We start from the raw sequence: 55,051 nt of genomic DNA on the forward strand, positions 1-55,051 counted from the left end.
TTGGGGGGGCCAGGCTTCGACTAGCAGAGTAAGGAGCGACCTGCGCGACGGCGCCGGGGCGGTCGGTGAAGAGGGCTCGCCCGGCCGGGCGAGAGGGATGGGCCGCCGCGGCGTGTCGGTCCACTTCCCCCGCCATTCCAAGCGTCCCCATTTTCCCGCAACCCTGCCAATAACTTGCCGCCTCTATCCCCGGCTGATCTGGCGCTGCTGGTTCAACCAACCCGGCTTCCCTGTCATGCTGTGCCGGCGAGAATCACCAGGAGCAGGACATGGCCGTCATCGACAGTGAAAGCTTTGCCGCAACGCGGACCGCCGCCAATGGTTCGGATGTCGAGAACGCCTATCTGGCTTTGCTGCGCGACATTCTCGAGAACGGCGCCGAACAGGCCGACCGGACCGGCGTCGGGACGCGGTCGGTGTTCGGTCGCCAGCTGCGCTGTGACCTGTCGAAGGGTTTTCCGCTGCTGACCACCAAGAAAGTGCATTTCAAATCGATCGCGATCGAGCTTTTGTGGTTCCTGCGCGGCGAGACCAATGTGCGCTGGCTGCAGGAGCGCGGGGTCAAGATCTGGGATGAGTGGGCCGACGAAAACGGCGATCTCGGTCCGGTCTATGGCAAGCAGTGGCGGCGCTGGGAGGGGCCGGATGGAACCGAGATCGACCAGCTGTCCAATATCCTCGAGCAGATCAGGAACAATCCGGCCTCGCGGCGTCTGATCGTGTCGGGCTGGAATCCGGCCGATGTGCCCCATATGGCGCTGCCGCCCTGCCACACGCTCTACCAGTTCAATGTCGCGAACGGGAAGCTGAGCTGCCAGCTCTACCAGCGTTCGGCCGACATGTTCCTCGGCGTGCCGTTCAATATCGCCTCCTATGCGCTTTTGACGGCGATGGTGGCGCAGGTGTGCGGGCTGGAGCCGGGCGAATACATCCACACCTTTGGCGACGCCCACATCTATTCCAATCACATGGACCAGGTCCGCGAGCAGCTGTCGCGGACCCCGCGGGCTTTGCCTCAGCTCAAGCTCAACCCGGACGCGACCGACCTGTTCGGCTTCGAGTACGAGGATATCGCGCTGGAGGGTTATGACCCGCATCCGCGCATTTCCGCCCCGGTCGCCGTCTAGGAGCCGGGGGCATGTACGGACCGCTTGATGCACTGGCCGACAAGATCGTCCGGGTCTCCGACATCTATGCCGCGCACTTCGACATAGATCGCTCGGGCGACTGGCCGCTCCTCAAGCTGCAGGAAGAAATCGGCGAGCTGACCCAAGCCTATCTCACCACGACCGGTCGCACCCGGCGTCCGGCCGATGCGGCGGCGCGAAAGCAGCTGGCGCTGGAAATGGCCGACGCGCTGGGCATGCTGTTGATCATGGCCAAGGCGGAGAATATCGATATCGACCAGGCGATGCAGGACAAATGGCTGCACTGGCTGGAGCGCGACAGCGCCGTGATGGAGCCGGGCGAGGTCGGGGAGGCAGGCCAGTCATGACCACCACCATCCCCAAACTCGTCCTTGTCGTCGCCCGCGGCATGAATGGCGTCATCGGCGTGGATGGCGACCTGCCCTGGCGCTTGTCGTCCGACCTCAGGAATTTCAAGGCGATCACGTCCGGCAAGCCGATCATCATGGGTCGCAAGACCTGGGAGAGCCTGCCGCGGCGGCCCTTGCCGAGCCGTCTGAACATCGTGGTGACGCGCCAGGACGGCTATCGCGCCGAGGGCGGACATGTCGCCGGCGATCTCGGCGAGGCGATGGATGTGGCCTTCATGCGCGCTGACGAGGACGGGGTCGACGAGGTCTGCGTTATTGGCGGGGCGCAGATCTATGCGGCGACCCTGGCCCGTGCCGACCGGCTCTATCTGACCGAGGTCGAGGCCGCTCCGGAGGGCGAGACGCGCCTGCCGGAGATCGACGAGGCACAGTGGCGAGAAACGCGCCGGGAGCTCCATCCGGCCGGGCCCGGCGATGATCACGCCTTCATGCTGCGGGTGCTCGACCGGATCTGAACCACCGTTCCCGGTCGGCTTCTGGCGAAAAGGGGGATGGGCTGCTGTCTTGTCCCTCCCGATTACCCTTGAACCGCAGGCCGCATGCGTTCATTTAGTGCGCAAGGTTAATTGAGAGGATCGATCCAGCACATGTCATGGAACGACAATCAGGGTGGAGGCGGCGGAGGCCCTTGGGGCTCCGGCGGAAACAATAACGGGCAAAATCCCTGGGGCCAGCGCCCGCAGGGCGGAGGCGGACCGGACGGTCCCGATCTCGATGAGGTCGTCCGCGACATGCAGCGCAAGATGCGCGGCATGTTTGGCGGCGGCGGTTCCGGCAAGGGCGGCTCCGGCGGCGCAGGCGGTGCCGGTGCTTTCGGTTTCGGCCTGATCATCCTGATCATTGTCGGCGTCTGGTTTGCGACCACCGGTTTCTACCAGGTCAATCCGAGCCAGCAGGGCGTGGTTCTTCGTTTCGGCGAGTTCGCCCGCGTGACCGGTTCGGGTTTTCACTTCAAGCTCCCCGCGCCGATCGAAAGCGTGATCATCGAGGACGTGACCGCGACGCGGACCATCACGATTGGTCAGGGCGCCGAAGGCCAGATGCTGACGCGCGACCAGAACATCGTCGACATCGATTTTTCGGTACAATGGCGTGTGATCGATGTGCGCAGCTTCCTGTTCAATGTCCGCGACCCGGAAAAGGTCGTGGCGGACGTCGCCCAGAGCGCCATGCGCGAAGTCATTGGTACGTCGGATCGCGAATTCATCTTCACGGTCGGTCGTGGCGAAGTTTCGCAGCGCACACGTGACCTGCTTCAGACCGTGCTGAACGAGTACGATGCGGGCATCCAGATCCTGCAGGTCAACCTGCAGACGGCGCAGGCTCCGGCCAGTGTCATTGATGCCTTCCGCGATGTTGACGCGGCTGAGCAGGATGCCGAACAGGCGATCCTCCAGGCGACAGCCTTTGCCAACTCGACCATTCCGCAAGCCCGCGGTGAGGCGGCTCAGCTGACCCAGGCCGCGCAGGCTTATCGTGACTCGGTGATTGCCGAAGCACAGGGCCAGGCTGATCGCTTCGTGGCCATCTACGAGCAGTATGCGCTGGCGCCGGAAGTGACCCGGCGCCGGATGTATCTGGAAACCATGGAACGGGTGCTCGGACGGTCCAATCTGACCATTCTGGACGGCGGAGCCGGGGCTGTGCCCTATCTGCCGCTGAACCAGCTCGACGCGCCACGCACCCAGTCGCGCAACCAGGCGGGAGGGAACAACTGATGATCCGCGGATTTGGAATCATTATTCTCGTCATCGGCGTTTTCGTCGGTCTGCAAAGCGTCTACACCGTCAGCGAGCGTGAGCAAGCGCTGCTCGTCCGTCTTGGCGAGCCCGTTGGCGCGGTCAACCAGCCGGGTTTTGAAGACCCCGGCCTGCACTTCAAGATCCCGTTCATCATGGACGTGGTCATGTTCGACAAGCGCAATCTGGAATTCGACATGCAGCCGGAGGAAATCCAGGCCGCCGACCAGGTCCGCCTGGTGGTCGATGCCTTCCTGCGGTATCGCATCACAAATCCGCTGCGCTTCTATCAGACCGTCACAAATGAGGCCGGTGCCCAGGCGCGCCTGCGGTCCATCATGGATGACAGCCTGCGCGGCGTGATCGCCTCGATCCCGGCCAATGACGTCATCTCCGGCCAGCGCGCCGAGCTGATGGTGCGTGTCCGGAACCGGGTTGAAGAGCAGGTCGCGACCCAGAATTTGGGTATCGAGGTCATCGATGTCCGGATCCTGCGTGCCGACCTGCCGCAACAGATCGCAACGCGCGTGTTCGACCGGATGCGCTCCGAGCGACAGCAGGAAGCGGCCCGCATTCGCGCTGAAGGTGACCAGCAGGCCACCGAGATCCGGGCAGACGCCTCGCGTCAGGCAACGATCATCGTCGCCGAGGCCCGTGCGGAATCGGAACGGCTGCGCGGTGCCGGTGATGCGCGGCGGAACGAGATCTACGCCCTGGCGTATAATCGTGATGCCGAGTTTTTCACCTTCTACCGGTCGATGCTGGCCTATGAGGAAGCGGTTCCCGATGGCACGCCGATCGTGATCCCGCCGGATTCGGAGTTCTTCCGTTACTTCCGGACCCAGGCCGGCGAGTAACCGTTAGCCATACAGATGACAGGGGCCCGGCTCCGCGACAGCGGGCCGGGCCCTTTTCATTGGAGGCGGATGTGGCGGGTGACAGGCCGGTCATTCGCATGACGATTGTGTCAGTGCGGTTGCCGCCGACCCGCGCAAGGCGGTATTCACGGTAACGGACCAGAACCGGACCCAAAATTGCACACAGTCAGGTCGGCGACCGGGCAACCCTTCAATACGGCGGAATTCGATGCAGCGTCTCCTAGTTCTCATTCTCCTCCTGGTGTTGACACCGGCCAGTCACGCCCATCCGGACGGGTTTGCCGATCTGGCCGAGCGCCTGTCTCCCGCCGTGGTGAACATATCGGCCGCCCAGCGGCTGGACAGTGAGGACGGGCTGCCGGAGTTTCCCGAGGGCTCGCCGCTGGAACGTTTCAACGACATTTTCGGCTCGGCGCCGCGGATTGCAAACTCACTGGGCTCCGGCTTCATCATCGATGCGTCGGGCCTGGTGGTGACCAATAATCACGTCATCGACGGGGCGGACGAGGTCGAGGTGTCGCTGCCCGATGGCCGCGTTTTCCGTGCCGAGGTCGTCGGTATCGACAGTGTCACCGACCTGGCGGTCCTGCGCATGGACGTCGAAGAGCCCATGCCTTTCGTCGCGTTTGGCGACAGCGATGCAGCACGCGTCGGCGACTGGGTGATCGCGATCGGCAATCCGTTCGGCCTGGGCGGTACGCTCACCGCGGGTGTGGTCTCGGCGCGCGGGCGTGAGGCCGGCGGTCGCTATGACGACTACATCCAGACCGATGTCGCCATCAATACGGGGAATTCCGGTGGTCCGCTGTTCAACATGGATGGCGAAGTGGTGGGCGTGAACACGCTTATCCTGTCGCCGACGGGTGCCAGCGTCGGCATCTCGCTCTCCATCCCGTCCAACCTGGCCAATGTGGTCGTCAACCAGCTGGTCGAATTCGGCGAGACCCGCCGCGGCTGGCTGGGCGTGTCGGTCCAGCGCGTGACGCCGGAATTGGCCGAGAGTTTCGAACTGGCGACGCCCTATGGCGCCATCGTCTCACGGATCGAGGAGGATGGTCCGGCAGCCGACAGCGGCATCCGCACCGGTGACCTGGTCCTGTCCTTTGACGGCCGCCGCGTGCGCGACAGCCGCTCCTTCCCGCGCATGGTGGCCGAGACCGAGATCGGTCGCGAGATCGAGCTCGACATCATCCGTCGTGACCGGCCGATGACGATCCGCATTACGGTCGGCACCCTGGCCGAGGACAATGGTGAGGGCGAAACGGTCAATGCCGCAGTCGTCGCGCCGGAGACCGGCAGCAGCAACAGTGTATTGGGCATGACTTTCGGCACGCTTGACACCGCGTCGCGTCGTCGGTTTCGGGTTCACCCCGACGCCGAGGGTGTGTTGGTGACGGAGGTCGACCCGACCAGCGATGCCGCCGGCAAGGTGCGCCCGGGTGATGTCATCGAGGAAGTCGAGTTCACCCGCGTCGACAGCGTCGCTGCCATCCGTGAGATCGTCGAGGGGCAAGGCAGCGGGCCGGTGCGCTTCCAGATCAATCGCGGCGGCCAGTATGTGCTGCAGTCGATCCGGTCGTGACGCCCTGCCTGCTGATTGCAGGCCCGACGGCGGCCGGTAAAACCGCGCTGTCACTCGCGGCAGCCGCGCGGGTTGGTGGGGAAATCATCAATGCCGACTCAATGCAGGTCTATGCCGGCCTGCCGCTGATTACCGCCCAGCCGGACGCCGCCGAACGCGGCCGTGCACCGCATCACCTGTTCGGCGCGGTCGATCCGGCTGTGCGCTATTCGGTTGGCCAGTGGACCAGCGACGTGTTGGCCTTGATTTCCGACATTCGTGGACGTGGCCGGGTGCCGCTCCTTGTGGGCGGAACCGGATTGTATTTCAACGCGTTGACGCGGGGTTTGGCGCCCGTGCCCGAGATTGGCGAAGTCGCCCGTGCCCGCGCTGCAGCCGTGCTGGAGGAGGCCGGTCTGTCCGGCTTGCGAGCCGAAGCGCTGCGCCTCGACCCGGTCGCGGCCAACCGGGTCGAGGCGGCCGATCGGCAGCGCCTGTTGCGGATTGTCGAAGTCGTCTACGAAACCGGCAAGGCATTGAGTGTTTTCCAGGCGGACACGGTGCCGCCGTTGGCGCCCTCCGAGTGGCGCGGCATTGTCATCGAACCTGACCGGGACACCCTGTATCAGCGTATCGATCAGCGTTTCGAACGGATGCTGGATGCCGGTGCCCTTGATGAGATCAGCGCCTTCATGAAACGTGACATCGACCCTGACCTGCCCGCCAGCAAGGCCCTCGGCGTACCGCAGCTTGTGGCGCATTTGAGGGGCGAGATGACCCTCGACGAAGCGACCGAACTCGCCAAGCGTGACAGTCGACGCTACGCCAAGCGCCAGGGCACCTGGTTTCGAAACCAGGCGTCCAGCTGGTCGCGTATCAGAACGCCCGATCCACAGGCGGCCGTCAGCGACCTGGCCGATATCCTCGACCAGCCAGCCGGTTAACACGCAGGCCGGTCGTGTCGCTGGACAGACCCGATGATGAGCCGCCTTATCACCCCAGCCTGCCCGGGAGCGAGTCGCGAGATGACGGTTGACATGGACGAGCCACTGTACACGCGGGATATCGATCTCGCGCCGATCCGCGCCTGTCGTCTGGCGATAATCGGCTTTGGCAATCACGGTCGGTCCCACGCCCTGTGCCTGCGTGATAGCGGCGTGGCGCAGATCCGGATTGCCTTGCGAGACGGCTCGCCCTCGAGGGCCAAAGCCGAGGCGGATGGTTTTGAGGTCGTTTCACTGCCCGAGGCGGCAGCGTGGGCGGATGCCGTGTCCTTGTTGGCGGCCGATGAGGCGCACCGGAAGATCTGGGAGGACGCCATCCTGCCCCACCGCAAGCCGGGACAGGCGCTGATCGTCTGCCATGGCTTTTCGATCCATTATGGGCTGATCAAGCCACCTGCCGATGCTGATGTGATCCTGGCCGCGGCCAAGGGGCCGGGCGGCGCGGTCCGCGAGGAGTTTGAAATGGGCCGGGGGCTGATCGGGTTCTGGGCCGTGCATCAGGACGCGTCGGGCCGGGCGCAGGCGCTGGCCTTGGCCTACCTGGCGGCGATCGGGTCCGGTGAGGTCGGGATCTTCCCGACCAGCTTCCGCGAGGAAACCGTGTCCGACCTGTTTGGTGAACAGGTCGTGCTGGTCGGCGGTCTGGTCGCCCTTGCGAAGGCCAGCTTCGAACGTCTCGTGGCGGCCGGGGTGAGCGAGCGAATGGCCTATATCGACTGCGTCCACGAGATCAAGTATCTCGCCGACCTGATCCAGGCACGCGGCATCGCCGGAATGTATGAAGCCATATCCGATACGGCCGAATTCGGGGCTCGCCAGATTGAAGACCGGATCGCCGGGCCTGAACTGAAACGTGTTTTCGATGAGGCGATGGCGGATATCGAGACTGATCGCTTTGCCCGCAAGTGGGTGGAAACCCATGAGGCGGGCGCGGCGATGGCGGCGGATCGCGAGGCTGACCGGGCGTTGCGCATTGAAGCCGCCGGCGCTGAATTGCGCCAACGGATCTACGGTGCCACGAAATAGCCAACTTGCCGCGCCACCTGTAATAGACTTGTTCAATCGAGAATCGTGCGCGGGGGCGTGGTATGTCATTCAATCCGGTCAAAATTCGGCGCTACGGCGAGCCCAAGGAAGTTGTTGCGCGGGTTTTCGAGGAGGCGGGTGGCATTCCGACGGTCATGGAATTGCTCGATCTGAGCCGCACGCGGGTCTATGCGCTGGCAGACCCGGATTCCACCAACGAGATCTCCTATGCCCGCATCGCCAAGCTGACCGAGTCGGGCGCCACCGCGGCCGCCCAGCACCTGGCCGCACTGGCCGGGGGGATCTTCCTGCCGATCGAAAAGGCAGACGATGCCAATTGGCTGGCCCTGGCTGGCGAAGCCAGTCGCCGCAATGCGCGCAATATTTCCGCCATCATGGAAAGCCTGAGTGAGACCGAGCGTTCGCCCGGCCGCATCGACCAGCAGGAAGCCCGCGACATTCTCAAGGTGCTCGACGAGCAATTGGGTGTCCTCGCCATCCAGCGTGCGAAACTGGCTGCCATCGCCTCGGGCGAGGCCGTCGACATGGCCGGGCATCCGGTCGCCGGCGAAAACGGCTCTGCGTGATTGCCCGCTGTGCAAAGCGTGCTTAGTTAGGCGCACTGACGCTATCACCGGGCTCGCTTCACGATGAACCGACTGACCGATTTTCTGCTGAGAATGGACGCGCGCGCTGCCCGGGCCGTGATCGTTTCGGTCGGGCTGTTCGTGGTGGTTGCGCTGGTTTTCCTGCTGGGCCGCTTTGTCCTCGAAATCGAGCCGGGAGAGGCCGGCAGCTGGTTCGAGGCATCCGCCAGCCAGTGGTACGCCCTGCCGCTGACTATCCTTGTTTTTACGGCCCTGTCGTTCCTGGGCGCGCCGCAATTCGGATTGATGGCCGCAGCTCTGGTGGCCTTCGGCCCGACAACCGGCGCCATCTATGCCTTTGTGGCGACGCAATGTTCGGCCGCCGTGAATTATACCGTCGGTCGTTATTTCGGCGCCGATATCTTCAAGCGCTATGCCGGCGACTGGGCCAACCGGATTTCTGACTTCATCGGACGCAATGGCTTGCTGGCGTCGATGGTAGTGCGATGGGTGCCGTCCGGACCCTTCATTGTGGTCAATATGGGGTTTGGCGTGGCACGCACGCCCTATTGGGCCTTCGCCCTCGGCACGGCGCTCGGGTCGGCACCAAAGATATTCATCGTTGCCCTGATGGGTGAGAGCATCCGCTCCATGCTGACCGAGGGCAATGTCCTGCTTGGCATCGCCTTTGCCGCAGCGGCCTTTGCCTGGATCGGTATCATGCTGGTCGCGCGGATCTGGTTGCGGCGCAATCGCGCGCCTGTCGGCACCGATGATACCGGGGGCGGGGAAAACCCGTAAACCGGACACGGGGCGCGGATTGCGACCTGTCGGTGCGGCGACTGCCACATACCGGCCCGGTATCAGTGCGAATCCCCGTCCGGCCCTTGCAATCTTGCGCGGAGCATCGCACAACGAAAACAGTTGCACCGCGGCTTTGCCGCCACACATTTTGAGACTCAGCGCCCCCCATGCTCAACAGCCTTTTCGGTTTGCTCTCTGCGGATATCGCCATCGACCTGGGAACCGCAAACACGCTCGTCTATGTGAAGGGGCGCGGCGTCGTCCTCAACGAGCCGTCCGTCGTTGCCTACAAGGTCGAAAAAGGCCGCAAACACGTGCAGGCGGTCGGTGCGGAAGCCAAGCTGATGCTCGGAAAGACACCGGGCAATGTCGAAGCGATCCGGCCGATGCGCGATGGCGTCATCGCCGACTTCGATGTCGCCGAGGAAATGATCAAGCATTTCATCCAGAAAGTGCACAACCGCCGGGCCATGGTCAGCCCGCAAGTGGTGATCTGCGTGCCCTCCGGCGCCACCGCGGTCGAGCGCCGGGCCATCCATGAGAGTGCCCTGGGTGCCGGTGCCCGCAAGGTTTACCTGATCGACGAGCCGATGGCGGCCGCTGTCGGCGCCGGCCTGCCGATCGACGAGCCGACCGGTTCGATGATCGTGGACATCGGTGGCGGCACCACTGAGGTCGCTGTCATGTCGTTGTCGGGCATCGTGTATTCGCGCTCGGTCCGGGTTGGTGGCGACAAGATGGACGAGGCGATCATCAACTATATCCGTCGCTCCGCGAACCTTCTGATCGGCGAGACTTCGGCCGAACGGATCAAGAAGGAAATCGGTTCGGCCATGCCGCCGGCTAAGGGCGAGGGCCTGTCCCTGAACATCAAGGGTCGCGACCTGATGAATGGTGTGCCGCGCGAGATCGCCGTGACCGAAGCCATGATCGCCGACAGCCTCTCCGAGCCGGTCGAGCAGATCGTCGAGGCGGTCAAGCAGGCGCTTGAGGCGACCCCACCGGAACTGGCGGCTGACATTGTCGACAAGGGCATTGTGCTGACCGGTGGCGGCGCACTGTTGCGCAATCTCGACACCGAGTTGCGCGAGCGGACCGGCCTGCCCGTGAGCCTGGCCGATGAAGCCCTGTCCTGCGTGGTGCTGGGCTGTGGCAAGGCGGTGGAAGACCTTCGGATCTGGCGTCCCATTCTCTCCGAAGCTGTGTAATCTCCACCAACGCAACGGGGGAGAAGGAGTGAGGCGTTGGCGTCGCGACGCTCAACACGACAGGATGGTGAGCACGGCGTACGCTTTTCGCGAACGCTGTTCATTGCGCTTCTTGTCGTTTCCGGCGCCCTGATAGCCTTCGACCGACCGGCATCCAGATCAGCGCCCTTTGCCAGCTTCCGGGCCGGTTTCACCGATGTGTCCGCACCTTTGCTCGACCTCGCGGCCCAGCCCCTGCGCGGCATCAAGAATATCGGTCCCTATTGGCGCCGCCAGGGCGAACTCGCCCGGGAGAACGCCCGGCTGCGGCAGCAATTGATCGAAGCCCGCTATTGGGAAGACCTGGCCTACCGCCAGCGCGACCGGATCGAGGTTTATGAGGATGCGCTCGACGTCGAGAGCGCCGCAATCGAGGATCGCATCGGGGCCTGGACGGTGGCAGACCCGCGCGGGCCCTTCGTCCGGGCCCGTCTGATCGGTCGGGGCAGCGAGGCGGGCATTCGTGACGGCTATCCGGTGATCAATCTATACGGCCTGGTGGGCCGGGTTTACGAAACCGGCCGCCGGTCCGCGCGCGTGCTGCTTCTCACCGATCTCAATTCGCGTGTCCCGGTGATGGCCGACCGGTCCAATGCCCGTGCCATCCTGGTGGGCGACAATTCGGAGTTTCCACGCCTGGATTATGTGGGCCGCGCGCCGGATATCGAGCCCGGTGACCGCATCGTATCGTCCGGCGACGACGGCATCCTCCCGCGTGGCCTGCCGATCGGCGAAGCCGTGGCAACGCGCGAGGGCGGCTGGCGAGTGAGGCTTTACTCTGACCAGGCCCCGGTCGATTTCGTCTGGGTCTGGCCCTATCACCGCGTGACACCGCCCGACCCGGAGACCGAACCCGGTCCGGACGGACTGGCAGGTGCGGGGTTCGTCGACGGTGCGGTGCCTGCCGCGGCGACCGACACGACCGCAAGTGAAACCGCGGGCGAAGCCGTTGATGACGCCGGGGTGGATGGTGTCGCCACCGATGATGATACGACGGAGGGCGGGCGATGAGAAAGCCGACAGATCGTAACTCGCCCTGGCTGGCGGCCTCGGGCTGCATCCTGTCGGTCATCGTGGCCTTGATCGTCCAGGCATCGCCGGCGCGGCTGGTCGACGGCCTGACCATCATGCCGACCTGGACCCTGATGGCGATCTTCCTGTGGTCCGGTGTCCGGCCGCAATTCATGCCACCGATTGCCGTGTTCGCGATCGGCCTGACCCAGGACTTGCTGACCGGCGCACCGATGGGTGTCTGGGCGCTGTCCTATCTCGTTTCGATCTCGGCCTTTCGTTTTCGCGGCGAGGACGGGATGCCACGGGACATGCCGCCGGTCCTGCTGCGGTTCGGAGCGACGTTGCTGCTGGCCCATGCAATCGCGTTTGCGGCCGGAAGCTTTGCGCTCGAGCAATTGGCAGACTTCCAGCCCTTGGTGATCGAGGTGATGGCCTCCATCCTGATGTTCCCGCTTCCGGCCTACCTGGTGTTGCGACGTCGCCGCTCCCGCGGTTCCGGCTTTATCGGGGGGTGATGACAGGTTCCCATGCGCGCTGACCGACAGGAACAGGATCTGAAATTCACGCGGCGCGCCCTGCTGATGGCGGGGGCGGGCGGCCTTGCCTTCCTGGGCCTGGGCGCGCGCCTGTATTCCCTGCAAGTGCTGGAAACCGAGCGCTACCGGCTGATGTCCGAGGACAATCAGTTCAATTTCAATCTGCTGCCGCCATCGCGAGGACGGATTCTGGACCGGTTCGGCGTCGCGGTCGCTGACAACCGCGACAGTTATCGCGTGCTCTTGGTGCCGGAGCAGGCGGGTGATGTCGCCTCTGCGCTCGACCGGTTGCAGCCCTTCCTGCCGCTGGGCGATTACGAGCGCGAGCGGATCCTGCGCACGGCGCGCGGCCAGCGCAGCTTTCACGCCATCACCGTGGCCGACGATCTGGACTGGCACACCTTCGCCTCGATCAATCTCAATGCGCCGGACCTGGCCGGAGTGACGCCGGATGTGGGCGAGGTGAGATCCTATGCCTACGGCCCGTCCTTCGCTCATGTGATCGGCTATGTGCAGCCGCCGAATGACGAAGACATCGCCAACAATCCGCGCGATGCCGAGCGCCTGTTGCGCCATCCCGGTTTCCGCGTCGGCAAGACCGGAGTCGAAGTGGCTCGGGAGATGGACCTGCGCGGACAGGCAGGGGCGCTGAAGACAGAGGTCAACGCCCGCGGCCGCGTCATCCGCGAGCTGCCGGAACAATCCACCGAGCCGGTTTCGGGCCGTGATGTGGTGCTGACCCTGGACGCCGACATCCAGCGCTACGCCCATGAACGCCTGGGCCAGGAGAGTGGGTCGGCCGTGGTCATGGACGTCAACACAGGCGAGTTGATCGCCATGGTCTCGACGCCCAGTTTCGACCCCAACCTGTTTGTTGGCGGCATCTCGACATCTGATTATGCCGCCTTGCGCGAGGATGACCGGAACCCGCTGTTCCAGAAATCGATCCAGGGCACCTATCCGCCGGGCTCGACCTTCAAGGCGGTCGTCGCGGCTGCGGCCCTGGAGCACGGTGTCATTCCGCCGGCCGAACGGATCAACTGCACGGGATCGGTACGACTGGGCAATCGCGAGTTTCATTGCTGGCGTCGCCGCGGTCACGGGCCCGTCGATTTGCGCGAGGCGGTGAAGACTTCGTGCGACATCTATTTCTATGAAATCGCCGCGCGTCTCGGCATCGACAACCTGCATGCCATGGCGACCCGCTTTGGCATTGGCGAGCAGTTCGATATCGGCATCGCCGGGGTTCGCCGCGGCAATATGCCCGACCCGGCCTGGAAACGGTCCCGCTATGACCAGGGTTGGTCGACCGGCGACACCTACAATACAGGCATCGGCCAAGGCTATGTGACCGCGTCGCCCTTGCAACTGGCCGTGATGACGGCGCGTGTCGCATCGGGGCGGGCCGTTTCGCCGACCCTTTACCGCAACGCCATGATGCCGCCGGCGCGGCATATCGGGGTCAGCGATGCGGCGTTGGCCAGCGTTCGTGACGGCTTGCGTGCAGTCGTCGAAGAGCCGGGAGGCACGTCCTATTCCCTCGGCGGACTGGGGCTTGGCGATATTGAAATGGCGGGCAAGACCGGCACCGCTCAAGTCTATTCCATCACCGCGGCCGAGCGCGAAAGTGGGGTCCGCGAGCAGGAAGACCTGCCCTGGCGACTGCGCGACCATGGCTTGTTCATGTGCTACGCGCCGGCCGACCGACCCAAATATGCCTGCGTGGTCGTGATCGAACATGGCGGCGGCTCATCCGCCGCGACCCGTCCGGCACGGGACATACTCCAGCGTGTCGTCGCCCGTGATCCGTCCAGCCGCGCCGGCGTATTTGCCGATGTCGGCAATGCCAGTCCCGGAGGCGCCTGATGGCGGTTTTCCGCGAGAGTGTTCCGCGCGACCTGCCGGACAAGATGATGGAGCTCAACTGGACGCTGGTCCTGTTGCTGGTCCTGCTTGGCGCTGCCGGCGTCGGCATGCTGTATTCGGTGGGCGGCGGCAGTTGGGAACCTTGGGCGATCAATCACGCCATTCGCTTCGCGCTCGGCTTTGTCGGCATGATCGTCATCGCGATGTTTCCGCCACGCTTCTGGATGGGCCTGGCCTATCCGGTTTATGTCGGAGCGCTGATCCTGCTGGTCCTGGTTGAAATTGGCGGGGTGACCATCAATGGCGCCCAACGCTGGGTCGATCTCGGGCCAATTCGCCTGCAACCGGCTGAAATCATGAAGCTGGCCCTGGTACTGGCGCTGGCCCGCTTCTATCACGACCTGCCCGATGACAAAGTCACCACCATCTCGGGCCTGTTGCCGCCGCTGCTGATCATCGGATTGCCGGCGGCGCTGATTGTCAGCCAGCCGGACCTGGGGACCACGCTGCTCCTGGCAGCAACCGGGGTCATGGTGATTTTCATGGCCGGGTTGAGCTGGTGGTTCATCCTGATCGTCGCGGGCGTGGGGCTGGCCGGGGTCATCGGGGTCGGCATATACGGGCTGGAGAACATCCTCGCCGAATACCAGATGGACCGGGTCCGCGCCTTCCTCAACCCGGACTTCGATCCTCTCGGGATTAACTATCACCCCAACCAGGCGATGATCACGCTGGGCTCGGGTGGGATGACCGGCAAGGGCTTCCTGGAAGGAACGCAGTCCAAACTGGGCTATCTGCCAGAGATGCAGACCGACTATATCTTTACCGCCTTGGGTGAGGAGTTCGGGTTTGTTGGCGGGATTTCCGTCCTCGCGGTCAATGCCTTGATCATGGCACAAGGCGTAATCATCGCGATCAGTTGCAAGTCGCCCTTCCTGCGCCTGATGACGATCGGCGTGATCACCACTTTCGCCTCCTATGTGTTTATCAATATCGGCATGGTGTCGCGTCTCCTGCCGGTGGTTGGCGTGCCCTTGCCGCTGATATCCTATGGCGGGACCGTTGTGCTGGCAGTCATGGCCGGGTTCGGACTGATCCTGGGCGCCCATATCCATCGCAATGCCGAGCCGGCGCGCGGCGCCGGACTGTTCGGCTGACACCGCAGTGCAGCAACGTCGCGCGCTTGACCGGGCAGACCGGTTGGGGAAGTGTGCGCGGCAATTCAGTAAGGGGTGGGCGCGCCTTCGCGTCCGGTTTCAGGGGAGACTATCATGGCGGCATCACCAGCCGGTCAGCACGCGCATTGGTCATCGCGCTTTGCATTCATTCTTGCCGCGGTTGGCTCCGCGGTCGGCCTCGGCAATCTCTGGCGTTTCCCGTTCCAGACGGGTGAGAACGGCGGGTCGGCCTTCGTGCTGATCTATATTGGCTGTGTGGCCCTGTTCGCCCTGCCGGTCCTGATGGCTGAGATCGCCATCGGTCGTCACGCCCAGCAATCGGCCATCTCCTCAACCCGCAAAATGGCGCAGGAAGCCGGGCGCTCTGCCAATTGGGCGATCGTCGGCTGGGTGTGTACGGCAGGCGGTTTCCTGATCCTGACCACCTATTCCGTGATTGCAGGCCAAGTCCTCGCTTATGCGGCCTCCGGTTTCGCGGGCGGTTTCTCGGAGCCAGATGGCGCCAATCTCTTCTATCGCGGGGAGTTCACCCAACTGGCCTGGCATGCCGGCTTCATGATCATCACGGTGTTGATCGTGGCGAGGGGCCTGAAAGGCGGGATCGAGCAGGTCGCGACGTTCCTGATGCCGCTCTTTTTCGTGATGCTGATTGGCCTGACCGTCTATTCGCTCGCCACCGGCGCTGCAGGTGATGCGATTTCCTATCTGTTCACGCCAGACTTTTCGGCGGTGACCGGTCAGACCTTTGTCGCCGCGCTCGGCCAGGCCTTTTTCTCGGTCTCGGTCGCCTCGGCCATCATGATCACCTATGGCTCCTACCTGTCCAAGGACACCAATATCGGCTCGTCCTCGATCTTGATCGCCTCCGCCGATACCGCGGTGGCGCTGATCGCCGGCCTGATGATCTTCCCGATCGTCTTTATGGTTGGCATCGACCCGGCCGCAGGCCTTGGCCTGATCTTCACGGCTCTGCCAGCCGTGTTCGCCGACATGCCGGCGGGCAATATCATCGGTGGCTCCTTCTTCGCGCTGGCCTTCATCGCAGCGATCACCTCATCGATCTCGCTGCTCGAAGGGACGGTCGCGTTCGTCGAGGAGCATTCCGACTTTTCGCGCCCCACCGCAGCTTGGCTGCTCGGCTTCTTCGCCTTCATGATCGGTGCGGGTGCCGTGTGGTCGTCTGATTTCGGCGGTCTTTTTGTGGACTGGCTGTCGGGCAGCTTCCTGCTCCCGCTCGGTGGTCTGTTGGTGGCGGTTTTTGCCGGCTGGGTCATTCCCAAGTCGCTAATGCGCGACGAGTTGAGCCATGCCTCGAACGGTCTGTTCGCCTTCTTCCACTTCTGTGTGAAGTTCATCGTACCGCCAGCGATCGGCTTCATTCTCTTCCTGGGCCTGGACGCCAAGTTCAATGGCGGCGCCATCGGCTCGCTGCTTGGCCTCGGCTAGGCGAACTTGTCGGCAAAGGCGTCGGTCGCGCGTACCAGCGCGTCGACCACGCCCGGCTCGCCGGCTGCATGGCCGGCATCGCCAATCATGTGGAGCCTTGCTCGCGGCCAAGCCCGGGCGAGGCTCCATGCCGTTTGGGGCGGGGTCACGACATCATAGCGACCCTGGACGATCACGCCGGGCAGGTGATTGTAGCGGTCGGCATCGGTGATCAACTCACCATCGCGCTGGAAGAAACCCTTGTGGAAGAAATAGTGGCTTTCCAGCCGGGCGAGGGCGTCCGAGCGGACCGGATCGGCCAGCGGTGCCGACGGGTCGCCGGTCATTGAAATCAAGGCGCTTTCCCAGCGCGCCCAGGCGAGGGCATCAGGCCGGCGGCGGATGATGTCCGGCTCGGCCAGGCGTTCGTAATAGGCACGGATGATGTCGCCGCGCTCTTCCGGGCTCAGCGGATCGACCAGGCGTTCCCAGGCGTCGGGAAACAGCATGTTGGCGCCGTCCTTGTAGAACCAGTCCAGCTCGCGTTGGGAACAGGTGAAGATGCCGCGCAGGATCAGGCCGATGCAATGGTCCGGATGGGCGCGGGCATAGGCGAGGGCGAGCGTCGCCCCCCAGGAGCCACCGAAGACGACCCACTTGTCGATCCCCATCACCTCGCGGATGCGCTCCATGTCGTCGATCAGGTCTTGTGTGGTGTTGTGCTCGAGACCCCCATGCGGGGTCGAGCGACCACAGCCGCGCTGGTCGAACAGGATCACCCGGAAACGGCGGGGGTCGAAGAAACGTCGCAAGGCCGGCGAGACACCGCCGCCGGGACCGCCATGCAGGGTCACAACGGGCAAGCCGTCCGGGCGCCCGCATTCTTCAATATAGAGGTCATGACCGTTGCCCACTGCCAGTCTCGAGGCCTGCAAGGGCCGGATCGGTGGATATAGCAGGCGGCGTGAGTAGGAAGCGTCCATGTTGAATACTGTGCCGTTAGCCAGTCATAAACACAATAAACCATAGCCTAGCGGCACTTCACTCTATATCGTGATCCACGGTTTGGGCTGACTATCGATCCTGGGAAACTCTGTGTGATGATCGCATTCGGGCGAGCTTTGCTAGCCATATGTTTTTGCAGTCTTGCATCGGCGTGCGCCAGTGCGCCGATCTCGATCGCCGGATCCAGTTTCTCGCCTCCGGATGCCCCGTCTGCTGCCGTGCATCGCCAGCTCGAGCAGTCGGTTCGCCAGTTCAACGAAGATTTGGGTGCGCGCGGGCTGATCCGAGAGGCCAGCTCCATGGACACGGCTATGCGCTGGATGAACCAGCTTGCCGGACAGTCCGATGAAGATCAGCCGGATGCTCTGACCGTCTATCTGGATACACAATCGATCATGCTGTCGGATGCCGGTGCGCCGGATCAGGTGCGGGCGGACATCGTCCATATCTGGCAGGGTGCTGCCGGCATTGATGCCGCTTCGCGCGCGCTGCTGGACGCCGGTGTCGGCCTGTCCCGCCGCGAGGCCACCATTGCCCTGGGTTCGGTCGAGCAGGCCATGTCCAATGCCCAGACAGCCCAGGCGGTTATCGAGTCGGCCATCCTCGAACTGACATCGCTACATGACGCCGATGCGCTGTCCGGCTTGCGCGTGGAGCGTGACCTGCTGACCCTGCGGATCAATGATTTGCGGGATCGGGCGGATGAACTCGCCGAGCTGCGGCGCCAGATGCGCAACCCTTCGATTTCCTGATGATCCATCCCGATGAGGTGAAGGGCTTCCTCGATCCCGGGGAAGGGCAGGAATTGGCGCAGCTGGCCGCCGAGGCGGGACAGTTGGGCCCGGTCCTGGAAATCGGCTCCTATTGCGGCAAGTCGGCGCTCTATCTCGGCCCTGCCGCCCGTCAGGCCGGGACTATTCTTTATACGCTCGATCATCACCGCGGTTCCGAGGAGCACCAGCCGGGCGAAGAATATCACGACCCGGAGCTGTTCAATACCAAACTCGGCGCGGTCGAGACGCTGCCGGCCCTGCGCGAAACCCTGTTTCGGGCCAAATTGGAAGACTGCGTCATTCCGCTGGTCGGACGATCCGCCGTGATTGCCGCCAACTGGACGACGCCGCTCGGCATGGTCTTCATTGATGGCGGACATTCGATGGAGGCGGCGCTGGCGGATTATCGCGGTTGGGCCGGACGTGTTGTTGCGGGCGGCGTTCTTGCCATCCATGACGTCTTCCCCAATCCGGAAGACGGGGGCCGGCCGCCCTACGAGATATGGAAGCTGGCTTGCGCCTCGGGTCTGTTTCAGCCGGTCAGGCGTACAGGAACGCTGGAAGTTTTGCGGCGGCTTTAGTCGCCGGGTACTCCGGCAGATGGTTTTTGACCAGCAGGTCGCTACCCCGCGTCAGGGTTTCGATCGCATCGGCTGCCATGATCAGCGCACCTGACGTCCAGGAAGGTCGCTCACGCGGCCAGATGATCGATTCCTCGAACTGCCACCCCATCCAGTATCCGCCATCGCGGGCAACCAGCGGAGACAGATTGGCGATCAGTTCGCCGGCCTGTCTGGGCTGGCCGACGGCCTGGCAGGCCAGAGCCAGTTCAGCCGTTTCAGCGGCGGTGACCCAGGGCTGATCCGAGACGCAGCGGCACCCCAGGCCCGGTTCGACAAACTCTGCCCAGCGCGCATACAGGCGGGCGCGCCCCACATCGATCGGCAGGACGCCCGCCAGCACCGGGTAATACCAATCCATGGCAAAGCCGCGCCGGTCCGTACCCTTGCGGTCAAAGCGGGCATCGTTCTCCCGCAGCGCGGCGCCGATACGCCGGCGGGCCTCGGCCCAGTCCTCGACCGGTTTGCCCAAACGGCGACCGATCAGGCAGGCGCATTCCAGCGCCTTGTAAAGGCTGGCATTGCCGGCGCGCAGACTGTCGATTTCGGTCAGCGTCTGCTCGTCGCCCCGGGCCCGCCAGACGACATCGCCATGCGCAGTCTGGTGGCCGAGGATGAAGTGCATCGCCGCTTCGATCATGGGCCAGTAACGCGGCAGCATGTCGAGGGCGTTCAGGGCCAGCAGGCTGCGCAGGACCGTAACTGCCGCATAGCCGGAGAAATTTGTGTCGCGGGCGGTTTTCGGCGTGCCGGGCACCAGGTGACGGTTGGCTTCGTCCAGCGGTACCGAAGCACCGAGATCGCCGGTCCAGCCGCCATCGCTTTCCTGACGCTCCATCAGGGCCGCCAGTGCCTTGAAGGTTTCCGCCTCACGACCGGCGATTGCCAGGCCCATGGTTGCCTCACCGTGATTCCAGGCATCCCATACACCGGCCTCGATCCACGGGATGGTGCCGTCGCTGCGCTGCAGGGACGTGATGTGATCGGCGCAGGCCCTGATATTGACCGATCGGCTCATCAGCTTGTCTTCCGGAAATACATGACGACCGACTTGCCCATGACCGGGTCCAGCACCCACTCCATGGCCCGTGTCAGCCATGGGCGTTTGATCAGATCCCACTCCAGGAAGCGGCGATAGAGTGCGATCAGGCGATTTTCCTCCTGCGTCTCCCAGAACGCGCAGCGCAGCCACCAATAGGGACTGTGCAGCGCGTGGGCCCAGTGGCGGCGAAAGCGGCGGAAGCCCTGCTTCTCGACATCACGCCTGAAGGCATGCGGCTTGAAGATACGGACATGACCGCCCGGCGTGTTCTGGTACCCGAAGGATAACCACCAGCAGATTTTCTCCGGCCAGTAGCGCGGCACCGAGGCCGCGAATATCCCGTCCGGTTTCAGAACCCGTCTGATCTCGGTCAGAAATAGCTCGGGATCGGGCACGTGCTCCAGGACTTCCGAGCAGATCACCCGGTCGAATGTGTTGTCGGGGAAGGGAAGCTGGTCGCCGGTTCCGGCCGTGAGGACCGCGCTGCGCAGGTCCGAGGCCGGCTCTGGCGGTGGCAGTTCGAAGAACTTGTCCAGCGCGATGCAAACGTCCTCATGGCTCAAATCCAGCCCGACCGCCGTGACCGGCGTTTCGTCCCAGTACAGCCCGTGCAGGTGCCGACCCTGGCCGCAGCCCAGGTCGAGGATCCGCATGCCGGGCTCCAGCGCCAGGCTATCGATCTGGATGGTTTGCATCGATCAGCCCCTGCCTTTGTCTGCAAGGGCTTCGACATACAGGTGAGACGCCGCGAGGGCGTGCTTGGACCAGCAAAATTCGCGACGGGCGCGGATCGCGGCCTTTTCGCCCAGCCGTGCGGCGGCATCGGGCGAGTCGAGCAGGCGGGCAATATTGCCCGCCATGGCGTCCGCGTCGCCGGCGGGAGAGATCAGGCCGGCATCTCCCACCACTTCCGGCAGGGCACCGCCATCACTGGCGACCACGGCCGCGCCGCAGGCCATGGCCTCGGCAGCGGGAAAGCCGAAACCCTCGAAGCGGGCCGGGCAGGCCACAATGTGGGCGCGGCGGTACAGGTCGGCGACCTCTTCCCGGCTCAGATCGGATGATGTCGACACCCGGTCGGACAGTCCGTGCGCGGCCAGCATGCGCCTGGCGGGACCGTCGCGCAGGGTGCCGATGATGTGCAGGCGGGCCGCGGGCCTGGCCGCCGCGACCCGGCCCAGCGCTTCGATGAGCACATCGAGGCCCTTGATCGGAACGTCGGCGCTGGCCGTGGTCACAATGAGGCCGGCCTCGCGCTGCACCGAGAGGGCCGGGCGAAAAGTGTCATGATCGAGTCCGTTGAACGCGACCCGCACCCGTCCGGCATCAACACCATAGCGTTCGGCATGGGTGCGGCGTGCCGCGTCGGAAACGGCCAGATGGCGGGGCAGGGCGCGCGCGGTCTTGGCCTGCATTCCGATGAAGCGATACCACCGCCGGGTCAAAAGCCGTTCCCACCATTTGCGGCCCGCCGCGATCGCATAGTCACGGTCGATGGCGATGGGATGATGCAGGGTGGTGATCACCGGAATGCGGGCATTGATGCGAACCATCGGAGCCGACAGTGTCTGATTGTCGTGTATGACATCGAAAACCCCCTCATGCCGGGTCAGGAAACGGTCGAGGCGGCGGCCGAAAGCGTAGAGCTCGCCAAAGGCGCCGGAGTTATGGGCCAGCCATTCCGACAGGTCGGCCCAGGATGTCAGATAGCGGGGGCGGAAGGCCAGAAAGGCATTCTCCTCGGCAAACAGGTCGAGCGAAGGCAGTTCGTGCAGGGTGATGCCGGGGTCGAGTTCGGGGTAGGGCGGGCCGGACGCCACCGAAACATCGTGTCCCAGGGCCTTCAGTGCCCGCGTCAGTTCGCGCAGATAGACGCCCTGTCCGCCGACATGGGGGTGCGAACGATAGCCGGTGACAAGCACGCGCAGCGGCCGCACCGGCGTGACGTCACTCTCCTTTTCCATCCTTGTGGAAACAAGGGTATGTCCGTCCATGACGCGTGATTCCGGCGGTGGCAATTGAGTGGCGAACCTATAGAAGTGAACAATGTTCGCCAAGCGGGTCTTGTTGCGGAATTGCGGCGATGCAGCGAAGCAGGTGGCCGGCGTGTTTGCCGGGGCTGGAGTGACAGGTTGGAGTGATGGTCAAACCGACAGCCCTGCGCTTTGCGACCTATTACGGCGCGTTCTATCTGATGTTCGGGGCCTTCCTGCCCTACTTCCCGCGCTGGCTGGACGGTCGGGGCCTGTCGCCGGAGTGGATTGGCTGGATTCTGGCGGCGGGCATGATCGGTCGGACACTGGTGTCGCCGATCGGCGCACGCTGGGCTGATCGCGCGGTGCGACATCGCGATCCGATCCTCGCCTTCGCCATAGGCAGCGTTATCGTCTTCGCCCTTCATCTGCCGGTCTCGACGCCTTGGATCCTGCTGGTCCTGTCCTTTGCCACAGGTGCGCTGGTGTTTGGCCAGATTCCGGTAACCGACGCCTTTGCGATGCGGGCGGCGCGCGATCACGCTTTCGAGTTCGGCCCGGTGCGGGCCTTCGGCTCCGCTCTCTTCATTGTCGCCAACTTCAGCGCCGGAGCCCTGATTGACCGATTGGGCACGGAGAGCGTGCTGGCCTGGGTGATCATCGCCGGCGGGCTGATGGCCCTCGCGGCAACCTGGCTGCCGCCGGGGCACCGCCCGTCGGCTCATGTGCCGCGGCCTGACGAATGGGCGCGTCTGGGGCGGATGCTGGTTGGACCGCTGGGCCTCGCCCTCGCCGCGTCGGCCCTGATACAGGCCGGTCACGGGTTTTATTACGTCGTGTCCGCCAATGCCTGGTCGGCCCAGGGGATCAGTGGGGCGATGGTGGGCGCGCTGTGGGCGTTCGCGGTCGCGTTCGAGATCGCATTCCTGTGGTTGTCGGGGCGGGGCTGGCTGGGGCGGCTGAGCCCGGCGGGTCTGATGATCATTGGCGGACTGGCTTCCTTGCTCCGCTGGGGGCTGACGGCGCTCTCGCCGCCGGTATGGGCCCTGTTCCCCCTGCAGACGCTTCACGCCCTGACCTTCGCCGCAACCTATGTCGGCTTTTTGCGCTTCACCGCCAATGACATGCCCGACGATCAAACGGCCCTGTCGCAGGGCCTCAATTCAGCCCTGTCCGGCGGCATCGTGCTGGCGGTGGTTTCGACCCTGTCCGGCTATGCCTATGCGCAATACGGTGTGGGCGGCTTTGCCTTCATGATGGTGCCGGGCCTGCTCGGCTTGGCTGCAGCCGTCTTGTTGCGCCGTGTATCTTTACTCCCGCAGCGGGAAAATATCGATTAGGATCGGAGCGATGAGGGGTATGCGGGACGAATCGCTGGCGAGAGCGGAGCTGGTTGTGCGCGAGGAAGGCGAGCGCACGATCCTTGAGCCCCATGGCGATTGGGTCATCGACACGATCGGTCGTCACGACAACGCCATCCGTGCGGTTGAGGCCAGTACCGACCCCTGCAACATCATCGTCGATTTCACGCATTTGGGGCGGGTCGACACGGCGGGTGCCTACCTGCTGGGGCGTGCGACCCGCAAATGTCCGACGCCCGATGCCGATTTCCACTTCATCGGGAGCCACCGGACGGTTCGGCGCCTGATCGAGGAGGTCCGGATGCGGACCCAGGTCTGTGGGCCGGACGAAGTGCCGACTTTCGGCTTCATCAACGCCCTGTCCCGTTTCGGTGCCGGCATCGAGACCGCCTACCAGGAAGCCGTCGACACGTTTGCCTTTTTCGGCAAGACGTTGACGACGGGCCTGAGCTGCTTCTTCCAGCCCTGGCGCTTTCGCCTGACCCCGACCGTGTGGGCGATGGAAGAGGTCGGCGTGAACGCGTTGCCCATCGTCGCCACACTCACCTTCTTCATCGGGGCGGTGGTGGCGTTCATGGGGGCCACCCTGTTGCAGAGTTTCGGCGCGTCGGTGTTCACCGTCGACCTGGTCGGCCTGTCCATCCTGCGCGAATTCGGCGTGCTGATCACCGCGATCATGCTGGCCGCCCGGTCCGACAGCGCCTTCACCGCGTCGATCGGGGCGATGAAGATGCAGCAGGAAGTCGACGCCATGCGGGTGCTCGGTCTCGACCCGTATGAAGCGCTGGTCCTGCCGCGGGTCGTGGCTTGTGTTCTCATGGCACCGCTTCTGACATTCGGCGCGATGGTGGCCGGTATATTTGGGGGCATGCTGGTGACCTGGTCGGCCCAGGATATTTCGCCGGCCCTGTTCTTCACGCGGCTGCACTCGGAAATCGACATCAGTCATTTCTGGGTCGGCATGTCCAAGGCCCCGGTCTTTGGCATGGTTGTGGCCATCATCGGCTGTCGCCAGGGCATGCAGGTCAAGGGCGATGTGGAGTCGCTGGGGCGGCGGGTGACGGCGTCGGTGGTTCAGTCGATCTTTGCCATCATCGTGCTCGAGGCCCTGTTTGCGATGATGTATCTGGAGCTGGGGATTTGAGCGACGACATCCTCATCTCCGTGCGTAATCTGCGCAGCGCCTTTGGACGTCATGTGGTCCATGAGCATCTGGATCTGGACGTCCGTCGCGGCGAGATCCTTGGCATTGTCGGTGGCTCGGGAACCGGCAAGACCGTCCTGTTGAACACCATTCTCGGGCTGAAAGAGCCGGAGGGCGGGGAAATTCGCCTGAACGGACAGCGGCTGGCCGACATGTCGGCGCGGGAACGGCGCCGCATCGACAGCCGGCTTGGCGTGCTGTTCCAGAACGGCGCCCTGTTCACCTCCCTGTCGGTCCTTGAAAATGTCATGGCGCCATTGCGGGAACATATCGACATGTCGATACCCCTGATGGAAGAGATCGCCGGCATGAAGATCGGGCTCGCCGGGCTCGATCCCAGCGCGGCTGACCGGTTTCCATCCGAGCTGTCCGGCGGCATGCGCAAGCGTGCAGCGCTGGCGCGGGCCCTGGCACTCGACCCGGAGATCCTGTTCCTCGACGAACCGACCGCCGGCCTCGACCCGATCGGCGCCGCCGCCTTCGACAATCTGATCCGGGAATTGTCCGACGCGCTCGGTCTGACTGTGGTCATGATCACACACGACCTCGACAGTCTTTACGCGATTTGTGACCGCGTGGCGGTTTTGGCCGACAAACGGGTTGAAGCTGTGGCACCAATCAGGGAGTTGTTGGCCAATCCGCATCCCTGGATCCAGCAATATTTCCACGGTCCGCGCGGGCGTGCCGCGCTGGCCGGCAAGGAGAGTTAGATATGGAAACCAAAGCCCATCACGCCCTGGTCGGTCTGTTTGCCGTCCTTCTCCTGGCGGCCGGCGGTTTTTTCGCGCTCTGGCTTGGCAAGGTCTCGTTCGACGAGGACTACGCCTTTTATGACATTGTCTTTGATGGCCCGGTGCGTGGATTGCGCGAGAGTGGGGAAGTTCGTTTCAATGGTATCCAGGTGGGTGAGGTCACCGAGCTGGAGCTGGATGACCAGAGCCGCGTGATCGCCCGCATCCGGGTGTTGGCGCAAACCCCGGTGCGTACCAACAGCGAAGCCCAGCTCGAGCCGCAGGGTCTGACCGGTCTGTCCTATGTCCTGATTACTGGCGGAACGCCGGATGCCCAGCGTCTCGAGAGCCCGGCCAACCGGCCGGTTCCGCGAATTTTTGCCCGCCGGGCGCAATTGGAAGGCCTGGTCGAGGGATCGGAGGATGTGCTCGATGCGGCGCAGACGGCCCTGTTCCGGCTGACCGCGCTATTGTCCGAGCAGAATGTGAATGAGGTCTCCGAGACGCTGACCAATCTGCGTGAGATCACCGACCGGCTGTCCGAGGAGGAGGCCCTGATTGCTGACATGCGCAACACGCTCGCAGGGATCGACACCGCCGCCAGTGATATGTCGGCTGCCGCCATGTCCTTGCAGGAGTTTGGTGTCACCGCCACGGCCTTCCTCGACAATGAGATGACCCTCGCGACCAATGAGACCACGCTGGCTGCCATGGCGGTCAACCAGGCCGCTGCTGACACCAACCAGATCGTGCTGACCCTGCAGCCGGCGATTGAGAGCCTGGCGGACAGCGGCATCGAGGACCTCAACCGGACCCTGTCCGACCTGCGCCGCGTTGTGGCGTCGCTGGAGCGGATTACGTCTGAAGTGGAAAGCAATCCGGGCGGCTTCATTGCCGGAGCGCCCCGCGAAACCGTGGAGGTGCCGCAATGAGCCGGTCCCGTTACATCCGTGCAGCCCTGGTCGGCCTGAGTGCCCTGTCGGTCTCGGCCTGTGTGTCGCTGTTGCCGGAATCCGAACCGGTCTCGGTATACCGCCTGTCCTCGCCGGAGCCGGTTGCGCTGCGGGGCGACAGCTGGACGGTGATCGAGATCGACGTGCCCAATGCGCCGCGCGGTTTGTCCGGCGACCAGATCGCCATCATGCAGGACGGGTCGAGCCTCGCCTATATCCACGGCGCGCGCTGGATTTCCCCGACCCCGCGATTGTTGCAGAGCCTGTTGATCGATTCCTTCAACGCCCATGACGGTCGTCTTGCGCCGACCCGGTCTGATGATGGCATCCGGGCGGACTATGAATTGCGCCTGGACATGCAGGAATTCGAAGCGGTGTACGACCGCGGCGCCGACGCGGCGCCTCTGATCCGGGTCCGGATCTCAGCCCGTCTGGTCGCTGAACAGGGGCGGCGTTTCGCCGGTGCCCGGGTGGTGACGGCTGAGGTCCGCGCGGCGGCCAATCGCACCAGTTCGATCGTACTGGCGTTTGACGAGGCGGCTCATTCCGCCAGTCGAGAAATCGCGGACTGGACGGCCGGCCGGACCGCACACGCCGGCGACTGATCTTTCCGGTCCGAGAACGGGCGGACGGGCTCAGCTGTCGCTGGAGCCTCCGTCTTCCTTGCGACTGCGGCGCCCGGCCTTTGGTGCCGGTGCATCGTCCTCGTCCGGCATGGACGACAGCAGGTCTTTCCAGCGCCAGCCTGGCTCGCCGCCGGAAGCGCCGCTGCGTCGACCGCCGCGCTCCGGGAAACCGACAGCATTTTCGGCGCGCGGCTGGGTGGAGGCCTCGGAATGGCCGAGCGGCCGCTTCATGTCGTCATCGACCGGCGTGTCGGCGTCGGCCTCCTCCCCATCACAGACGGGTTCTGTCTCGGCAGCCGGGCGGCGCGACTTGCTGCGGCCGGCCAGGGGATCGGGCAATTCGTTGCTGGCGAGTTCCGGTGCCCGGCGGCCACCGGCCACCGACCCCATACGCAACATGAAATCGGACAGCAATTCATAGTTCTGGCGGATGCGGGCCTGGAAGGCCGCGTCGATTTCCTGGGCTTCTTCGGCAGCTGCCATGGCGGCAGCATTGAGGCCCTCGAGGCCGCGACGCAGCGTGTCGGCGGTCTCTTGGGCGCGATCGCGGGCGACGCCGGGCAGTTCTTCGAGGCGTGCGGTCATGGTCTCGATGTGGCGTTCCACCGTCTGGGTTTCAGATCGGGCCGAGGCCAGAACGGCTTCCAGACGCTTGCGAACAGATTCCGCGGCCTCGTCGGCAGCGACCGAGGCCCGCTTGGTCAGCTTGTCCGCCTCCGCTAGCCGCAGGTCAAAGGCTTCGTCAGACCGGCGGGCGGCGGCATAGGCCGCTTCGTTGGTCTGTTCGACCTTGCTGGCGACGATATCGGCCTGGGCTTCGATCGCTTCGATCGCCGCGTCGGAGACAGCCTTGGCTTCGTGTGCCGAGGCGATCAGCCGGGCGAGTGCCGACTCGTGCTCCTGGGCGGCGCTTTCAGTTTCCGACCGGACCCGCCCGGCCATGCCGTCGGCGCGTTCAATCGCGGATTCGACCGCCTCACGGAATGCAACCGCACCGTTGGAGGCTGCCGAGTTGAGGGCGTCCGCCCCGTCCCTTGCGGTCGAGGCCATGACCTCGAGCTCGGCCTTGTGGAAGTCGAGCGCAGCGGCGATTTTTTCCTGCTCGAGCCGCAGGGCTTCGCCGGCATCCGCCAGGCGCTGGCGGTGTTTGACATAGGCCGCGTCGAGATTCTCCGAACGTTCCTTGAGGCCGTCGGACAGCTCGCGCAGATGGCCTGTGCGCTCCGCGATGACCAGTGCGGCGGCGTCGCTGCGCTCGGTCACGGCACTGCCGGCCTCATTGAGATCCTGGACACTGGCCCGGATGCGTTTCTCGCTGTCGGTCGCCTGGCTGGCCGCAAGTTCAGCCGCCGCTGCGACCATTTTGGACTGGTCGGAAATCGCCGCGGCAATCAGGGCCGCCTTGTCATCGAGAGATTCGGAGACTTCGCCGAGGCGCAGGCGTTCGGTCCGCAGCCCTTTCAGAAGGTGTTCGGTTCGGTCACGGGCGTCGGTCGCCGACTGTTCCAGCGACTCGGCGTGATGGCTGATCACCTCTTCCATGGCCGCGAGACGGGCGAGGGCGCTTTCGAGCGCCGAGTTGATCCGCTCGACCTCGCCGGAAACCGCGTCGGACAGGGTCTGCACTTCGTGTCGTGCGTACTGGGCCGGCTCGGCGAGCTTGCGGATGGCGAGCTCGACCCGTCGTGTATTGGCCGAGTTGCGCACGATCTCCCGTGCCATCATTCCGGCAATGATGAAGATCAACGCAGGCAGGAGCGCAAAGACAGAGAGACCCGTCAGTTGTCCGAACCCATAGCGGCCCAAGGCTTCGAACGACTGGATACCCAGATATCCCCACAGGAAGGCGCTCGCACCGCCGACCCAGAACAGCGCAAAGCAATTGCCCAGCCAGACCAGCCAGTTGCCGCCGCGAGGCGGCGCGTCGGCATGACGTCCATTGTCGGACGCCGGAGTGGCAAGAGCGGTTGGGGTCGCTTGTGTCAGCGGGGTTCCCTTGTCCTCATCGGCCATGGTCATCTCCGCCAGTTCGATCGTGTGGTCTGTGTTCGTCTCGGTCATTTGGGGCCTGATCGCTGCGATCTGCATTGCGGCGGGCCCGCATGCGCGAGCCTGTCGGTGCTTGATATCATGACAGAGAATAAGGCCAGATGCGCGTCAGGCACACAGATAATCTATGCAAATTCAATATTTGCACCGGAAAGATGACCTGACCGGGCGCCGGGCGAGGGTGATCAGCTGGCGTAGACGAGTGGTGGTGCTAGCAGTTCCGGCACTTCGCGCGGGTCGCCGATGGGCAGCCATTGCTGACAGGGGTCCGACATCAGATTGGTCCGTGCAGCCTTCACATCGACCGCGCCAACCCACATGACCGCCTCGCGGTATTCGGCCGGTTGTGCGGACTGGCCCGACACGCAACCGCTGACAGCGTCAGCCTCGATGCCGATCGATGACAGGGCAACGATCGCAAACCATTCGATGATGGAGATAAGAAACTGGATCATGTCAGGTGTGCGTCCCGGACCCGGTTGGTATTGAACATGTGCCTAGGACCTGCATACGGTGCTGGCAATTCACGTAACATGAGAGGTTCGTGAAGAGTTGGTAACAACATGGCCAGAATGGGGCGCGCGCCCCTTGGAGCGGACATGAACGAGGCGAGCGAGGCCGAGGAAGCCGGTGTCCTGATCATGCTCGGCGTGACCGTTTTCGGCTTGTTGTTCGCCAACCTGTCCGGCTTCGCTCATGTGTGGGCCGCCGCTGACATCCTGCCGCTACAATCCGCAACGCCCGGCGCATTCGACACGCTGGCCTGGTGGGCGGGCCAGACGTTCGTGTCGTGGACCTTCAATATCCTGCTGCTGGTGCTGTTCGGGTCGGCGCTTGCGCTGCGGCATCAGCAGGACGGAACCCGAGGCCTGGGCTGGTTATTCGTGGCCGGGCTGGCACTGGCCTACCTGTTCTGGCACGGCGAATTGCTGACCGTCCTGGCGCTGGCGGGAATGATTGCGGTGCCGATGCAGGCTTTGCCGACCGCGACCCGCTGGATGACGCTGAGCGGGCTCATCGGCGGGACATTCCTGATCCTGCTGACCGGTGCCGGCATTACGGCGCTGTTGCCGGACACGATGGGCCTGGCCGATCTGCTCGGCCTCGACGCGACCCGCATTGCCGACATTGAAGCGGCGCATCAGTCCGGCTTCTGGGCCCGGCTGCCCGAGAACATGGCCACGGCATTGCAGTTCCATCTCGTCGAAGTGTTCTTTCTCGGTGGCGGTGTGCTGGGCCTTGTCCTGCTGGGAATGGAATTGGTCGAGCGTCGCTTCTGGAGCGGCAACTGGCCGGTCATGCCGCTGGTGCTCGGCGCAGCGACGGCGCTGGGCATCGGCCTGCCGCTCAATGGCTGGAGCGCGTTGAACGCCATGAGTGCCGGATTTGCGCCCTCGCAGGCCTGGGGCGGTATTGCTGCCCATGCGACCGGAGCGGCATTGGCCGCCAGTGGCTATGCCATGCTGGGAGTGCTGGCGGTTCGCTACCGGGTTGCTGAACACGTCCAACTATTCCTGATCCGGGCCGGTCATGTCTGGCTGACCCTTCATGTCGGACAGATCGTCTTGCTGACGCTCGTTTTTTCGGGTGTCTCCGGGATCGCCCTCTACGGGCAAATGGGTCCGGCAAGCCTGTTCGGGCTGGGCCTTGTGCTGGCGATCGTACAGGCGGGAGCGGTATGGGCCATTGACAGATGGCTAAGGGTAGGGCCGGTCGAGTGGCTTTTGGAGGGCCTGTCCAACCGGCACTTTGCGCGCTTGCGCCGAAACTGACCGCCCGTCATCCCGTCCCGTCAGTCGTTAGCACGCACCGCCTCTGCCGGGAGCGCAGGCCGATGTGCCCAGGCCGCAGCCGTGAACGCGGTCCAGCGAAAGTGTTCGAACTAGCTATCCGCGTCTGGCTGGTTCTCCGGGAGCGCATCCTGAAAGGCCGGCAGCGCTTGGCAGGCCGCATCGGCAGCCTCCAGTACCGGCCAGGCCGCGACATCCAGACCCCAGCGCCGGGCATTGTAGAGTTGCGGAACAAGATAGATGTCGGCGAGGCCGGGTGTCTGTCCTCCCAGATAGTGGCCGGTCCGCGGCGCGGCCCTGACCAGCGTCTCCAGGGCGTCGAGGCCACTGCGCATCCAGCGCTGGGCCCAGGCCTTCATGCCGTCGGGGCCCTGTCCGAGGTCACCGGCGACGGTTTTCAGGACGCGCAGGTTTTGCAGCGGGTGGATGTCGCAGCCAATGATCGAGGCCCACCCGCGCGTGCGGCACCGCTCGACCGGGTCCCGCGGCAGGAAGGCGGGTTCAGGCCAGGTCTCGTCGATCCATTCCAGGATGGCCGGCGATTGCAGCAGGCGGTCGCCATCATGCTCCAGCACCGGCACCAGGCCCTGTGGCTGGATCGCCAGCCAGTCAGCTCCGGACTGTTCGCCGGTTTTCAGGTTCACGGCAACCTGCTCATAAGGCACGCCCTTCAGATTGAGCGCGATCCGAAGGCGGTAGGCCGCGCTTGAGCGCCAATAGCCGTAGAGTGTTGTGGTCATCGCTCAGAGCCTTTCGGTCAGGGTGAAGTCCAATGGCGGCAGACCCTCGATCCGCGCGGCAACACTGTCCCCGGGATTGAGAGCGCCGACGCCGGACGGCGTTCCGGTGAACACCAGGTCGCCGGCCCGGAGCGCAAAATACCGGCCCAGGCGGGCCAGCAGGTCCTGCGGCGGCAGGATCATCTGCCCGAGATCCCCCAACTGCCGTGTGTCGCCATTGACGGCGAGGCTGATCGGGCCGGCCGCCGGCGGCGGTCCGGGGCGCAGAGCGCCCATCGGGGCGGAGTTGTCGAAACCCTTGGCAATCTCCCACGGCGCCGACTTGGCCTTGAGGCGGGCCTGCAGGTCGCGCTTTGTCAGGTCGACACCCGTGCCCGATGCAATGATGGCTCCCCCTTCGCCCAAGGCCAGGACCAGCTCGACCTCATGGTGCAGGTCCTCGGTCCCGGCCGGATAGGGGATCGCCGCCGCGCAGGTGATCGCGGTCGCCGGCTTGGTGAAGAAAATCGCTTCGGCGGCCTCCCCCATTTCCTTGGCATGGTCGGCATAGTTGCGGCCAATGCAGAATATCCGGCTGACCGGAAAAGTGCGGCTGTCGCCATCGAGGGCGAGACGCGGCGGGGCGGGGCAGGGGATGATATCGCTCATTCCCTATCGATAGCCGAGCGCGCGGCGCTTCGTCGAGCCAACAAACGTCTTGCAGCTGCAGCCGGCATCCGGCACCTGTGAGGCATGACCGAGCCGACAGAGACCCCGCCCGCCCTGAGCCTGCACGACTATCTGCCCTATCGGCTGGCCGTGACGTCGAACCAGGTCAGCCGCGTTGTTGCACACGCCTATCAGGCCCGCTTTGGCCTGACGGTGTGGGAATGGCGGGTTATCGCCCTGCTTGGCGAAAAGGAGCCAATGACGGCCCAGGCCCTGTCCGACATCGCGGCCATGGACAAGGTCTCTGTCAGCCGCGCGGTCAAGGCGCTGGTCGGCCGTGGACTGGTGGTTCGGGCTGAACGGGCGGCCGACCGCAGATCGCGTGACCTGCGCCTGACCGACACGGGCCGGACGCTGTACAGGGACATCACGCCGGTGGCGCTCGGAGCGGAGGCTGACGTCCTCGACGGCTTGGACGCAGCGGAAGTGGCAAGCCTGGTGAGATTGCTCGAAACTGTCCGCGGCCGGGCCGAGGAACTTCTTGGCACCGCACCGGACTAGCCTCCCTGTTCGGAGACGATCCGCCCGGCCGCCCACATGGCGATCAGTGTGGAAAGCGCAAAACAGCCCGCTCCGAACAGCGGCCGGGCTTCGAGCAGGAGATTGCCGCGCAGGCTGAAAACGATCAGCGCGATGACCAGCACGTCGGCCATGGACCATTTGCCCAGGCGTTCGAGCCATTTCAGGGAACTGCCGCGCCGGGCTGATTCTGTCTCGCCCGCTCTTCCATCCGAAAAGACCTGCAGCCGCCACATCCAGACCAGCTTGGTCAGCGGAAAGCCGATCGAGAACAGCGACACCGTGGCGGCCAGCAGCCAGTCTCCCTCGGCGGCGAGGGTGAGGGCGAGCCCGAGGATGGAATGCTCGTCACCCCACAGTCCCAAATGCCGTGTTTCAAGCGCCGACAGGGTTAATCCGGGGACGAAAAGGACGCTGGCTACAAGCAGGATCCCGGTCGTCAATGAGGTTGATCTGCGTTTCCCAGCCGTCTGCATGACAACATTCAGTCAGAGGAAGAGGGCCGAATAGCGGCGGCGATCGCAAATTGTGTGGCAACCCGCGACGCGGTGTCGAGCCTCGCCCTGCTTACCGATGACGACGCCGTCGGCCTCGGTGCGCTGCACAATGCGACGCACTCAAGGTTGTCAGCGTGCCGACAAGGCTTTGTGAGCCTTGTAATATCCAATTACCCGGACGAAATGCATGGTTAATATCCCTCGCCTAGTTCCACCCCATACGCCGCACTGCGGTGAAATGTGGAACAGGACGGGGTGTCCCCAATGCGTAAATTCATTCTGCCGGCTCTGGCTGGCCTTCTTGTCTCAACACCGGCGATGGCCGAGACAACGCAGCGCGATCTGGAAGTGATCGGTCGCGCGCTCGGTTTCGTCGAGGGCGCCTCCGGATCGGATCGTACCGTCGCCATTGTCTATGACCCGGGCAGCGAAGCCGAGGCCCAGGCCCTGGCTTCGGCCATGGCCGGCGGCCTCTCGGCCGGCCGCGTCACGCTGAATGCGCGCCTCGTACCGATGGCCGACGCGGGTGCCATCGGCGGCGCCGATGCCGCCGTCTTGATCGGCGGTGCAGCGGGCGATGCCGCGGTGTATTCCGCCGCGAGCTCGGCCGGTGTCATGACGGTCTCGACCGAGATGAGCTGTGTGGAGAGCGCACAATGCGTGATGGGTGTGCAGAGCACGCCGTCAGTCCGGATTGTTGTCAATCGTGGTGCCGCTGACAGCTCGTCGGTCTCCTTCGCCGCCGCCTTCGCCATGATGATCGAAGAAATCTAAGCGCAATTCGAGATTTGAAAGAGTAACTGCCATGAAGACCCAATTCCTCACGACATCGATCTCCGTGCTTGCGCTGAGCGTCGGTTTCTCCGCCGCGGCTGCTGCCCAGTCGCTTGACTATGCTGCCATGGGCGATTTGTTCGGCGAGCCGGTTACGGCGGGCGCCACGGGCGCACCGCAACGGTCGTCGGATGTGCCTGCGACAATGATCATTATCACCCAAGCCGATATCGAACGTTTCCCGGAACGCGATATTCCCGGCATCCTGCGTCACTTCGCCGGTGTCGACAGTGACCGTTACACTTTCGGCCAGGGCGAAGCCTCTGTCCGTGGTTACAACCAGCCGATGGCGCCCCGTCTGCTGGTGCTGGTGAATGGTCGCCAAGTCTATCTCGATCACTATGGCTATACCAACTGGTCGGCCATTCCGGTCCAGCTCTCTGAAATCCAGCAGATCGAAGTGGTCAAGGGCCCGCAATCGGCCCTCTACGGTTTCAACGCGGTGTCCGGCGTGGTCAATATCGTGACCCGCAATGCCCGTTTCGGAGAATATCAAACGGCCACCATGTCAATTGGTGACGGTGGCTATGCCGAGATGAGTGCAGTGGCCGGCTACCAGTTTTCTGACGCTGCCGCCCTTCGCCTGAGCATTGGCGGAAGCCGCGCCGACCAGTTTGATGTCGGGCCGTTCGGAAACCTTCCCGGTGCGACCACATCCGAGGCCTATATTCCAACGGTCGACTTTGATCGCTTGACCGGCGCCGCCGAATTGAGTGGCCGGGTCGGCTCGGTCGACTATTCGATCGAGGCCACCTATGCCCACGTCATCCAGCCGGAAGTCTTCCCGCTCTATTTCACCGGCGGTGCCGACACGACGTCCTCGTCGATCAAGGGTGAAGTGTCGTCGGACACGGATTACGGCATCATCACCGCGCGCGCCTATCGCAATGAGCTGACCGCTGACTACACAACGACGCCGGCCCAGACCGTCTCTGTCCCCTACGACAATTCGGTCACGGTTGTGCAGCTGCAGGACATCTTCAAGGTCGGTACCAACAACACCTTCCGGATTGGCGCCGAATGGCGCGAGAACGAGATGACTTCGACCCCGGATGCTGGCAATGGTGATGTCAGCTATACCGTGACGTCGGTGTCGGGCATGTGGTCGCGCAACCTGAATTCCGACTGGACGCTCACGCTGGCCGGTCGCTACGACATGCTCGACCTCGAGCGCTCGAGCGCGCCGTCGCCCTTCTTCGGCTACAGCCAGGCGGACTACGACCAGTCGGTCGACGAATTCAGCTATAATGCGGCTCTGTCCTGGAAGGTCGATCAGCGATCAACCTTGCGGCTGACCACAGGCCGCGGCATCCAGGCGCCGTCGCTGACCGAGTTCGGCTTCACACTGACCTCGCCGATCGCCACGCCGTTTGGTCCGCTGCCGGCTGCCTTTGTCGGCGATCCGACCATCCAGCCGACCCTGATCACCTCCTACGAGTTGGCCTATGACCGCCAGCTGACCTCGAATGTTCAGCTGCGAGCGGCGGTGTTCCAGGTTGAAACCGAGAGCCTCAAGGGCTTCTTCGGGGCCGCGCCGGATTTCGTGGACCTGACGACCACGCCTATCCCGACCTTTGCCTTCCGCTTCTCCAACCAGGGCGACAGCTCGATGCTGGGCGCGGAAATCTCCCTGACCGGCGAACATGGTCCCTGGCGCTGGGGCACGAACGCCTCGGTCTATGACATCGAAGACAGTCTCACCGTCAACCAGGCCGGATTTACCCATCCCGTCGCGTTCGAGAGCGGCACGCCGGACATGCGGCTCAACGCCAATCTCGGGTGGAGCGGCGATGGCTGGACAGTCGATGCCTACGCCAACCATGTGGCCTCCTCGACGCAGCCGCGTGAGTTCGCCTTCGGCCTTCCGACCCTGGTCGATGTCGATGCCTATACGGCCCTGTCGGTACGGGTGAACCGTGAAGTGAATGATCGGGTCGATCTCAACTTCACCGCCCAGAATGCCAATTTCGGTGATGGCGAGCAGGTTACATCGGGTCCCGGTGTCGCCGCGCGCTACTGGTTCGGCCTGACCGCCGACTTCTAATCAATAATGACTCCCGGCCGCCGCACCTGGCGGCCGGGCGTTAACCCTGACTTCAGCGATTCGGGCGAAATGTTCGAGTAACGGCAAAACCGCCAATCGGTGATGTCATCCGGGAGACGACCATGGGCAAGCTAAAATCCATCTTCAAGCTGACGATTGCGCAATCCTTTGCGGTCGCGCCTGTCGCGGCGATCATCGCATTGATTGCTGTCGCTGGTCTGGGGGCCTGGTCCCTGCAGAACGGCTCTGACAGCCAGCAACGTGCGATGCGGGAGATGAATGTTGCCCTCGAACTCACCGACCTGAAATCCGAGCTGCAGACCATCAACAGCCAGGTTCTAGCCGTGGTGACCTCCCAGGCTGCCGGCAATCCGATCGATGTGATGGCCGAGTTTGATGCGGTCAGCTCCCGCGTTGACGGCCTGTCTGCCCGCATCGTCCAACTGCAGAGCTCCGGAGCGGACATTGCGACCGCCACCGATACGTTCGACAGCCTGGTTGAGCAATTGGCGCTCTACAAGGACGCGCTCGACTTTGTCGGTCAGATGCTGGAACTCGACTTTGCCAGCTCGGTCGCCTTCCTGCAGCCGTTTGATGCGGTGTTCGCCGAAATCAGCGCCGACCTCGACGGCCTGGCCATGGAAGGTGCCTCGCTGGCCCGCATGGACGCCGCCGACACCCAGGCCGCCGCCCGCAACTCCATCATCCTCTTCATTGGCCTGACGGTCGGTGTCGGTGTTGCCCTGATTGCCCTTGCTGTCCTCTTCGGTCGCCAGATTTCCAACTCGGTCCGCAAGATCGCTGCGGCGACGGAAACCCTGGCCGATGGAGACTATTCCCTCGATATCGGGGCGCTGGAGCGCTCTGACGAATTGGGCGCCGTGGTCGAGAGCCTGCGCCGTTTCCGCGAGAAGGGCCTGCAGGCCGAGGAGCTCGAGAAGGAGCAGCGCGCCCAGGCCGAAGCCAATGAGCGCCGCGCCGCCAAGCTCAATGACCTTGCCCAGACCTTTGACGCCGAGGTCATGGCGATGCTGGGCGAAGTGAACGAGGCCTGTTCCTCGATGTCGGCGATCGCCGAACAATTGTCCCATGCGGCGACCGAAGGGTCCGAGCAGTCCGGCCAGATGGCAACGTCCGCCGCGCAAGCGTCGGCCAATGTGGAATCCGTCGCGGCGGCCTCGGAAGAGCTCACCGCGTCCATCGCCGAAGTCACGCAGCAGATCCAGGGTTCCTCGGACATGGCCAGCCAGGCCGATGAACGGGCGAAGTCGGTCCGTGCGGTTGTCGACAATCTTGGCGCTGCAGCCCAGGAAATCGGCAATGTGGTCCAGCTGATCAACGACATTTCCGAGCAGACCAACCTGCTGGCCCTGAATGCGACTATCGAGGCGGCCCGCGCCGGTGAAGCCGGCAAGGGCTTTGCGGTCGTCGCTTCGGAGGTCAAGTCGCTGGCTGCCCAGACCGCCAAGGCGACAGACGATATCCGCGACCAGATCCAGGCCATCCAGGAAGCGGCGGCGTCGTCCTCGGCCTCAATCGAGGACGTGACCCGCGCGGTCGGCGAGATCTCACGGTCGGCATCGGCAATTGCCGCAGCGGCGGAAGAGCAGAGCGCCTCGACCCGCGAGATCTCGAGCTCGGTCTCGCATGCCGCCACCAGCGCCCGGGCCGTTTCGGACAATGTCGATGTGGTGTCCCGCTCGGCCCGTCAGACCGGCGACGCATCGCAGGATGTGTTGCGGGCCGTGCGGACCGTGTCGGAACGTGCCGAGAAACTGAATTCCACCGTCGAAACATTCCTGACCGAGGTTCGCGAGGCAGGCTGATCTCTCCCCCCAGATGTCGCCTTGCAACACAAGCGCCCGGACCCTCTCCCCCCTCGGTCCGGGCGCTTTCTTTTTTGGGGGGCGGGCCGCCCCGTCAGTTCTCGCCAAACGCCCGCGCCGGCAGCCGGATGATCTGGGCGGCGAGGGCGGCCAGCGGGCCGGCGAGCCGGTTTCCGGACGTGCTGGCGTCGGGATTGAAGGCGTGGTCCAGGGCGCCACTGGCGGCAAGTTGCATCAGGGTCCTGGAAGCCGCGAAATCAGTGTGCCCGATCATTGTGCCGTCTCGCAGCCCGGTCAGGTCCAGCACGGCGATTCCGTGAGCGATCAGGGTCTCCTGCTGGGCCCCGATGCCAAGCCGGGCCTCGCCGCCACCACTGAGCGTATCGGAGACCCGAAGCGCGTGGTCACGACCGGACACCAGCACCGTCATGTTCGCCGGCGGCGGTTCGATCGAGGCCAGCTGGTTGAAAAACACGTCATGATCGATGTCCGGCATGGCGAGAATGACTGGGTCGATCTTCGCCAGGACATCGCTCCGCCCCTCAAGACTCAGTTGTCGCAAGGCCTCCATGGTTACCTGTGCCCCCATTGAGTGGGCGAGCAGAGTGACCGACAGGGACGGACTCTCGGCGACGGCCACCAGCAGGTCTGCCAGCCCGTCCCGGGCAAACAGGGCGCTGTCCCTGTCCTGAAGATAGGCTGTCACGCGCCCAGCCGACGGCCAGGCATAGTGGACGGCGACCGTGCCGACGCCGAAGTCATTGAGAATCTGGGCATTCAGGTAAAGCCCGTCCGAGAACGGCGTGTTGAAGCCATGCACGAATACCAGCACCTGCCGTTCCGCCAAGGGCAGGGCCGACAGCTGGCGGTCGAGCTCGCTCGACCAGTCCGCAGCGGTCATCCCGGCCTGATACCCGATCAGGCCGAATTCACGGGACGGGTCTGGTCGACGGGACGGATGGTTGATCTCGCCGGCAAGCCGGTTCGAGGGCACCCACACATCGGCCCGGGCGAAGGACAGATCGCCGCGCAAATTGCCAAGACGCAGAACCGGGTCCGGACTGGGCGCCCGCGTGGTCGCAATCAGGATCGCCTCGCTACGCCCGTCGGCTGCCGACGTCTCCATGATCGGAAGACGTGCCGGCGCATGGGTACAGGCGGCAAGTGTGAAGAGTGCGGCCAGGATGGCGAACAAGGGGTGAAATCTGGCCATGGACGAAACATCTCCCCGTGATCGCCGGAGCGGCGGCAAGGGTTTGACTTGTCACGCGGCCGGTCAGTTGGTCAATCGGGCCGGACGGCATTGACGCACACGCAAATTGATCCGTGTCAGCGCGGCGCTCTGGCAGTACCGAACGCTTCACCCGGATCTACACCCAGCAGCTAGACGCCCTGAACAAGCATCATGGCAAGGGCCAGCAAAAGGTGACCGTGGAGCATGTGACGGTGAATGAGGGTGGGCAGGCGGTTGTGGGGAGTGTTGGCGGTGCAGCCTCCCGCGGCGAGTAGCTGCTATCGGTTTTGGCTAGCGTCACATCCCGACCGGCTACGAGAAATCATATTCTGTGATGTCAAACGCTACGGCGTGATCTGGATGGCTTTCCAGAGGAAGAATGCCGCAGCCGCTACCGGCACTGAGAGTCCATACAGCAACTCAATCAGCGGGTGTTCACGTATCGTGCGAGGGTCTTGCGCCTCCAAAGAAAAAGCCGCTGAACCCCAGTTCACGCGCTCTTTTGTTGGCTCCCGCAACCTTGGGCGGCCAACTAACTAGCCGGACCAACCGCATCAGGTAGTTCACCGGCGCGAGTGGAAGATTGTAGATGACAGACAGTGCGAAGCCGAACGGCAGAATCCGGCCGTTGCGTTTCGTTTTGATCTCCCAGAGACCGAAGAATATCTGACTTCCCGTAGAGGTGACTGGCCACTTCTCACCGTGCTTGTGATGATGTTGTCGGCTACGTTCCAAGCCGCGAGCTGTGCGTCTAAGGTCGGAAGCTGCGGCGAGCCCCCAAAGAGCCAGCAGGTCCATACCCCACACGGGCATCTCAAACACCCACCCAAGTGGCAACTCCACCGGCGTCCACCAGTCGAATAGAGCGAATTTGAATTGCTCCATCATCTGTCGATAAAGAGACAGCGCATCACGCGCGATTTCTGAGACAATCTCGACGCCGTTCCATCTCTGTATGAGCGAGATGAGAGATGCGGTTCCCATGAGGATTCCGAGGATGGTGAAGACGGACCCGAACGGGTTCCAAGACCTGCGTGGTGTCTGGGTGGTGTCGGTCATCCTACGCCTCCCGTGAAAAACCAATTCTCGACAAATGCCAAACAAATCGCGGTGCCCGCGAGAAATATATTCAACAGATAGAACAGTACCGCAAACCCTCTAGCGTCCACTCGAAACGCTCTCGGCACGTGATAGCCCAACCAACGTCCGGTGGTAATCTTGGCTACCAACAGAACAACGAGGTTCGCGGGAAGAATGAGACCAAAAACGATGGGCAAAAAAGGAACTAGCAGCGCGAATAGCATTATTATGAAACCGACCATCGCGGCGAGGGTCAGTGCTGGGAAACAACTGAGGGCAACAACGGCGCATAAGATGGCTTGTATCGGAAAGCGAGGCCCCGGTTCATCAGAATAGAAAAACGCTGCGACCGGAGAGAGCCCCGCAGACAACGAGCCTCGCACCCATGCCGCCGTAATCACAATGGAAACGGGAAGAACGGCTTGATACCACTTCGGCAGCTCCCATCCCCACAGCCCGACAATCCATTCTGGAACGAACGCGAAGAACGGCACGATTATCGTTTCATAGAATTCCACAAACTCCATAGAGATAGGTCCGATGCCGAGCGGAATCCAATCCCGGAACACTGCATAGATTGACGCTGCCGCGAATGGCGCGGAAAAGATGGCCATCATCCAGTTGAAGAATGCTCCGGATGGTTGGCGCGATTCAGGCGCGTTCGAACTCTCAGATGAGGTGCTTTCAGCCATATCATCCCCCTTTGGTTGAAACCCTAGCGGGAGATGTCGAGCGTTTCTATGACGTGTTTTGGGGAGTTTTGCGCTGGCCTCGCCAGGCGGGCGGCTCCGGTTTCTGGTGGTCTCCGCGCTACCTTGAACCGGCCCGCACGCGATGCTTCACGATGTCGGCTGCGGTGTGACGGACAACACAAACGCCCACCGTAGAGCACGTGACGGTGAACGAGGGCGGTCCGCAATGCTAGCTTGTTCAACGCCAGTAGGTCTGTGCCGCGTAATGGGCGGCTAAGTGAACCGCTCCCTACACCATTCTGGCTGCAATCGCTCGATTTCGCGCTCCTGTGCGCCCAACCGGGCCCCATTAGGAAATCTCAGGCACTGCTCCACCTCGCCGGTTAGGCGATCTACTCGCGTAATGTGCACAATGGCTTGGGGGCCAGGCGCGGTGCTGATTTGGTATCGTTGGGTCATCGCGAGCATGGCGATAGCAAATGCTAGAGCTATCAGAGCTAAGGATAGCCAAACTGGCGAGTGTGTTTTTAGCCATTCTGACAAATGAGGCCTCCAGAAATAGGGGGGATTGAACTTCCGCTCAACGACACATTCGAGGTCTTGCGCCTCGGCAGGACTGGGAGTGTTGGCCAACGCCGCCACTGCCAACGCGATGAATGCCCAAGATTTTGCCGAAGGTCGCTCCGGTGCAAACGCTCAAGCCACAACGTAACGTGCGACAGTTCATCGAGCAACGAACAAGCAAACGGGCAAGTGGTTGGCGGATTGATGTTTCTTGGTAGCGCAGTGGTATCAATCGCGCATTCGCGCAGCTCGGCAACCAGCATAACTTATTGAAAAAATTGGTGCGCCCACGAGGGCTCGAACCTCGGACCCGCTGATTAAGAGTCAGCTGCTCTACCAACTGAGCTATAGGCGCGCCGGTTGGGAAGCGGCGGAAAATACGCCGACGCGGCGCAAAAGCAAGCCATTCCTTTGCCCGATTGCACATGCCTGCCATGCGTGGACGCGTGGCCGGTGAACGGTGCCAGGATGGCGGGCGGAACCGGTGCTCCGGTTCCGCTAATCGCCGGTTATTCGACCTGGGCGCGGCCGATGGTTCCCATGTCGCTGCCGAACCAGATTTCGCCGGTTGCCGGCAGGTAGCTCATGTGACGGACAACACCGCCGCCAGACGGGATGCCGGTGATGGAGACGAACGCCTCGGCAGCCGGGTCAAAGCCGACAAACCAGTTCGGATCGACACCCGTTTCCACGAACCAGACCCGGTCCCGGCCATCGACGGCGAGGGCGTAGGGCCGGGCATTGGCGCCCGACGGCATGGCCCATTCGGTGATCGACCCGTCGGACGGATCGAGCACGCCGAGATAGCCATCGGCAAAATCGCCATACCAGATGCGACCGTCCGACGTGATACCGAGGCGCCGCGGGCGCGCGGTGTCCCGGGGCAGGTCATGCTCGGTGAGCACCATTGTCTCCGGGTCCACGGAGGCGAGCTTGTGGGTGCCGAACAGGGCCACCCAGACCGTGCCGTCCGGGGCTTGCTTGATGCCGTAGGCGCGGGCACCCGGGGTGGGCACCATGACCGTGGCCAGCTCACGCGTCTCCATGTTGAGACGGCTGACCGAATTGCTGCGCTGGCTGGTGAACCAGATATTCCCGTTGCCGTCGAAAATCTGGGTGTGCGGGTCGGCAACGGTGTCCGGCGGCGTTTCCACATAGTCGAATGTCTCGCTGGCCGGGTCGTAAATGCCGATGTGGGCATCCCGATTGCCGGCATACCAGATCCGTCCGTCGGGATGGACGATCAGATTGTGCGGACCTGCACCCTCGCGCAGGTCGGTGCGGGTCATCTCACCGGTCGCAACGTCGAGGCGGCCGATATAGGAGTTGGCCTGGCCGACGAACCAGACCGTTTCACCGTTCAGCGTGTCGGGGTCGCGCGGACGACCTTCCCATGGCACGTCCCATTCCTGGATGTCGACGGCATTGAGTTCGCGGCTCCCGGCGGGCGCGGTGACGCCATCGGCGGGGCGGGAGGCTTCGCTTGAGGCCGGTGTCGGCACTGTGCCATCGGCCCCATCGTCGCCGGGGACGGTTTCAGGCGCCGAGCAGGCGGCGAGCAAGGCGCAAATGGCGCCGGCAGCGGTCAGGTGAAAGCGGTTTGTATCGTGTGGCATAACGGGCCTCCCTCGGCGCGAAATTATCGTGCCGAGGGCGGGCCTTCAAGCGTATTCCAGGTCCTGGGCTACCAGTGACGGCGAGGCGCGCGCAGATAGCGGACCAGCCGTGCCGAACCCCGCACGGTATAGTTCCGGCCATGGCGATCCCGGCAGACACGGACGCTGACTATGGCTGGACGCCCGCGAAAACGGGAGCGTTGGCTTTCGCTCCAGCAACGCGACTGGTGGCGGCGGTAATCGCGATAGTCGTGGCGGCCCCGACGACGGTCACCATAATCACGGCGCCCGCCACGACGGTCACTATAGCCGCGGTTGGAACCCCGACGGTCCCGATAGTGGTCGCGCTGGCGATGATGGCGCCTTTGCAGCCGCTTCTCGCCGGCCTCGGCAACCTTTTCCTGTGCCGGTGCGGGTGCAGGTGAGGGTGTTGACGTCGCGGCGGCAAGGCCACCGGCGCCGATCGCCAGGGCAAGGCCACAGACGATGGTTTTGACAGATCTGAACATGTGATCCTCCCGATTTTGCACGGGAAATCTGACATTTCGCGCCTGACGCGAATGTGAACACCTTATTCACCAAGATGAGTGATCGCCCTTGGCCGGGCGGCGTTTTAAGGGCGCTGTTAAGGCGCGGGCGCTAGGACAGTTGCATGATTGTCGCCATGAAACCGACCGACGCACCGCTCTTCGATACGGCCCACCTGGCCCGGTACACGGCGGGTGATCCGGCCTTGCGCGATGAGCTTTTGACGCTGATGTGTGATCAGGCGCGGCGCTGTCTCGCGATCATGGACCGTCCATCGGACCCGGCCAGCTGGCGTGCCGCCTGCCATACGCTGAAGGGCGCTGCCCGCGGTGTCGGCGCGTTCGCCCTGGCGAATGTGTGTGACGAGGCGGAAATCCAGCCACAGGCCGCCTGGGCCGGAGCCCGGCTGGCGGTTGCCCAGGCGTTTCGGGAGACCGAGCTGGCTTTCGCCGACGCTGACTGATCAGTCGGTCCGCGTGGCGTCCCAGACGCTGAACTCATAGGCAATCGAGCGTTCGACCAGTTCGCGCCAGACCGGTTCGGCAATCTCCACCGCGAGGCCGCGCGATTTGGCCTCCGCGCTCACCTTCGAGATGACGTCATTGATCCGCCATTCGTCGCGGACCACGTCGCGGCTGGGCTTGATCCGGGCCGCCGCTTCCATGTAGCGGGCCCGTTTGGCCACCAAGGCAACGAGCTCGCGGTCGAGCGCGTCAACGCCGGCGCGGACCTCCTGCATGGTCTGGCAGTCTTCTGGCCGGGTGACGCCGGGGCGGGTTGTCGTGGTCATGGGCAATGGAACCTGTGCTCGTTTGCCTTCTTATAGGCGGGCTCGCACAGACGCCCAAGCGGCGGACTGTCACAGTCCGGGCGGCGCAGGCACCTGATCCGCTGATGGCGCTGCAGGCACGCCGCAAACGCCCCTCGATCTTGCCTGCAGTCGCGCTATGCTGCGGCAGGACGCACAGGAGTCGCGACATGTCCCAACCGGTACGCATCTATGGTGATCGCCGCAGCGGCAATTGCCTGAAAGTGAAGTGGACGGCCGACCGGCTGGGCATTGCCTATGACTGGCATGACGTGGACGTCGTGAAGGGCGAGACCCGGACCGAGGATTTCCTGGCCATCAATCCGGCCGGACAGGTGCCGTGCCTTGAACGCGAGGACGGTCGCATCCTGGCCCAGTCCAACGCCATCATTTTCCACCTGGCGAATGGTTCCGAACTGGTCCCAGCCGACCCGTTCGACCAGGCCAAGATGCTCGAATGGATGTTCTGGGAACAATACAGTCACGAGCCCTACATCGCCGTGCGGCGCTTCCAGCGGGCCTTCCAGAACATGCCGGACGACGCTATCGACCCGCAGCTGATGGCCAAGGGACGGCGGGCATTGGGCGTTATGGAGATGCGCCTCCTGTCACGCGACTTCATCGTGGGCGAGCGGCTGTCGCTGGCCGACATCGCGCTCGTGGCCTACACCCGCGTCGCCGATGAGGGCGGGTTTGATCTCGACGAATTCCTCGGCGTCCGGTCCTGGGTGGCACGGGTCGAGAACGAGTTGGATCTGGACCCGGATGACGGGCGGGCCAACAGGTCAGCCTGACGTGACCGATCGCTTACGGCCGATCAAGCCGGTACCGGTACCCATTGGATCTCGTAGACGGTTCCAGCCATGAGAGTTTCCATCGGTGGCATCTCGCCGTCGGGTCCGCCGTGCTCGACGCGGATCCAGTAAGTCAGACCGGTCGGTCGCGGATCAAGGCAAACTATATCGCCGGACCGCTCCTCCACGCCGGGAAAACAATTGCCGGGGTCAAGCTCACCCGCACCGGCCGACATGCCGACATCCGGTGCCGACCGGAGCAGTCCCGGCACTCGGATTGTAACCGCAAGCAATTGATCGCCATCACCGTCGATGATCACCTCGGCTGGTCCGGCGGCCGCCCGGCGGGCCTCATAGACCAGATAGGTCTCGCCTTCGGCTGACGCCTGGCCCGGGGTCACCGTGAAACCACCCAGTGCCGCACCGAGCGCGTCCTGGCTGAAGGGCGTTGCGGCGCTGACGGGCCCGATCCGGTCGGGATTGGCTGACCACAGCCCCGACGCTTCGGCGTCCGGGGTATCCGAGCAGGACGCAAGAATCACGAGGCTGGCGGTGAAGGCTGTCACAGTGATCGAGCGGGGCACGGGCATCCTTGAGCGTCCTTTTTCAACGGACCACGACTTAGCGGGCCAGTTCCTTCATCGCCGCGTCGACCCCTTCCAGGGTCAGCGGGAACATGCGGTCGGCGCCGATTATGTCCTGGACGAGGCGGGTGGAGTAGGAATGCTCCCACCATTTTTCCGGCGTCGGATTGATCCAGATCAGGTGCGGCCAGGTGTCGGCGATGCGTTGCAGCCAGACCGCGCCGGCCTCTTCATTCCAGTGCTCAACGGAACCGCCATCATGGGTGATCTCGTAGGGCGCCATGGCGGCATCACCGACCAGGATGACCTTCCAGTCGGCCGGGTATTTGTGCATCACGTCCAGGGTCGGCACGGTCTCGGTCCGGCGCCGCAGGTTTGACCGCCACACCCCCTCATAGGGGCAGTTGTGGAAGTAGAAATATTCCAGATTCTTGAAGGTCGAACGGGCCGCCGAGAACAGCTCCTCGCACAGGCGGATGTGCGGGTCCATCGAGCCGCCGACATCAAACAGGGCCAGCACCTTGATCGCGTTGCGCCGCTCCGGGCGCATGACCACATCGAGCCAGCCCTGCTTGGCGGTGGCGTCGATGGTTTCGCCCAGATCCAGTTCCTCGCGGGCGCCGTCGCGGGCGAATTTGCGCAGGCGGCGCAGGGCGACTTTAAGATTGCGCGTGCCGAGCTCGCGTTCGCCATCAAGGTCCTTGTAGCGACGTTGCTCCCAGACCTTGGCGGCGCGCTTGTTCTGGCTTTCGCCGCCAATGCGCACGCCGGACGGGTTGTAGCCGGAATGACCGAAGGGCGAGGTGCCGCCGGTGCCGATCCACTTGGATCCGCCCTCATGGCGCTTTTCCTGCTCCTCGAGGCGCTTCTTCAGTGTCTCCATCAGCTCGTCAAAGGGCAGGGCCTTGAGCTCGGCCATTTCCTCCTCGGTCAGCATGCGCTTCATCATCGCCTGCAGCCATTCGTCAGGGATTTCCTTGTCCTCGAACATGGCGCTGAGCATTTCGACGCCCTTGAAGACATGGCCGAACACCATGTCGAACTTGTCGAAATCCTTCTCGTCCTTCACCAGCGCAGCCCGGCTGACCGAATAGAAATGCGCGATCTCCGGCTCGATCACGCCCTTGTCGAGCGCTTCCAGCAAGGTCAGGTATTCCCGCGTCGTGACAGGGATCTTGGCAGCGCGGAGTTCGGTGAAGAAGTGATGCAGCATGGCCCCAATCTAGCGAGGTTCGCGCGGCTGGGAAGGGGATGTGTGCGGGTGGTGCGGCTGGAACCGTTGCATTGGCCCGCTTGGCAAACCCGAAGCGGCGGCGCGTCGGTCACACTTGCCTAACCGCGTCGGTGTGCGAAGTTGCGGAATGATTTCCATGAGGCGGACTGTGAACGAGCGAGCTCCGACGGAGAATGTTGACCTGGAACGTCGCGCTGCCCCCCGGCAGAAGCGTTCACAGGACCGAATCAACAAGATCGTGGCCGCGACCAAATATCTGCTGGAGCACGACGGCGCCGACGCGATCACCACATCCAGCGTGGCAGCCCAGGCCGGTGTGCCGGTGAGCTCGGTCTATCGCTATTTTCCGAATATCTACGCCCTTCACTGCACCATTCTCGAGGCGTTCATGCTCGAGGCCGAGGCCATCATCTCGACTATTCTGGAGGACCCCGAAGAGCAGGACTGGCGGATCAGTGTCTTCGGGATGCTGAATGGTTTGCGCCAGCTGGTCGCCGGCAATCCATCCTATGGCGCGGTCTTCCAGCTGACCCTCACGACCCCGGAATTGCGGGCCGTCCGCGAGCGCTGGAATGTCCGTTTGGCCGGGGTCCTGTCGCATCGCTGGCACAAGGGCATGGACGGCTTTCACGACGGCGATCCCGACGTGGTCGCCCGGCTGACGGTGGAGTTTTATTGTGCCGCCGAAGTCCTGATCTTCGCCACCCGTGACCGGCCGGAACAGGCCGAGACCTATTTCAATGAAACGCTGATGGCCTTGCAGCGCTATCTCGCCCCCTATCTGGACTGATCAGTCGCAATCGCCCGGCAGGCTTTCGATCCAGGCGCGGATCAGCGCGATCCCCTCGACATGATTGGTCGAGCGTCCGACTTCCGGCATCATCTGGTCGGGCTCCACATTGTCGAGGCGGAACAGAAGGATAGACGCGTCGGGTTGGCCGGGCACGATGTCGTGGCGGCGGTCACCTGTTCCCGCACCGGCAGCGATCGGCAGTTTGCAGATGCCCAGGGCCGGTCCGTGGGCGATATCCGGCTCGAGATTCAGCCCTGACGTGTCGGCTGGTCCAACCGGGCTGTGGCAGTGCGAGCAATTGGCGTCGAGGTAGGCGCGGGCGCGCGCTTCAAGTGACGCCTCCAGATCTTCCCAGTCGGCATTGCGCGGCGCGTTGTCCGGTGTGGGGGCGCCCGTGAGGTAGCCGATCTGTGTCAGGTGTTCGAGCTGGTTGGCGGTGCCCGAGGGGTAGTCGAAATCACGGTTTAGATGGCGCGGCTTCGGACCGATCGGGGCGATTTCGCGGGTATTTGAGTCGGGCGCATGGCAGCTGGCGCACTGGTTCACGTCCGGCATGACATAGTTGAATGTGGTGGCACCGCCGTCGCGCTCGGCCACGGTCAGGGGGACGACGTCACCATAGCGCAGCAGGACGGCTTCGCTCTGGTCCGCGTTCCAGCGATAGGGCAGGGCCACCCAGCCCGTCTCACGGTGCACCAGGATACGGGTCTCGATCAGCTGCACGCGGGACAGGTCCAGACTGCCATCGGCGTCGGTCAGGCTGTGACCATCGCCGCGCCTGACCTGTCCGGGTGAGTCGGCGAGCGGGTAGTAGAACGTCTTGGTGATCACCGTGCCGACCGGGAAATCGAGCGTGTCGTTCTCGCGATAGCCAGCGGTCTCGCCTGCCGGCATCCAGATGGTCCTGAGCTTCAGGGCGTAGTCGGTGAAAAGCGGCGTGTTGAGATCGTAGGGAACGACACCATCGGCCAGCTGCAGATCACCGGCCACGATACCGAGCTGGCCCCATTCCGAAAGCAGCCGGGGATTGCCCTCGGCATGGAATTGCGCTGTCGGAGCGCCGGGTGAACAGGCGGCCATGGCGGCAGCGCCGATCACGATCAGTCCACGAAACACGCTCACGACAGGCCCCAGCTCTGCTTAGTCGGCGAAGGCAAGTTCGACGGCGCCAAGGCTGTCGAGGCTGCAGCGGAAGGCGTCGGTGTCGACGCTCGGCGAGGCATAGCCATTGGGACCATCGGCGTTGAGCACGTCGACCGGGTCGCTGACGCAGATCCGCAATGCGTCCGGCAGGACCCCGTCAACCAGCTTGGCCTCGTCCACGAAGCCGTCGAACAGCACGTCCGGCAAGGCACCGTTGAGACCGAACAGGGCGATCTTCAGCGCGGTCAGGTCAAGTCCGTCCGGTGATGTGCCGCCACCGGAATAGGTGTTGTCGTGGATCCAGATCGATTCCGGATAGGGATCAAAATCGGACTGCACCGCGTAGTCGGAATAACCGGTCGAATGCAGGCTGGAGATGATGATGTTGGCGGTATTGTTATCAGAGATCCGATTGTTGAAGATCTCGACCTGGTCGTTCGAGTTGATGACCACGCCCGACCCGGCCGGAACACTGGCAACCGGGGTGCCGGCATGACCGAAATTCTCGGTGTTGTTGGCGAAGATGTCATTGTCATAGACGCGGGTATGATAGCCCGGCTGCGGCAGGTTCGGCATGTTGAAGACGAGGATGCCGCCAGTGTTGTTGGTGGCGATATTGCCGTAGACGTCGGCGCCGATGCAGTTCTCGATCTCGATACCGGCAACATTGTATTCGGCCCGGCTGTTGCGGACGATCACATTGCGCGACTGGCCGACATAGATGCCGGCATCCGAGGCACCGATGGCGACCGTGTTCTCGACCAGCACATTGGTGGTCTGGACCGGATAGATGCCGTAAGCGCCGTTTTCGGTTGCGTAGCCGTTCGTCCATTCGACGCGGACGCCGCGGATGACGATGTTTTCGCCGCCATTGACCTTCAGGCCGTCCCCGATGGTGTCCTCGATCGCCAGGTCTTCCAGCGTGAAATCATTGGCGGTGACGATCAGGCCTTCCGCACCGGCGATCTGGTCCTGGAAGCTCAATATCGTCTGCTCCATGCCGGCCCCACGAATGGTCACGCCGTCGACATTTAGGCTCAAGGAGCGGTCGAAGCTGTAGATGCCGGCGGGAATTTCGATGACGTCACCCGGCTGGGCGTCAATCAGTTGTTCCAGCAGGACGGCCTGATAGCCGGCATCGGCACTCGACACATCGCGTGAGGTGTCGCTGTTCCCGCAGGCGCTCAGAACCAGCGCCGATGCGCCAATGACCAGAAACCTGATAGTCTTCATCTTGCTCTCCCCGGCATCGCGCCGCCCCTGATTTCCTGTCCGGCTGACGCCGAACAAGTCTACTAGCAAATTTTCATAGACAGGGCGCGGTCGCAACAAGAAACGGAAAAAGTTTCCGTTTCTTGACAGTGTGTGCCCTCCACGCACCGCCTCACCAGTTTGTGAACAGTCGGGGCAGGACAGGCCAGGCCTGCCGGTCCAATCTGTCTGGCACGACGGCACGGGGACCACACATGGCAGTCACGGCATTGATCCTGGCGACAGCGCTGCAAGGCGCGCCACTCTGGACGGACGCACCGGACGAGACCTTCGCAGACGGGCTTGAGACGCCTGAAGCGCGAGCGTTTGACTTCTGGCTGGGCGAATGGACCACCAATTGGCGGCCGCGCGATCCGGACGGGTTGGACTTTCTCGCCGAGGGGTCGCATTTGCGCCAGCACGTCTACACGATGCTGGACGGCAAGGCGCTGGTGGAATTCGGCGAACCACTGGAAATCGATCCAGAAGTGGCCTCCGGACGCGGAATTTCCGTGCGCTATCGGGACGGTGAAACCGGTGAGTGGATCATGGTCCAGAACTGGCCGACCGCCGGATTTGAGGGCCTCGCCTTCACCGACCAGCTGATGGGACCGGCCCTTCGCAATCGTGTCCAGCTCTACAGTCACGATGCCCAGCGCTCGACACCGGATGCGCCGGTTGTGAGGCGCTATACCTTCTCGGACATCCATGATGGCAGTTTCCGGTGGGAGGGTGCGAGTACGGCGGATGCCGGCAATAGCTGGCAGACCTGGACGATCATCGATCTCGACCGGATCGCACCGGACGCGAGGCCGCTGACCCGCGAAACCGGTTGGCCCGGCCAGAATGGTGACCTGCTTTGCACGACCGAGCCGCACGGCGCCTTTGATGGTCTGGCCGGCAACTGGACGGTAACCCGGACCCTGGCCGATGGCCGCGTCACCACGGGGCGTCTGGAGGCGGAAAAAATGCTCGATGGTTGCGCCGTTGGCGGGCTGATGACGATGGACGGTCACGAGACCCTGCTGATCTGGAGCTGGTCACCCATCCTGCAACACTGGGTACAGTTTTCGCTCACGGACGTGCCCGGCGAACGGCACAGCTACGCCGTCGCCCGTACCGGCGGTGAGGGGGCAGGTTTCCACCACGCCCCGGATCTCGTGATTGGTTCCTGGCAAGCCAATTTCTATGACGGGTTCCGCAATTTCACCCCGTCTGCCCTGACACGCTGGCGCTGGCAGTCCATGACTGATGACACAGTCACCATCATCGCCGAAATGCGCGCCGATGCCGAGGCGGAGTGGATTCAGTCCGGGACCTACACGCTCTCGCGCTCGGCGGAATGACCGCTCGGGAGACTAGCCGGGTCCTGAGCGTTCCAGCACGTCGATATCCGCCATCATCAGCGCATCCGATGCCGCACGGATCGTCTCGACCGGCCAGTCCCACCAGGCGAGTGCCAGCAGGCGCTTGACGTCGCAGTCCGGAAGGCGGCTGCGGATCGGCATGGCCGGATTGCCTCCGACGATCGTGTAGGGCGCGACATCGCGGGTGATCACCGACTTCGCCGCGATGATGGCGCCGTGGCCAATGCTGACCCCGGGCATGATCACCGCGTCCCAGCCGATCCACACATCATGGCCGATCGTGATCCCGCCCTTGTTCGGCCAGGGACCGGGATCGGGCTCACCCCAGCAACCGAAGATCGGGAAGGGATAGCTCGACAGCCGGTCGGCAAAATGATTGCCGCCATTGAGCACAAAGCTGGCATCCGCCGCGATCGAACAGAATTTGCCGATTTCCAGACGGTCCTCGATGAAGTCGAAAGCGTATTTCAGCTGCGTCTCGGCAAAGCGGGCCGGATCATCGAAGGAATGGATATAGCTGTAATCGCCGGCGGTGATCTTGGGATGACCGGCGACCAGCGGCTTGAGATAGGCCGTCGACGGCGCCGCCGGCATGGGCGCCGGGTTCATGGGGTCGAGGGCAGGGTGATCGAAGACGGGGGTGTTGGAAGAAGCAGTCATGAACAGACTCCGGGTGGGAGGTGGATTTCGGATCGTCGAAATGCGCCTCCGGTCTCCCGGTCAGGCGCGGTCTAGCCGGACATGTTCATGTGAGCGCTCTCCTGTGTTGGGCCCCGTTTTATAGCTGTCGTTGGTTGGGCTGTCATCTGGAAGGCCCGCGCATCAATTGGAAACGCGGATGACGGTGCGTATGCGGTGGATGGCATCCTGAAAAACTGGGGCATGCACCGTTCTCCCGCGCTTGGGTCTCGAGGGTAGGAGCCAAATTGGACAGAAGATTGCGTCCCGAGCTGGACACAGAATAAATGGTATGTGGACCCGTTCCGTTGCTCGTGAAATTGATGTTTGTCGCTATTTATCCCGCCCATCTCTTAAGGAGTGGATCAATGACATTTTCTTCAATAATGCTTGGAGTGCTCGTGTCGGCGTCGTGTTTTGAGGTGCTGGATGATCAGGATATTGCTGCAGCGAGAGATGTGTTTGTCGGCGTGCCCTTGGCAGCAGAGGACGGCCAAATCGAGGTGGGTGTTGTCCTATCATACAGGATGTCCGGTACTTGGCTTGAACTGGGTGACTTGTACGCACTTCCCGGTGAAACTCGCGATGAGATTGGCTGGCGGGAAATTGGCGCCACGATTGAACATCGCGACCCAGGTTACCTGATAAGTGAAAGCTTTTATGGAGGCATGGATTTCGACGATTTTTCTGATGGTTGCGACGTGAGATATGATTTGGTGGAAGGCGTGCTGTATATGTTTGTTCTTGGCAGTGAAGCCAAATTACGCTCAGTCGAACCAATTACGAGTACGCAATTTGACCCTTGGGCTTTGCATGTCGAACAGGTCTTGGAGCTAGAGGAGGCTCAGTAAGACTGCAGCCTATCCACCGATTGTCAGTGCTAGGGAAAAAACGGATCACAGGATTATCTCCCGCGCCGAGCGCGGCCTAATCCATAGAACTCTTGTCAGCCAGCGGGCCGTATCCGGTTCTTGAGGTCAAGGGCGGCGCAGCCGCCGCTTCGCGGTTTCACCCTTGAGCTCAAGAACCGGATACGGCGAACTCCCGGCAAGGGATTTATGGCGCGGTGGGCGCTCCGCGCCTCGACCCGAAACCGGATCACCAGTCGCCATTCGCCCATAATTTTTCCCGGACGCGCATCTGCGCGATCCGGGACCAACGTGAGCCTCATTGCTTGCCGGTCAGGCCCGTCGGTCCCGGCTCTGCGCCCCGCTGTTGCGGGGCTTCGGCCGGGAAAAATGGGGTAGGCGTCCGCAGGTTTTCCCTAAGCCGCCCCCGGCCCACGCGGACCCTCACCGGGCCCACCTGGTCTCCGCACCATGAAGGACAGCTTCTCGAACAGCATCACGTCCTGCTCGTTCTTCAAAAGCGCACCATGCAGCGGCGGGATGAGCTTGCGCGGGTCGCGTTCGGCCAGGACGGAGGCGTCGATGTCTTCGACGAGGAGGAGTTTCAGCCAGTCCAGCAGTTCCGAGGTCGAGGGCTTCTTCTTGACGCCGGGCACGTCGCGGATCTGGTAGAAGAGCGTCAGTGCTTCTGACAGAAGGCGGCCCTTCAGGCCCGGATAATGGACCTCGACGATCTTGCGCATGGTCGCTTCGTCGGGGAAGGCGATGAAGTGGAAGAAGCAGCGGCGCAGGAAGGCGTCGGGCAGTTCTTTTTCATTGTTCGAGGTGATGATGATGACCGGCCGATTGGCTGCCTTGATGGTCTCGCCGGTCTCGTAGACATGGAATTCCATCCGGTCGAGCTCCTGCAGGAGGTCGTTGGGGAATTCGATATCGGCCTTGTCGATCTCGTCGATCAGCAGGACGGAGCGCTCCGGGGCGGCAAAAGCCTCCCACAGCTTGCCCTTGCGGATGTAGTTGTTGATGTCGTGGACGCGGTCATCACCGAGCTGGCTGTCGCGCAGGCGGGCGACGGCGTCATACTCGTACAGCCCCTGGCGGCCCTTGGTCGTTGATTTGACGTGCCATTCTATCAGCGGCATGCCCATCGCCTGGGCGACCTGCTTGGCCAGCTCTGTCTTGCCCGTACCCGGCTCACCCTTGACGAGGAGCGGGCGCTCGAGAGCCACCGCGGCGTTGACCGCGGCGCTCAGTTCTCCATCAGCGACATACTGATCTGTACCTTCAAAGCGCATGGGAGCGATCTAGCGCGATTGGTCGCATGTCTCCAGAGGCGATGAGCGGATAATTATGTATTCGCCGCCAACACGCGTCGATTAAGAGACTGTAAAGACGAATCCCGTCGAGTGGGATCGCAATATGGAAAAGGTGCTCGATCCATGGCTGACGGGATGATTCGGACCCAGAACTTCTACGCCTTCGAATGGCTGACCGGGAAAGTGGCGGACTGCGATCCGAATTTCCCGACGACCCTGCATGCCTGGGACGGCGAAACGCTCGACCTCGGCAATGTGGATACGGCTTATTTCGGTTTCGTCCAGTCAGGCGAGGCGACGCTGGTGACAGCGTCCGGCCAGTTCAAGCTGCAGGCGGGCATGTATTTCTCGGCCAACAATACGCTCACCGTCTCCGGTGGTCGCGGCATCGTTATGGCCCGCGAGAACCACCAGGCCTTCTTCATGGTGGGTGGCCCGGTCGAGGCCCAGGGGCGCCTGAAATATATTGATGGCTGCACCGACAGCCTGCTGATCGCGCCGGTGAAGATGGGCGACCCCTGTCTCAACCTGCTCTACTTCCCGCCGGGCATCGACCAGACCCCGCACACCCATCCGTCCGACCGCATTGGTGTTGTCTATTCCGGGCGCGGCGAGTGCGAAACGCCGGAAGGCATCATTCCGCTCGAGCCGGGCGTGATGTTCCGTATCCCCTATGAGGGCAACCACAAATTCCGCACTTTCGACACCGAGATGCGGGTCATCGCCTACCATCCGGACAGTGATTTCGGCCCGCAGGACGAGGACCACCCGATGATCAACCGGACGATTGTCGATGGTGTCTC

56 protein-coding genes and 1 tRNA gene (1 of these 57 cut by a window edge) are annotated in these 55,051 nt (G+C 63.4%); 35 read left to right on the plus strand and 22 right to left on the minus strand.

Annotated features, from left to right (window positions below; translation table 11 throughout):
* The first annotated feature begins 269 nt into the window (after positions 1 to 269).
* The 16 genes from VOI18_RS12250 to VOI18_RS12325 all read left to right on the plus strand — a co-directional run bounded on the left by VOI18_RS12250 (position 270) and on the right by VOI18_RS12325 (position 16,444).
* Positions 270 to 1,127 carry a thymidylate synthase gene (locus tag VOI18_RS12250; RefSeq protein ID WP_323762702.1) on the plus strand — a complete coding sequence of 286 codons (858 nt, stop codon included), beginning with the start codon at positions 270 to 272 and terminating at the stop codon, positions 1,125 to 1,127.
* An 11-nt stretch (positions 1,128 to 1,138) separates the two neighbouring features.
* Positions 1,139 to 1,495: a phosphoribosyl-ATP pyrophosphohydrolase gene (locus VOI18_RS12255; RefSeq protein WP_323762703.1), complete on the plus strand. Its 357-nt coding sequence runs from the start codon at positions 1,139 to 1,141 to the stop codon at positions 1,493 to 1,495.
* The gene (locus VOI18_RS12260) at positions 1,492 to 2,013 is read left to right on the plus strand and encodes a dihydrofolate reductase (protein WP_323762704.1); all 522 of its coding nucleotides are present in this window, start codon (positions 1,492 to 1,494) and stop codon (positions 2,011 to 2,013) included. The genes VOI18_RS12255 and VOI18_RS12260 overlap by 4 nt, the downstream gene beginning before the upstream one ends.
* 132 nt (positions 2,014 to 2,145) lie before the next feature.
* A complete protein-coding gene (gene hflK, locus VOI18_RS12265; RefSeq protein ID WP_323762705.1) occupies positions 2,146 to 3,276 on the plus strand; it encodes an FtsH protease activity modulator HflK in 1,131 nt (376 codons plus the stop codon).
* Positions 3,276 to 4,154, plus strand: coding sequence for a protease modulator HflC (locus VOI18_RS12270; RefSeq protein WP_323762706.1), 879 nt, complete (start codon positions 3,276 to 3,278; stop codon positions 4,152 to 4,154). Before hflK ends, VOI18_RS12270 begins: the two co-directional genes overlap by 1 nt.
* Before the next feature lie 229 nt (positions 4,155 to 4,383).
* Positions 4,384 to 5,757: a Do family serine endopeptidase gene (locus VOI18_RS12275; protein WP_323762707.1), complete on the plus strand. Its 1,374-nt coding sequence runs from the start codon at positions 4,384 to 4,386 to the stop codon at positions 5,755 to 5,757.
* Positions 5,754 to 6,680, plus strand: coding sequence for a tRNA (adenosine(37)-N6)-dimethylallyltransferase MiaA (miaA, locus tag VOI18_RS12280; RefSeq protein ID WP_323762708.1), 927 nt, complete (start codon positions 5,754 to 5,756; stop codon positions 6,678 to 6,680). Before VOI18_RS12275 ends, miaA begins: the two co-directional genes overlap by 4 nt.
* Positions 6,681 to 6,761: 81 nt before the next feature.
* Positions 6,762 to 7,766 carry a ketol-acid reductoisomerase gene (ilvC, locus tag VOI18_RS12285; RefSeq protein ID WP_323762709.1) on the plus strand — a complete coding sequence of 335 codons (1,005 nt, stop codon included), beginning with the start codon at positions 6,762 to 6,764 and terminating at the stop codon, positions 7,764 to 7,766.
* Positions 7,767 to 7,828: 62 nt separating this feature from the next.
* Positions 7,829 to 8,353, plus strand: a complete 525-nt coding sequence (locus tag VOI18_RS12290; RefSeq protein WP_323762710.1) for a hypothetical protein — start codon at positions 7,829 to 7,831, stop codon at positions 8,351 to 8,353.
* 63 nt (positions 8,354 to 8,416) lie between these two features.
* Positions 8,417 to 9,154 carry a TVP38/TMEM64 family protein gene (locus VOI18_RS12295; RefSeq protein WP_323762711.1) on the plus strand — a complete coding sequence of 246 codons (738 nt, stop codon included), beginning with the start codon at positions 8,417 to 8,419 and terminating at the stop codon, positions 9,152 to 9,154.
* A 170-nt stretch (positions 9,155 to 9,324) separates the two neighbouring features.
* Positions 9,325 to 10,365 carry a rod shape-determining protein gene (locus VOI18_RS12300; RefSeq protein WP_323762712.1) on the plus strand — a complete coding sequence of 347 codons (1,041 nt, stop codon included), beginning with the start codon at positions 9,325 to 9,327 and terminating at the stop codon, positions 10,363 to 10,365.
* A gap of 36 nt (positions 10,366 to 10,401) precedes the next feature.
* Positions 10,402 to 11,415 carry a rod shape-determining protein MreC gene (mreC, locus tag VOI18_RS12305; RefSeq protein ID WP_323762713.1) on the plus strand — a complete coding sequence of 338 codons (1,014 nt, stop codon included), beginning with the start codon at positions 10,402 to 10,404 and terminating at the stop codon, positions 11,413 to 11,415.
* Positions 11,412 to 11,933: a rod shape-determining protein MreD gene (mreD, locus tag VOI18_RS12310; protein WP_323762714.1), complete on the plus strand. Its 522-nt coding sequence runs from the start codon at positions 11,412 to 11,414 to the stop codon at positions 11,931 to 11,933. Before mreC ends, mreD begins: the two co-directional genes overlap by 4 nt.
* Before the next feature lie 12 nt (positions 11,934 to 11,945).
* On the plus strand, positions 11,946 to 13,820 hold the full coding sequence (mrdA, locus tag VOI18_RS12315; protein WP_323762715.1) for a penicillin-binding protein 2: 1,875 nt from the start codon (positions 11,946 to 11,948) through the stop codon (positions 13,818 to 13,820).
* On the plus strand, positions 13,820 to 14,977 hold the full coding sequence (gene rodA / locus VOI18_RS12320) for a rod shape-determining protein RodA (protein ID WP_323762716.1): 1,158 nt from the start codon (positions 13,820 to 13,822) through the stop codon (positions 14,975 to 14,977). The genes mrdA and rodA overlap by 1 nt, the downstream gene beginning before the upstream one ends.
* A 114-nt stretch (positions 14,978 to 15,091) precedes the next feature.
* Positions 15,092 to 16,444, plus strand: a complete 1,353-nt coding sequence (locus tag VOI18_RS12325) for a sodium-dependent transporter (RefSeq protein ID WP_323762717.1) — start codon at positions 15,092 to 15,094, stop codon at positions 16,442 to 16,444.
* Here VOI18_RS12325 and pip read toward each other — a convergent pair.
* Positions 16,441 to 17,406 carry a prolyl aminopeptidase gene (gene pip / locus VOI18_RS12330; RefSeq protein ID WP_323762718.1) on the minus strand — a complete coding sequence of 322 codons (966 nt, stop codon included), beginning with the start codon at positions 17,404 to 17,406 and terminating at the stop codon, positions 16,441 to 16,443. The two genes, VOI18_RS12325 and pip, sit on opposite strands and share 4 nt — an antisense overlap.
* A gap of 321 nt (positions 17,407 to 17,727) precedes the next feature.
* Here pip and VOI18_RS12335 point away from each other — a divergent pair, with 321 nt between their 5' ends.
* Together VOI18_RS12335 and VOI18_RS12340 are read left to right on the plus strand one after the other, a co-directional pair.
* Positions 17,728 to 18,180, plus strand: a complete 453-nt coding sequence (locus VOI18_RS12335; protein ID WP_323762719.1) for a hypothetical protein — start codon at positions 17,728 to 17,730, stop codon at positions 18,178 to 18,180.
* Positions 18,180 to 18,782, plus strand: a complete 603-nt coding sequence (locus VOI18_RS12340; RefSeq protein WP_323762720.1) for a class I SAM-dependent methyltransferase — start codon at positions 18,180 to 18,182, stop codon at positions 18,780 to 18,782. Before VOI18_RS12335 ends, VOI18_RS12340 begins: the two co-directional genes overlap by 1 nt.
* On the opposite strand, the gene VOI18_RS12345 is transcribed toward VOI18_RS12340, so the two are convergent.
* The 3 genes from VOI18_RS12345 to VOI18_RS12355 are packed head-to-tail and all read right to left on the minus strand — an operon-like array spanning position 18,742 to position 21,857.
* Complete coding sequence (locus VOI18_RS12345) at positions 18,742 to 19,839, minus strand: hypothetical protein (RefSeq protein ID WP_323762721.1); 1,098 nt, start codon at positions 19,837 to 19,839, stop codon at positions 18,742 to 18,744. The two genes, VOI18_RS12340 and VOI18_RS12345, sit on opposite strands and share 41 nt — an antisense overlap.
* Complete coding sequence (locus tag VOI18_RS12350; protein WP_323762722.1) at positions 19,839 to 20,558, minus strand: class I SAM-dependent methyltransferase; 720 nt, start codon at positions 20,556 to 20,558, stop codon at positions 19,839 to 19,841. Before VOI18_RS12350 ends, VOI18_RS12345 begins: the two co-directional genes overlap by 1 nt.
* 3 nt (positions 20,559 to 20,561) lie before the next feature.
* Positions 20,562 to 21,857 (minus strand): glycosyltransferase family 4 protein, encoded by a 1,296-nt coding sequence (locus tag VOI18_RS12355; RefSeq protein WP_323762723.1) that lies wholly within the window; start codon positions 21,855 to 21,857, stop codon positions 20,562 to 20,564.
* Positions 21,858 to 22,003: 146 nt separating this feature from the next.
* Here VOI18_RS12355 and VOI18_RS12360 point away from each other — a divergent pair, with 146 nt between their 5' ends.
* From VOI18_RS12360 to VOI18_RS12380, 5 genes are read left to right on the plus strand one after another with little or no spacing between them, the layout of a single operon-like run.
* Positions 22,004 to 23,176 carry an MFS transporter gene (locus VOI18_RS12360; protein WP_323762724.1) on the plus strand — a complete coding sequence of 391 codons (1,173 nt, stop codon included), beginning with the start codon at positions 22,004 to 22,006 and terminating at the stop codon, positions 23,174 to 23,176.
* Between the two features lie 19 nt (positions 23,177 to 23,195).
* On the plus strand, positions 23,196 to 24,341 hold the full coding sequence (locus VOI18_RS12365) for an ABC transporter permease (RefSeq protein WP_323762725.1): 1,146 nt from the start codon (positions 23,196 to 23,198) through the stop codon (positions 24,339 to 24,341).
* Positions 24,338 to 25,111 (plus strand): ABC transporter ATP-binding protein, encoded by a 774-nt coding sequence (locus tag VOI18_RS12370; RefSeq protein WP_323762726.1) that lies wholly within the window; start codon positions 24,338 to 24,340, stop codon positions 25,109 to 25,111. The genes VOI18_RS12365 and VOI18_RS12370 overlap by 4 nt, the downstream gene beginning before the upstream one ends.
* Before the next feature lie 2 nt (positions 25,112 to 25,113).
* On the plus strand, positions 25,114 to 26,064 hold the full coding sequence (locus VOI18_RS12375) for an MlaD family protein (RefSeq protein WP_323762727.1): 951 nt from the start codon (positions 25,114 to 25,116) through the stop codon (positions 26,062 to 26,064).
* On the plus strand, positions 26,061 to 26,690 hold the full coding sequence (locus VOI18_RS12380; protein WP_323762728.1) for an ABC-type transport auxiliary lipoprotein family protein: 630 nt from the start codon (positions 26,061 to 26,063) through the stop codon (positions 26,688 to 26,690). The genes VOI18_RS12375 and VOI18_RS12380 overlap by 4 nt, the downstream gene beginning before the upstream one ends.
* Before the next feature lie 30 nt (positions 26,691 to 26,720).
* On the opposite strand, the gene VOI18_RS12385 is transcribed toward VOI18_RS12380, so the two are convergent.
* Together VOI18_RS12385 and VOI18_RS12390 are read right to left on the minus strand one after the other, a co-directional pair.
* Entirely contained in the window at positions 26,721 to 28,772 is a 2,052-nt protein-coding gene (locus tag VOI18_RS12385; protein ID WP_323762729.1) for a hypothetical protein, read from the minus strand.
* Positions 28,773 to 28,945: 173 nt separating this feature from the next.
* Entirely contained in the window at positions 28,946 to 29,215 is a 270-nt protein-coding gene (locus tag VOI18_RS12390) for a hypothetical protein (protein WP_323762730.1), read from the minus strand.
* Positions 29,216 to 29,359: 144 nt separating this feature from the next.
* Here VOI18_RS12390 and VOI18_RS12395 point away from each other — a divergent pair, with 144 nt between their 5' ends.
* Positions 29,360 to 30,532 carry a DUF418 domain-containing protein gene (locus VOI18_RS12395; RefSeq protein ID WP_323762731.1) on the plus strand — a complete coding sequence of 391 codons (1,173 nt, stop codon included), beginning with the start codon at positions 29,360 to 29,362 and terminating at the stop codon, positions 30,530 to 30,532.
* A gap of 110 nt (positions 30,533 to 30,642) precedes the next feature.
* Here the strand turns inward: VOI18_RS12395 and maiA are convergent, their stop codons facing one another.
* Entirely contained in the window at positions 30,643 to 31,290 is a 648-nt protein-coding gene (gene maiA, locus VOI18_RS12400; protein ID WP_323762732.1) for a maleylacetoacetate isomerase, read from the minus strand.
* A gap of 3 nt (positions 31,291 to 31,293) precedes the next feature.
* Positions 31,294 to 31,938 carry a fumarylacetoacetate hydrolase family protein gene (locus VOI18_RS12405; protein ID WP_323762733.1) on the minus strand — a complete coding sequence of 215 codons (645 nt, stop codon included), beginning with the start codon at positions 31,936 to 31,938 and terminating at the stop codon, positions 31,294 to 31,296.
* Between the two features lie 84 nt (positions 31,939 to 32,022).
* Here VOI18_RS12405 and VOI18_RS12410 point away from each other — a divergent pair, with 84 nt between their 5' ends.
* Positions 32,023 to 32,499 carry a MarR family winged helix-turn-helix transcriptional regulator gene (locus VOI18_RS12410; RefSeq protein WP_323762734.1) on the plus strand — a complete coding sequence of 159 codons (477 nt, stop codon included), beginning with the start codon at positions 32,023 to 32,025 and terminating at the stop codon, positions 32,497 to 32,499.
* Here the strand turns inward: VOI18_RS12410 and VOI18_RS12415 are convergent.
* Complete coding sequence (locus VOI18_RS12415; protein ID WP_323762735.1) at positions 32,496 to 32,960, minus strand: paraquat-inducible protein A; 465 nt, start codon at positions 32,958 to 32,960, stop codon at positions 32,496 to 32,498. The two genes, VOI18_RS12410 and VOI18_RS12415, sit on opposite strands and share 4 nt — an antisense overlap.
* A 318-nt stretch (positions 32,961 to 33,278) precedes the next feature.
* Here VOI18_RS12415 and VOI18_RS12420 point away from each other — a divergent pair, with 318 nt between their 5' ends.
* The 3 genes from VOI18_RS12420 to VOI18_RS12430 all read left to right on the plus strand — a co-directional run bounded on the left by VOI18_RS12420 (position 33,279) and on the right by VOI18_RS12430 (position 37,718).
* Complete coding sequence (locus VOI18_RS12420) at positions 33,279 to 33,788, plus strand: hypothetical protein (protein WP_323762736.1); 510 nt, start codon at positions 33,279 to 33,281, stop codon at positions 33,786 to 33,788.
* A gap of 31 nt (positions 33,789 to 33,819) precedes the next feature.
* The gene (locus tag VOI18_RS12425; protein WP_323762737.1) at positions 33,820 to 35,892 is read left to right on the plus strand and encodes a TonB-dependent receptor plug domain-containing protein; all 2,073 of its coding nucleotides are present in this window, start codon (positions 33,820 to 33,822) and stop codon (positions 35,890 to 35,892) included.
* Positions 35,893 to 36,014: 122 nt separating this feature from the next.
* Complete coding sequence (locus VOI18_RS12430) at positions 36,015 to 37,718, plus strand: methyl-accepting chemotaxis protein (protein ID WP_323762738.1); 1,704 nt, start codon at positions 36,015 to 36,017, stop codon at positions 37,716 to 37,718.
* 94 nt (positions 37,719 to 37,812) lie between these two features.
* Here the strand turns inward: VOI18_RS12430 and VOI18_RS12435 are convergent, their stop codons facing one another.
* Positions 37,813 to 38,931 carry an alpha/beta hydrolase gene (locus VOI18_RS12435; RefSeq protein WP_323762739.1) on the minus strand — a complete coding sequence of 373 codons (1,119 nt, stop codon included), beginning with the start codon at positions 38,929 to 38,931 and terminating at the stop codon, positions 37,813 to 37,815.
* A 113-nt stretch (positions 38,932 to 39,044) separates the two neighbouring features.
* Here VOI18_RS12435 and VOI18_RS12440 point away from each other — a divergent pair, with 113 nt between their 5' ends.
* Complete coding sequence (locus tag VOI18_RS12440; RefSeq protein ID WP_323762740.1) at positions 39,045 to 39,227, plus strand: hypothetical protein; 183 nt, start codon at positions 39,045 to 39,047, stop codon at positions 39,225 to 39,227.
* Positions 39,228 to 39,387: 160 nt separating this feature from the next.
* On the opposite strand, the gene VOI18_RS12445 is transcribed toward VOI18_RS12440, so the two are convergent.
* The 5 genes from VOI18_RS12445 to VOI18_RS12465 form a co-directional block, all read right to left on the minus strand.
* Positions 39,388 to 40,011, minus strand: a complete 624-nt coding sequence (locus tag VOI18_RS12445; protein ID WP_323762741.1) for a hypothetical protein — start codon at positions 40,009 to 40,011, stop codon at positions 39,388 to 39,390.
* Positions 40,008 to 40,724, minus strand: a complete 717-nt coding sequence (locus tag VOI18_RS12450; RefSeq protein ID WP_323762742.1) for a hypothetical protein — start codon at positions 40,722 to 40,724, stop codon at positions 40,008 to 40,010. Before VOI18_RS12450 ends, VOI18_RS12445 begins: the two co-directional genes overlap by 4 nt.
* An 843-nt stretch (positions 40,725 to 41,567) precedes the next feature.
* Positions 41,568 to 41,643: transfer RNA gene (locus VOI18_RS12455), tRNA-Lys, on the minus strand.
* 154 nt (positions 41,644 to 41,797) lie between these two features.
* Positions 41,798 to 42,904 carry a lyase gene (locus tag VOI18_RS12460; RefSeq protein ID WP_323762743.1) on the minus strand — a complete coding sequence of 369 codons (1,107 nt, stop codon included), beginning with the start codon at positions 42,902 to 42,904 and terminating at the stop codon, positions 41,798 to 41,800.
* A gap of 68 nt (positions 42,905 to 42,972) precedes the next feature.
* Positions 42,973 to 43,413, minus strand: coding sequence for a hypothetical protein (locus tag VOI18_RS12465; RefSeq protein ID WP_323762744.1), 441 nt, complete (start codon positions 43,411 to 43,413; stop codon positions 42,973 to 42,975).
* A gap of 143 nt (positions 43,414 to 43,556) precedes the next feature.
* Between VOI18_RS12465 and VOI18_RS12470 the strand changes: the two genes are divergently transcribed.
* Positions 43,557 to 43,895, plus strand: a complete 339-nt coding sequence (locus VOI18_RS12470; RefSeq protein ID WP_323762745.1) for an Hpt domain-containing protein — start codon at positions 43,557 to 43,559, stop codon at positions 43,893 to 43,895.
* On the opposite strand, the gene VOI18_RS12475 is transcribed toward VOI18_RS12470, so the two are convergent.
* Positions 43,896 to 44,222: a chorismate mutase gene (locus tag VOI18_RS12475; protein ID WP_323762746.1), complete on the minus strand. Its 327-nt coding sequence runs from the start codon at positions 44,220 to 44,222 to the stop codon at positions 43,896 to 43,898.
* Between the two features lie 188 nt (positions 44,223 to 44,410).
* Here VOI18_RS12475 and VOI18_RS12480 point away from each other — a divergent pair, with 188 nt between their 5' ends.
* Positions 44,411 to 45,034 (plus strand): glutathione S-transferase family protein, encoded by a 624-nt coding sequence (locus VOI18_RS12480; RefSeq protein ID WP_323762747.1) that lies wholly within the window; start codon positions 44,411 to 44,413, stop codon positions 45,032 to 45,034.
* Positions 45,035 to 45,057: 23 nt separating this feature from the next.
* Here VOI18_RS12480 and VOI18_RS12485 read toward each other — a convergent pair whose 3' ends face one another.
* Positions 45,058 to 45,624 carry a DUF1131 family protein gene (locus VOI18_RS12485; protein ID WP_323762748.1) on the minus strand — a complete coding sequence of 189 codons (567 nt, stop codon included), beginning with the start codon at positions 45,622 to 45,624 and terminating at the stop codon, positions 45,058 to 45,060.
* Positions 45,625 to 45,655: 31 nt separating this feature from the next.
* Positions 45,656 to 46,831, minus strand: coding sequence for a vWA domain-containing protein (locus tag VOI18_RS12490; RefSeq protein ID WP_323762749.1), 1,176 nt, complete (start codon positions 46,829 to 46,831; stop codon positions 45,656 to 45,658).
* Between the two features lie 259 nt (positions 46,832 to 47,090).
* Here VOI18_RS12490 and VOI18_RS12495 point away from each other — a divergent pair, with 259 nt between their 5' ends.
* A complete protein-coding gene (locus tag VOI18_RS12495; RefSeq protein ID WP_323762750.1) occupies positions 47,091 to 47,642 on the plus strand; it encodes a TetR/AcrR family transcriptional regulator in 552 nt (183 codons plus the stop codon).
* On the opposite strand, the gene VOI18_RS12500 is transcribed toward VOI18_RS12495, so the two are convergent.
* The gene (locus VOI18_RS12500) at positions 47,643 to 48,767 is read right to left on the minus strand and encodes an SO2930 family diheme c-type cytochrome (protein ID WP_323762751.1); all 1,125 of its coding nucleotides are present in this window, start codon (positions 48,765 to 48,767) and stop codon (positions 47,643 to 47,645) included.
* Between the two features lie 18 nt (positions 48,768 to 48,785).
* Positions 48,786 to 50,021 (minus strand): parallel beta-helix domain-containing protein, encoded by a 1,236-nt coding sequence (locus tag VOI18_RS12505; protein ID WP_323762752.1) that lies wholly within the window; start codon positions 50,019 to 50,021, stop codon positions 48,786 to 48,788.
* A 233-nt stretch (positions 50,022 to 50,254) separates the two neighbouring features.
* Here VOI18_RS12505 and VOI18_RS12510 point away from each other — a divergent pair, with 233 nt between their 5' ends.
* The gene (locus VOI18_RS12510; RefSeq protein ID WP_323762753.1) at positions 50,255 to 51,385 is read left to right on the plus strand and encodes a hypothetical protein; all 1,131 of its coding nucleotides are present in this window, start codon (positions 50,255 to 50,257) and stop codon (positions 51,383 to 51,385) included.
* 12 nt (positions 51,386 to 51,397) lie between these two features.
* On the opposite strand, the gene VOI18_RS12515 is transcribed toward VOI18_RS12510, so the two are convergent.
* The gene (locus VOI18_RS12515; protein WP_416374884.1) at positions 51,398 to 52,000 is read right to left on the minus strand and encodes a CatB-related O-acetyltransferase; all 603 of its coding nucleotides are present in this window, start codon (positions 51,998 to 52,000) and stop codon (positions 51,398 to 51,400) included.
* Between the two features lie 452 nt (positions 52,001 to 52,452).
* Between VOI18_RS12515 and VOI18_RS12520 the strand changes: the two genes are divergently transcribed.
* Positions 52,453 to 52,935 carry a hypothetical protein gene (locus tag VOI18_RS12520; RefSeq protein ID WP_323762755.1) on the plus strand — a complete coding sequence of 161 codons (483 nt, stop codon included), beginning with the start codon at positions 52,453 to 52,455 and terminating at the stop codon, positions 52,933 to 52,935.
* Positions 52,936 to 53,348: 413 nt separating this feature from the next.
* On the opposite strand, the gene VOI18_RS12525 is transcribed toward VOI18_RS12520, so the two are convergent.
* Complete coding sequence (locus VOI18_RS12525; RefSeq protein ID WP_323762756.1) at positions 53,349 to 54,227, minus strand: MoxR family ATPase; 879 nt, start codon at positions 54,225 to 54,227, stop codon at positions 53,349 to 53,351.
* A 144-nt stretch (positions 54,228 to 54,371) separates the two neighbouring features.
* Here VOI18_RS12525 and VOI18_RS12530 point away from each other — a divergent pair, with 144 nt between their 5' ends.
* A protein-coding gene (locus VOI18_RS12530) for a cupin domain-containing protein (RefSeq protein WP_323762757.1) crosses the window boundary here: on the plus strand, positions 54,372 to 55,051 show its 5' portion. It continues 34 nt past the right edge of the window; the window shows 680 of its 714 coding nt (coding positions 1-680); its start codon is at positions 54,372 to 54,374; its stop codon lies beyond the right edge, outside the window.

Source organism: Maricaulis sp., from assembly GCF_034670125.1.
Classification (GTDB): Bacteria; Pseudomonadota; Alphaproteobacteria; order Caulobacterales; family Maricaulaceae; genus Maricaulis.

Excerpts from the sequence above, each read along its gene's own strand:
- VOI18_RS12470 (WP_323762745.1), top strand. The coding sequence starts at position 43,557 with ATGATTGTCGCCATGAAACCGACCGACGCACCGCTCTTCGATACGGCC.
- VOI18_RS12505 (WP_323762752.1), bottom strand. The coding sequence starts at position 50,021 with ATGAAGACTATCAGGTTTCTGGTCATTGGCGCATCGGCGCTGGTTCTG.
- VOI18_RS12395 (WP_323762731.1), top strand. The coding sequence starts at position 29,360 with ATGAACGAGGCGAGCGAGGCCGAGGAAGCCGGTGTCCTGATCATGCTC.
- VOI18_RS12275 (WP_323762707.1), top strand. The coding sequence starts at position 4,384 with ATGCAGCGTCTCCTAGTTCTCATTCTCCTCCTGGTGTTGACACCGGCC.
- VOI18_RS12375 (WP_323762727.1), top strand. The coding sequence starts at position 25,114 with ATGGAAACCAAAGCCCATCACGCCCTGGTCGGTCTGTTTGCCGTCCTT.
- VOI18_RS12405 (WP_323762733.1), bottom strand. The coding sequence starts at position 31,938 with ATGAGCGATATCATCCCCTGCCCCGCCCCGCCGCGTCTCGCCCTCGAT.
- VOI18_RS12335 (WP_323762719.1), top strand. The coding sequence starts at position 17,728 with ATGGACACGGCTATGCGCTGGATGAACCAGCTTGCCGGACAGTCCGAT.
- VOI18_RS12460 (WP_323762743.1), bottom strand. The coding sequence starts at position 42,904 with ATGCCACACGATACAAACCGCTTTCACCTGACCGCTGCCGGCGCCATT.
- VOI18_RS12325 (WP_323762717.1), top strand. The coding sequence starts at position 15,092 with ATGGCGGCATCACCAGCCGGTCAGCACGCGCATTGGTCATCGCGCTTT.
- VOI18_RS12345 (WP_323762721.1), bottom strand. The coding sequence starts at position 19,839 with ATGAGCCGATCGGTCAATATCAGGGCCTGCGCCGATCACATCACGTCC.
- VOI18_RS12465 (WP_323762744.1), bottom strand. The coding sequence starts at position 43,413 with ATGTTCAGATCTGTCAAAACCATCGTCTGTGGCCTTGCCCTGGCGATC.
- VOI18_RS12390 (WP_323762730.1), bottom strand. The coding sequence starts at position 29,215 with ATGATCCAGTTTCTTATCTCCATCATCGAATGGTTTGCGATCGTTGCC.
- VOI18_RS12260 (WP_323762704.1), top strand. The coding sequence starts at position 1,492 with ATGACCACCACCATCCCCAAACTCGTCCTTGTCGTCGCCCGCGGCATG.
- maiA (WP_323762732.1), bottom strand. The coding sequence starts at position 31,290 with ATGACCACAACACTCTACGGCTATTGGCGCTCAAGCGCGGCCTACCGC.
- pip (WP_323762718.1), bottom strand. The coding sequence starts at position 17,406 with ATGGACGCTTCCTACTCACGCCGCCTGCTATATCCACCGATCCGGCCC.
- VOI18_RS12360 (WP_323762724.1), top strand. The coding sequence starts at position 22,004 with ATGGTCAAACCGACAGCCCTGCGCTTTGCGACCTATTACGGCGCGTTC.
- VOI18_RS12445 (WP_323762741.1), bottom strand. The coding sequence starts at position 40,011 with ATGACCGACACCACCCAGACACCACGCAGGTCTTGGAACCCGTTCGGG.
- VOI18_RS12340 (WP_323762720.1), top strand. The coding sequence starts at position 18,180 with ATGATCCATCCCGATGAGGTGAAGGGCTTCCTCGATCCCGGGGAAGGG.
- mrdA (WP_323762715.1), top strand. The coding sequence starts at position 11,946 with ATGCGCGCTGACCGACAGGAACAGGATCTGAAATTCACGCGGCGCGCC.
- VOI18_RS12295 (WP_323762711.1), top strand. The coding sequence starts at position 8,417 with ATGAACCGACTGACCGATTTTCTGCTGAGAATGGACGCGCGCGCTGCC.
- VOI18_RS12270 (WP_323762706.1), top strand. The coding sequence starts at position 3,276 with ATGATCCGCGGATTTGGAATCATTATTCTCGTCATCGGCGTTTTCGTC.
- ilvC (WP_323762709.1), top strand. The coding sequence starts at position 6,762 with ATGACGGTTGACATGGACGAGCCACTGTACACGCGGGATATCGATCTC.
- mreD (WP_323762714.1), top strand. The coding sequence starts at position 11,412 with ATGAGAAAGCCGACAGATCGTAACTCGCCCTGGCTGGCGGCCTCGGGC.
- VOI18_RS12290 (WP_323762710.1), top strand. The coding sequence starts at position 7,829 with ATGTCATTCAATCCGGTCAAAATTCGGCGCTACGGCGAGCCCAAGGAA.
- VOI18_RS12450 (WP_323762742.1), bottom strand. The coding sequence starts at position 40,724 with ATGGCTGAAAGCACCTCATCTGAGAGTTCGAACGCGCCTGAATCGCGC.
- VOI18_RS12435 (WP_323762739.1), bottom strand. The coding sequence starts at position 38,931 with ATGGCCAGATTTCACCCCTTGTTCGCCATCCTGGCCGCACTCTTCACA.
- VOI18_RS12420 (WP_323762736.1), top strand. The coding sequence starts at position 33,279 with ATGCGTAAATTCATTCTGCCGGCTCTGGCTGGCCTTCTTGTCTCAACA.
- VOI18_RS12385 (WP_323762729.1), bottom strand. The coding sequence starts at position 28,772 with ATGACCGAGACGAACACAGACCACACGATCGAACTGGCGGAGATGACC.
- VOI18_RS12410 (WP_323762734.1), top strand. The coding sequence starts at position 32,023 with ATGACCGAGCCGACAGAGACCCCGCCCGCCCTGAGCCTGCACGACTAT.
- VOI18_RS12525 (WP_323762756.1), bottom strand. The coding sequence starts at position 54,227 with ATGCGCTTTGAAGGTACAGATCAGTATGTCGCTGATGGAGAACTGAGC.
- VOI18_RS12490 (WP_323762749.1), bottom strand. The coding sequence starts at position 46,831 with ATGCTGCATCACTTCTTCACCGAACTCCGCGCTGCCAAGATCCCTGTC.
- VOI18_RS12255 (WP_323762703.1), top strand. The coding sequence starts at position 1,139 with ATGTACGGACCGCTTGATGCACTGGCCGACAAGATCGTCCGGGTCTCC.
- VOI18_RS12350 (WP_323762722.1), bottom strand. The coding sequence starts at position 20,558 with ATGCAAACCATCCAGATCGATAGCCTGGCGCTGGAGCCCGGCATGCGG.
- VOI18_RS12425 (WP_323762737.1), top strand. The coding sequence starts at position 33,820 with ATGAAGACCCAATTCCTCACGACATCGATCTCCGTGCTTGCGCTGAGC.
- VOI18_RS12485 (WP_323762748.1), bottom strand. The coding sequence starts at position 45,624 with ATGCCCGTGCCCCGCTCGATCACTGTGACAGCCTTCACCGCCAGCCTC.
- VOI18_RS12475 (WP_323762746.1), bottom strand. The coding sequence starts at position 44,222 with ATGACCACGACAACCCGCCCCGGCGTCACCCGGCCAGAAGACTGCCAG.
- hflK (WP_323762705.1), top strand. The coding sequence starts at position 2,146 with ATGTCATGGAACGACAATCAGGGTGGAGGCGGCGGAGGCCCTTGGGGC.
- VOI18_RS12480 (WP_323762747.1), top strand. The coding sequence starts at position 44,411 with ATGTCCCAACCGGTACGCATCTATGGTGATCGCCGCAGCGGCAATTGC.
- VOI18_RS12365 (WP_323762725.1), top strand. The coding sequence starts at position 23,196 with ATGCGGGACGAATCGCTGGCGAGAGCGGAGCTGGTTGTGCGCGAGGAA.
- VOI18_RS12300 (WP_323762712.1), top strand. The coding sequence starts at position 9,325 with ATGCTCAACAGCCTTTTCGGTTTGCTCTCTGCGGATATCGCCATCGAC.
- VOI18_RS12355 (WP_323762723.1), bottom strand. The coding sequence starts at position 21,857 with ATGGACGGACATACCCTTGTTTCCACAAGGATGGAAAAGGAGAGTGAC.
- VOI18_RS12510 (WP_323762753.1), top strand. The coding sequence starts at position 50,255 with ATGGCAGTCACGGCATTGATCCTGGCGACAGCGCTGCAAGGCGCGCCA.
- VOI18_RS12250 (WP_323762702.1), top strand. The coding sequence starts at position 270 with ATGGCCGTCATCGACAGTGAAAGCTTTGCCGCAACGCGGACCGCCGCC.
- VOI18_RS12515 (WP_416374884.1), bottom strand. The coding sequence starts at position 52,000 with ATGCCGGCGGCGCCGTCGACGGCCTATCTCAAGCCGCTGGTCGCCGGT.
- VOI18_RS12520 (WP_323762755.1), top strand. The coding sequence starts at position 52,453 with ATGACATTTTCTTCAATAATGCTTGGAGTGCTCGTGTCGGCGTCGTGT.
- rodA (WP_323762716.1), top strand. The coding sequence starts at position 13,820 with ATGGCGGTTTTCCGCGAGAGTGTTCCGCGCGACCTGCCGGACAAGATG.
- VOI18_RS12380 (WP_323762728.1), top strand. The coding sequence starts at position 26,061 with ATGAGCCGGTCCCGTTACATCCGTGCAGCCCTGGTCGGCCTGAGTGCC.
- VOI18_RS12430 (WP_323762738.1), top strand. The coding sequence starts at position 36,015 with ATGGGCAAGCTAAAATCCATCTTCAAGCTGACGATTGCGCAATCCTTT.